Consider the following 50,647-nt stretch of genomic DNA (forward strand, 5'->3'; position numbering starts at 1 on the left):
ATTCCAAAGATTCCAAAGATTCCAAAGATTCCAAAGATTCCAAAGATTCCAAAGATTCCAAAGAAATAATAGAGCAAATACTCTACTCCACTCTGTATTTCTTCTTATTTTTAATTTACTTCTTTTATCATTACTGAATTACTGATCTTTATTTAGATTGTTCCACGTGGAACGCTGAATTGTTTTTGTGATCCTTAAATAAAAAAAGCAGGATTACTCCTGCTTTTCATCACTACACAACTTTCTTAGTCAGTGAACGTTACGCGTGCAATAGCTTTCTTACCTGACTGAATAATGAAAGTACCGTTTTCTTTTACAGAGAAACTTGCATCAACAGCATTCCAGTCAACTTTTACTGCTCCGCGAGCCACAGCATCTTTTGCAGCTGCTGCATTCGGATTTAGGCCAGCTAAACGTAAAATCGTAGCAATAAAGATTTCTCCACCAAACTCACCACGTGAAATAGTCACCTCTGGGGTGTCTTCGGGTACTTCACCTTCTGTAATAAGGTTACCAGCACTTTTATGCGCATTAGCTGCAGCTTCTGCATCATGGAAACGTTCAACTAGTTCAAGTGCAAGAATACGTTTTACTTCTTGCGGATTACGACCAGCAGCAATTTCATCTAATAAAGTTTTGATCTCATCTAGAGATTTAAAGCTGAGTAAATCGAAATAGCGTTCGATTAAAGAGTCTGGCATTGATAAAACTTTTTGGTACATTGCCCCTGGTGTATCAAATACACCAATATAGTTACCTAAAGATTTAGACATTTTATTTACGCCATCTAAACCTTCTAGAATCGGAACAGTGATACACACTTGTGATTCTTGACCATAACGGCTTTGTAAAGTACGCCCCATAAGTAAGTTAAAGGTCTGGTCTGTACCACCTAACTCTACGTCAGCTTCAAGTGCAATAGAGTCATAGCCTTGAACTAAAGGATATAAAAACTCGTGGATTGCAATCGGCTGATGATTGCTATAACGCTTAGTAAAGTCATCACGCTCTAACATACGAGATACGGTTTGTTGGCTTGCCAACTGAATAAGGTCAGCAGCAGACTTCTGATTAAACCATTCTGAGTTAAAACGTACTTTTGTTTTATTCGGATCTAATATTTTGAAAACTTGTTCTTGATAAGTTTTAGCATTGGCTTCTACTTGTTCGCGTGACAACGGCGGACGAGTTGCACTTTTACCAGTTGGGTCGCCAATCATGGCAGTATAGTCACCAATCAAGAAGGTCACTTCATGACCCAAATCTTGGAACGTTTTTAATTTATTAATAAGAACAGTATGTCCTAAATGTAAATCTGGTGCTGTAGGGTCAAAACCAGCTTTAATTTTAAGAGGACGGTTCTCTTTGAGCTTTTTCAGTAAATCTTCTTCTGAAATAATTTCGTGCGTGCCTCGTTGGATGAGGGCAAGCTGTTCTTCGGCGGGCAAGAAATTTGACATCACAAAACCTAAACACATCAGTTATTCAATTTGTGCGATATACTAACATTTTTTCAGCGTCTTGCAGGGGAAGTTGCATATGAGCGCAATCTATATCGGCGTAATGACTGGCACTAGTATGGATGGTGTGGATATTGTTGCGGCTTCATTTGAGCCACTACAGCTTCATGCCACTCTTACAGTTCCATTTGAACCCGAGTTACGTGATGAGCTTATGGCATTAACTTTACCTGATGACAATGAAATTGACCGCATGGGTAAAGCTGATGTTGCTCTGGCCCAAATGATTGGTCACGGGATTAATACTTTAATTGAAAAACATCAATTAGATCGTAGTCAAATTAAAGCGATTGGTTCGCATGGGCAGACAATTCGTCACCGTCCAGAACATGGGTTTACGCTACAAATTGGCGATCCCAATATCATTACCGAAATCACTCAAATTCCAGTTGTTTCAGATTTCCGTCGTAGAGATATGGCAGCAGGTGGTCAAGGTGCACCATTAGTGCCTGCTTTCCATCAGGCATTATTTCAACATCCAAGTATCCATCGTGTGATTTTAAATTTGGGTGGTATTGCTAATGTGAGTATGTTGCCTGCCAATAATGCTGACGGCGTATTTGGTTTTGATACAGGTCCTGCAAATATTTTGATGGATGCGTGGTGTCATCGTCATACTGGTCATCCATATGATGAAAATGGTGATTGGGCAGCTTATGGGCACCCTATCCGCTCTTTACTCGATCGCCTTCATGCACATGAATATTTTTCTAAAGAACCACCGAAAAGTACGGGACGTGAAGATTTTAATATTGACTGGTTGGATGATCAGTTAATCGATTGGCGAAACGATCTAACTTATGATGAATTAGAAGACACACCTGAAAACGTCCAAGCCACCTTATTAAAACTCACTGTGCGTGCTATTCAAAAAGCGATTTATCGCTCAGAGATGGAAACAGGTGAAGTATATGTTTGTGGTGGTGGTGCTTATAACTCTTATTTATTAGAACAATTGCGCTGGCGTTTACGTAAGCATAATTGGTCAGTTCAACCTACAGATGTTTTAGGACTCTCCCCTACTTGGGTCGAGGCTACAGCATTTGCATGGTTAGCAATGCGTTTTGTAAACGGTTTAAGTGGCAATTTACCAGCAGTAACAGGTGCTTCAGATTTCAGAATTCTAGGTACGATCACGGCGGTATAAAGCTTCATATCGATTTGATTGGTCAGATTCGACCTCATAGCACATTTACTGACCCGAAATGCTGTTATTTAAATGAGCATAAAAACTCATGATAAGTGCCAACAAAAATAATTTGAGGCATGTTTTCATGGATCTGACCAAACGTATCCATCAGTACACCCGTGGCGACTGGACATTCGATGTGATTGATTCAGGCCCTATAGATGGCCCACTTGTTGTTTTATTGCATGGTTTTCCAGAAACTGCTCATAGTTGGGAGCAAACCTCGGAATTATTGCATCAGCATCAATTTAGAACGCTTGCAATTCATCAACGGGGTTATAGCTTAAATGCTAGACCTCAAAGCCGATTTCAATATTCATTGAGTGAACTGGTAGAAGACGTTGCAATTTTTATTAAGCAACTCGGTCAACCAGTCTATTTAATAGGGCACGATTGGGGATCTGCAATCGCGTCGGGCGTTGCAATGAAGTATCCACAATATATTCAACATCTCACTTTAGTTTCTGTACCCCATCAGGCTGCTTTTTTAAAAGCCTGCTTAAGCAGCAAACAACTTTTTAAATCTTATTATTTTGCAGTTTTTCAACTTCCTCTTCTTCCTGAAGTTCTATTTAAAAAGATGCCTAAATTAGGTCGTAAATTTCTTCAGTCATCTGGCATGACCGGGCAGCAAATTGAAACATTCGAGACCGAATTTATAAAGGAAAATAGATTAGGTACGGCGTTGAATTGGTATCGTGGCTTTTTTTGGGACAAGCCTCAAAATCCGTTTAAAGCAATAGATGTTCCTACTCTTTTTATTTGGGGTAAACATGATATTGCCGTTACAGAAAAAAGTGCCAAGTTAAACTCAAGTTATTTTAAAAATAGTTATAGTGCAATTTTTATGGATGCTTCGCATTGGATTCCATATCAGAATGCACCCGAACTTGTGCAATACTTTTTAGAATCTATCCGTGAAAAGTAATGATCTGATCAATAAAAAACCTCTCAAAATAGAGAGGTTTTTAAATTTTAAAATTCTTTTTAAATCGAGAATGAAGAACCACAACCGCATGTTGTTGTTGCATTCGGGTTTTGAATGATAAAACGTGAACCTTCAAGGCCTTCTACATAATCAACCACTGAGCCAATTAAATACTGATAGCTGAGTGAATCAACAAGCATTTTTACATCGCCATTAACAAATTCTGCATCATCTTCATTTACGCTTTCAGCAAAATTAAAGCCATATGAAAACCCTGAACACCCGCCTCCCGTTACATATACACGTAACATGAGATCGTCATTCCCTTCACTATCACGGAGTTGGCGTACCTTATTGGCAGCATTATCTGTCAAAACTAGAGCTTGGGCATTCATGATGATTGTTCCTCGGATTTTGCTGTGCCTTTCAAAATAAAAAAGACCCTATATTGAGTATAGCATAATCAATATAGGGTCTGTCTTCGAAGTTTAAAGCGAATCTTGAGTATTTTTATCAAGATTATTTGTAATTCTCGTCTTGTAAGCCACATTCGAAGTTTTTAGCATCTTGCTTACAACGGAATTGCCATAATAGTTTCATCATACGTTTATCGTATACACCACGTTGTGTAAGGCTAATTCGTGACTCACGCATCAGCTTTTGGTAACCCGGTTTATCTGCAGGTGGAACATCCATCCAGTATTTTTGCGGAATATCAGCTTTCATTTTGCCTAAAATGGTAAATGCACGTGGTAACTGAGCTGCCACCCATTGTCGCGACTTCTGTCCGAAACCTGCTGGAAACTTGTCAGGACGAATAATAATATTTCCTGTCACTTGTAAGATTGGATAGTTTACGATCGCCCCTTTTGTTCCTAAACCTTTTTGTAGTTCTAAAGGTTTAAATGCTGCCGCAGGTGCACCAATAATGTCTACCTGATGGTTATTAAATTTAGCACCGAAATTTGTTATATCGGCACTAACAGCCTGCGCACCTACCTGCTGAACCATAATTTTTTGAGCTTCATCATAGTCAAGTACAGCAATTTTTTTACCTGCAGCTTTCGCTACTGTATTGATGCTGCGATCATTTACTAAAAGATAGGCATCTCCTACTGGAATAACACCTACAACCTCATAGCGGCCGTTAATCATATATTTACTAAAAGTCGGACTCGCTAAACCTTGCATTACTTTTACAGCAAGCTTGAGGTCAGGAATGGCACCAATTGCGTCTAATGACCCTGTAAACGAGTTAAATTGACGACCACGCATGCCTGACACACTGATGCCATCACATTTGCCTGCTTTAAAGTCTTCGGCAATAACGGCTTCATTCTGGTTTACTTTCAGTTCGATATCAGCTCCCCAGGTTTTAGCGGCCAGTTGATAATCCTTCATCAGCGCATAGACATCGCCATTTTTACCAACGAAGTCAAAAACACATACTGTTTGTTTAGCCTGAGCTGCAAAAGAAACTGTGGTCAGTCCCATCGCAAGTAATAGCATTTTGGAAAATTGCATATTCTTTTTCCTTTCCTTGTGGAGTTTTTTGTTTTTCGATACCAAGAAATTTCACACCAATATGGTATGAGTCGGATAGGCTTCATATAAAAAATCATGTTGAAGATATTTTTACGGATCCATTTTGCTTTTATGATTTTATTTCCATCAAAAATAGATAGTCGTCTATCTATTAGCAATTATTTTAATCACAGAAGTCCTTGATCCATTTTTATACCTTCATGTTTCCTTATGAAGTTTTTATCTAAATTTAGCTTAACGTCTTTCTAGTTATCCACAATGGCAGAATTGACAGCATATACAAAACAAAAAGCCTAGAACTAAGTCTAGGCTTTCTGAGAAAAATTAAGATTATTCACCAGGCATTGAACATTCAAAGTTAGCCTTGTCTACAGAACAACGCGCTTTTTTCAATACAGACATCATACCTGCATCGTAAACACCGCGTTTAGTTAAGTCCATACGGCCATCACGCAACATTTTTTGATATTTAAGTTTGTCTTCTGCACTTAAATTCATTTTGTATTTGCCAGGAATCTGAGCTTCTAAACGGTTGATCATTGCAAAGTTCTTAGGCAACTGTTTAACAAACCAGTCACGAGATTTTTGACCAAAACCAGCTGGGAATTTATCAGAACGTAATACTAGATCAGCTGTAACGTGTAATACAGGGAAGTTCCACATTACACCGTTTGCACCCAAACCTTTATTTAATTCTAATGGTTTGTAAGCATAAGCAGGCGCACCTACCATATCTACTTGGCCATTATTAAATTTCGCAGCAAAGTTTGAAATATCAGAAAGAACTGCTTGAGCACCTACACGCTGCACCATAATTTTTTGTGCATCGTCATAACCCAATACAGCGAATTTTTTACCCGCAGCTTTTTCAACAGAGTTGATGTTTTTGTCACGCACGAAAATGAACGCTGAACCTAGCGGAGAAATACCAGCTACTTCGTATTTTTTACCACCCATATTAGTGGTCATTTTTGCTGCATTACGCGCATCTAATACATAGGTAATTGCACGTTGAGCGATTTGGTTATTTGGAACACCGCCAAGTGAGTCGATAGATCCTGCGAATTTGTTATATTGGCGTGCACGCATTGCTGTCATTGCTACAGCATCACATTTACCAGCTTTAAAATCATTATCAGCAACAGCCTCGTCCTGACGAGGTACCAAGTTAATTTCAGTACCCCAGCCTTTTGCAGCTAGAGCCCATTCTTCCATCATTTTATATGAGTCGCCTGCTTTTCCTAAGAGGTCGAATACACACACGGTACTCGCTGCTTGCGCTGAAGCAGAAAAACCAACAACAGAAGCGGCAGCCATAGCAAGTACGATTTTTTTCATTTTCTTCATCCTTCCACGGAACAGATTTTTTGTTTGAAGTTTCCTTTCAAAGACAGATATTAATCATGTTTTTTAGAAAAAAATAGAGCATTTACTCAATTTTTTTATCTAATTGAACCATTGTTTGTTCAATTTAAATTATTTATTAGTAGTAAAAATCACTACGTTTCCGTAAGTTACTTTTTATATTCACAATTTTCATACCCATATTCAGTATGGAAATATATGTAGGGTTTTTGTGATGAAAAAATAATCTACTCTCCATTAAGCGTACATTCAAAATTTGTCCGTTCGACTGTACAGCGAGCACGCTTAAGTACACTCATCATGGTCGCATCGTATACACCCTGTTTGGTTAAGTTGAGACGCCCCTCTCGTAAAAGTTTTTGATATTTGGTTTTATCTTCTGCTGAAAAATTCATTCTAATTTTTGACGGTACGCCCATTTCTAACCGCTTTATCATGGCAAAGTTTTGAGGTAATTTTTGTATAAACCAATCACGTGATTTTATACCAAAATCTGTAGGGAACTTATCAGTTCTCGCGATTAAATCTCCAGTAACATTCACCACTGGAAAATTAAACATGGCCCCTTTAGTGCCGCCTATACCTTTGCCAATCTCTAGTGGTTTATAAGCATAAGCAGGCGCAGCAATTGCATCGACTTGTCCACTATTAAACTTTTTCACAAAATCAGTAATTTCAGAAGGAATAGGCTGCGCCCCCACACTTTCTACCATAATTTTTTGAGCAAGGTCATAATGCAAAATAGCGAATTTTTTACCGCGAACTTTTTCAATGGAATTCAGATTTTTATCTCTTACAAATAAATACGCCAGACCAATCTGAACAATACCGACAACCTCATAATTTGCTCCATTCTGAGCAGTCACCATGCGATGTTTATTACGCTTATCTAAAACGTAGCTAATCGCTTTTTGCGCAATAGCATTACTGGTTACCCCACCAATCGCATCGATAGAACCCGCAAATTTATTATAGTTCCGTGCCCGCATAGAGGTCATATAAGCAGCATCACATTTGCCTTCACGCAGTCTACGGTCAACCAAACCTTCATCTTGAAATGGAATTAAGGTGATATCAGCTTGCCAGTCCTTTGCTGCAAGCGCCCACTCTTCCATCATTTTATAAGATTCACCTGACTTTCCTAATAAATCAAATACACACACATTTTGTCCCGCATGTGCTGTTCCCATAGCACAGCAAAATACTGCACTAATTATCCCCAATCTTTTTTTCATTTGACTTTCCTTAGTCTAGTTTTATTAGTAGCTCATTAATCAACCAAACTTTAAACTGTTTTTATTTTAGTCATTTTTTTTAAAAAGTGTTCTATCTTGTTCAATATTGAAGATATTTCGGATGAATAGCTGAACCTAGAATATTTCGATGTATACAATTGTTGTCCGCTTCTAACTAAAATCCGGAAAGTTTTGTTTTCATCGGCAGTTCTCTTTAAAATACGGCATTCCTCACTCACCTCGATACAATAAGATGATTCAATTTGACCAAGTTTCTTTACGCCGCGGTGGACGTATTCTATTTCAAAAAGCGTCTATGCAATTACACCCAGGTTGGAAAATTGGTCTGACTGGGGTCAATGGTGCAGGTAAATCAACCTTATTTGCAGCGTTACTAGGTAGCTTAGGCGCAGATGAAGGTTCACTTACTCGTCCTTCAGGCTGGATCGTGGCGCATATGGCGCAAGAAATAAAAGCACTAGACATGCCTGCAATTGATTTCGTTCTCTCAGGTGATGAAGAGTTTTGGGATATTCAAAATAAGCTTGCTCAACCAGATCAACTGAGTGACTTTGAATTGGCTAAATTGCATGGCCGCTTTGATGAAATTCATGGTTATTCAGCACCATCTAAAGCAGCTCAGCTTATGGCTGGTCTTGGTTTTCTAGAAAATCAATTGCGTTTAAACGTTGAGAGTTTCTCTGGTGGATGGCGTATGCGTTTAAATTTGGCGCGTACCCTAATGAGCCGTTCAGATTTATTATTACTCGACGAACCAACAAACCACTTAGACCTAGATGCAATTTTGTGGTTAGAAGATTGGCTTAAAGCCTATGAAGGTACACTCATTCTAATTTCGCATGACCGCGACTTTTTAGATGCGATTACAGATCATATTCTGCATATTGAAAATCAGGAACTAACGCTTTACACCGGAAATTACTCTACATTTGAAACCACGCGTAGTGAACGTCTTGCTCAGCAGCAGCAAGCTTTTGAGAAGCAACAAGAAACACGTGCTCACCTACAAAAATTTATTGACCGTTTTAAAGCAAAAGCGACTAAAGCTCGTCAGGCACAAAGTCGAATTAAACAACTTGAGCGCATGCAAGAGCTCGCTCCAGCTCATATTGATACACCTTTTACGTTTAGTTTCCGTGAACCAACCAAAATGAGTTCACCGTTACTGACTTTAGACAATGCCAGCATTGGTTATGGCGATAAACAAATCGCCGAAAAAATCAGATTACAAATTACACCAACCTCTCGTATTGGTTTACTTGGTATGAACGGCGCAGGTAAATCGACCTTAATTAAGAGCTTAGTGGGTGATTTACCGCTCTTAGCTGGTGAACGCAAGGCGTCAGAGTTACTTAATATTGGTTACTTTGCACAGCACCAAATGGATGCTTTAGATGGCCATGCTACTCCAATGTTACAAATTGCCCGTTTAGCAGGTAAACAAATTAGTGAGGCGACTTTACGTTCTTTTTTAGGTAGTTTTGGCTTTAGTGGTGAACGCATGGATACCCCATGTGAAACCTTTTCTGGTGGAGAGCGCGCTCGTTTGGCCCTCGCACTGATTGTATGGCAGCGTCCAAATGTTTTGATTCTGGATGAACCGACGAACCATTTAGATCTTGATATGCGTCATGCACTAAGCATGGCATTACAAGATTTTGAAGGCGCTGTCGTATTGGTTTCCCACGAACGTCAACTCATTGCAAGTGTTTGTGACGAACTTCTTTTGGTACACGGCGGTAAATGTACCGAGTTCGAAGGTGATTTACAGGATTATGCAAAATGGCTACGTGAAGCACGTCAGCAACTCATCAATGCTCAGACTGCTGTAGCACAGAATAATTCTTCCTCTGCCGCTCCAACTCCCACTAAAATCGATAAAGAAGCGCAACGTAAAGAAGCAGCTCGCCGTCGTGAACAAACCAGACCTATTCGTAAAAATATCGAAAAAATTGAGTCTCAAATTGAGAAACTTCAACCACAACTTGCCAAAATTGAAGAGTCTTTAGCAGATACATCTTTATATGATGCAGCACGTAAGGATGATCTGCTCAAGCTTATGAATGAACAGACTGAGCTGAAAGCTAAACTTGAGCAATATGAAGAACAGCTTTTAGAACTTATGATGGAATTAGAAGAGATGGAAGCCTCTTTTGATTAATCTATTTTTCAAAATAAAAAAGCCGATTTCTTAATCGGCTTTTTTATTAATTAATAAGGGGTATAAAAAGCCCCTAATTCATTCAAATTGGTATTGATTGGCAAAGGCCAAACATTGCTTGATAAACTATCTGCAATATATAAATCATAACCGCCACGGCTTCCTGTCTGCCCCGCTAGAGAAACCACCATATACCGCTGGTCTAAAGGTGCCGGATCTGATGTATTTACGACTGTACTATTAAAAGGCAAACGGGTGGTTTGTTTGGTGGCCGTATCATAAACATAGATCTGATCATGAGCATTTGTTGGGCTATACCAACGCACATATAAAAACTGGCTTCCCTTCCACCATACTGGATAATATGAGGCAATATTGGTTAGCTGTGTATCATATGCACCCGACTGATCAATACTAAAAATTCTAGAATTACTACTTGCACCTTTGGCATATAAGATTTGCGTAGTATTGACCATTGGATAAGGCATTGACTCTTCGATATCCCAACCATTTTGAGTGACAGAAGTAATCGTGCGATCAGTCATTTTAACGATTTTTAAATCGCCATTTTGCTTAAAAATAATACGTTGGTTATCTAGAAATTTAGGATCTTCATCCCGCTTGTTATTCCCTAGGGTTAAATTGATTGGTAATTCCGTGCTTCCAACTCTCCAAGTATAAACATCCCATGCATCGCCATAATGCTGTCCAGAATTAACTCCCATAAAAGTGAGCCATTTTCCATCTGGAGAAAAATGACCATTCATCATGTGGTCAATTTTCCAGTTTGTGCCCAGTAATGTGGTTTGCTGCGTTGTGAAATTATAAAGATAAAGCTTACTGTCCCATGCGTCATAATCACTATAACGATGAAATACTAATTTTCCGTAAAAAGTGGGTGCTGTGGCAGCATGCAGTTGAAATAAGCAATTAAAAAATAAGATTACAATGTATAAAAGTTTTTGTGTTTTTTTCAAAATTATATTCTCTTGTAATAAATGAGTATCCAAGAGAATAGCAGTTTACAAATTTATTTTCTTATAAAACAAAAGGCTTTGTCTAAAATTAAACAAAGCCTTTTATTAACTCATCATAAAAAAGATTATCTAAATTTTTTATGATTTTCATTTCGAATTTTGACTAAATTCATTGCTTCAGTTTTTGCTTGATCTAACTGTCCCTGTTCAACCAATGCTGTTACTTTATCAATCTCAGCAACAAGCTGATCTAAACCAGCTTGATACTCTTTTACCTTTTCACTTTCTGATGGCAAGCCTTCAAGTTTATGAGGCAAAGATTGCTTAGAAGAAACTGCTGCTTCACGCATTACAACAAGCTGTTGTTTCGCATTAGCAGCATCTTTCGCTTCAGCAAATGCTTTAGTGCTCTTAGCTAAAGTTTTCATATTCGTTTCTAAATCAGCCGCCCAAACAGTAGCGCTTCCTAGAAAAACACATGAGATTAACAAGCTAGCTAACAATTTCTGACCCATCATCTTCTCTCCCTAGACTGATTTAGAATCATGTTATGAATTAAGCATCAATATCAGCATTTAAAGCATTCTCTTCAATGAATGCACGACGTGGTTCCACATCATCACCCATTAAGCAAGAGAACATACGATCTGCTTCAATCGCATCGTCAATGGTTACCTGTAACATATGACGGTTTTCAGGGTCCATTGTCGTTTCCCAAAGCTGCTCAGCATTCATCTCACCAAGACCTTTATAGCGTTGGATCATCATACCGCGGCGCGAATCTTGCAAAATATGCTGCCAAACTTGATGGAAGTTAGCCACTTGAATACGGCGATCACCTTTTTGTAAATAAGCACCATCTTCAAGCAAACTGAACCAACTCTTCGAGTTTTTCAGCAAACGAGCATACTCAGCTGAGTTCAATAAACCTGCATCAAGCAAATATGCATGTGGCAAGTTATGAACATATACAGTAATACGCGGCCAATAATGCGCAGATTTTTCACCCTGAGCATTTTCACGCTCAAATGACTCTAGTGTAATTTCCGGACGTAAACTTGGCTGTAATCTTGTAATGATCTCTTTTAGTTGATCAGCCCATTGTTGTACATAAGCTTCATCATGGTTTTGATCGCTCTTGAATGCCTCTATTTCAAGTAAAGCATCTAGTAAGCTAGCAGGATAACGTAACGTTAAGCGCTGTAAGCTCTTTTGCGAAACTTGATAATCCTGAATGACTTTAGCAAGTGCTTCACCTGTAATTGATGGTGCTTCAGCATTGGTATGCAAAGATAGCTCATCAATCGCATTTGAAATTAAATAATTTTCCAATGCATCATTATCTTTGATGTATTGTTCCTGCTTACCTTTTTTCAATTTGTATAAAGGTGGCTGTGCAATATAGATATACCCACGCTCAACCAATTCTGGCATTTGACGGAAGAAGAACGTTAACAATAAAGTTCGAATATGCGAACCATCAACGTCGGCATCGGTCATGATAATGATTTTATGATAGCGTAGCTTGTCAGGATTATATTCTTCACGACCAATACCACAGCCGAGAGCAGTAATTAAAGTACCCACTTCCTGACTAGAAATCATTTTGTCAAAGCGTGCACGTTCAACGTTCAGGATTTTACCCTTCAACGGCAAAATAGCCTGCATTTTACGGTTACGGCCTTGCTTGGCACTACCACCAGCAGAGTCACCCTCGACAAGATATAATTCAGAAAGTGCTGGATCTTTTTCCTGACAATCTGCCAATTTGCCTGGTAAACCAGCAATATCAAGTGCGCTCTTACGACGCGTCATTTCACGCGCTTTACGTGCAGCATCACGCGCACGTGCAGCATCAATAATCTTACCAGCAATTGACTTTGCAGCTTGCGGGTTTTCAAGTAAGTAAGCAGAGAACTCTTTGTTCATTGCTTGCTCAACAGCAGGTTTTACTTCACTCGATACCAGTTTTTCTTTGGTTTGAGATGAGAATTTTGGATCAGGTACTTTTACCGAAATAATAGCAGTTAAACCTTCACGTGCATCATCGCCCGTTACATTGACTTTTTCTTTCTTGAGAATATTTTCATTTTCAAGATATTGGTTTAAACCACGCGTCAAAGCTGCACGGAAACCAGCTAAATGGCTACCGCCATCTTTTTGAGGAATGTTATTGGTAAAGCAACGGACGTTTTCTTGATAACTTTCATTCCACTGCAAGGCTACTTCTACACCAATACCGTTATCTGTATCCGCAGTAAAATGGAAAATCTCATTGAGATGAGTTTTACCTTCGTTAATGTATTTTACAAACTCAGATAATCCACCTTCGTAGTCATATACATGTTCAAGGTTAATACGTTCATCGCGTAATACAATACGTACGCCCGCGTTTAAGAATGAAAGCTCACGTAAACGGCGTGCTAGAATTTCTACGTTAAAAATGGTTTGGGTAAATGTTAATTCACTTGGCCAAAAACGTACTGTTGTACCACTCTTATCCGTTTCACCAATCACACGTAATGGATATTGCGGATCACCGTGTTGATATTCTTGCTCATGCACTTGACCAGCACGAGAAATCATTAAATGTAATTTACTCGAAAGTGCATTTACTACAGAAACACCTACACCGTGTAAACCACCTGAAACCTTATAACTGTTGTCATCAAACTTACCGCCTGCGTGCAGAATGGTAAGAATTACTTCCGCTGCAGAAACACCTTCTTCAGGGTGAATATCGGTTGGAATACCACGACCATTATCAGAAACACTCACCGATTCATCTTCATGAATAGTGACAATAATTTCATCACAATGCCCAGCTAAAGCTTCATCGATTGCGTTATCGACTACCTCGAATACCATATGGTGTAAACCGGTACCGTCGTCTGTATCCCCAATATACATACCCGGACGTTTACGAACTGCATCTAATCCACGTAATACTTTAATACTAGAGGAATCATAAGCCTTTTCATTGGTTTGTTCTGTTTGAGAGGCTGATTGAGACTCTGAACTCATGGTTTCTCCCTAGCAAATATAGGTTTATTCAAAGATGGGTAACATCAAAAAATTATGGTGAAGCAAGACTAACTTGACCGAATTCAACATTGAATAATTGATATGAAATAGACAAATCATGTAAATGTTTTTTTACCGATGCATGATCTAAAGTTGTCATAAAAACCTGGCTACCAAGTTGGCTTAATCGTTCAATTAAACGTTGTTGTGCGGTTAAGTCTAATTCTGCTGTCAGATCATCTAATAATACCACAGTTTCCTTATTACTCGCATGCAACATTGCAATTTGTGACAGTTTTAAGGCAATAATCAGCAGTTTTTTCTGACCTCTTGATAAAACCACATCAGCATGTCCATAAGGGGTTTTTAAGCGCAAATCGGCGCGATGTGGACCATATTCGGTATAACGTCGTTCGATGTCTTTTTGATGTTGATTAAGCAGGTCTTGCATGAGTCCCTGCTCCGTATGAAAACCTGGACTGTATTCCAGTTCAATTTCAAGATCAGGGAGTAATTGACTCAAATCATTTTGAAAAAAAACATTCCATTGTTCCACAATACCCAACCGCTGAGAGTGCAAAATTTCACCATAATCACTCAACATTTTGTTCCAAGGCTCTAAATCAGCCAAAGACAAATTCCGTCGGGTTTTAAGTAAAGTATTTCGCTGTTTTAATGCACGCGAGTAGTATTGCCATGCAAAATAAAACTCAGGTTCCACGTGGAACATCAACCAATCTAAAAGTTGGCGCCGTGGTTTTGCCCCATGGTCAATAATATCTGTACTTTGTGGATCAAGGTGTTGCAAAGGAAGTAATTTAGCAAGTTGGCCTTGGGTAGCCACGGTGTCGCCATTGACCTTCATCAACTGCTCACCAGAGGCCAACTTTTGCATGCCAATTTTCTCAGTACTAGACTGAGCAAAGACAATCGCATCTTCGGCAGCATACTGAATATAATTTTTAGGAATATGAGTGCGGAACGATCGCCCTGTTGCAAGCAAATGAATTGCTTCCAGAATTGAGGTTTTTCCTGAACCATTAGCGCCATAAAATATATTAAACGGTTGCAATCCTTGGAGTGCAACCGTTTTTAAATTACGCACACGTTCAATATTTAAGCGCGTAAGATGCATATTAGATAGCCAGACTATACACGCATCGGCATAACTACATAAGTTTGATCACTATGCGCCGGATCTTGAACCAAAACAGACTGATTCGCCTCACTCATACTCATATTTACGTCATCGCCATCAAGTACACCCAATACTTCAAGTAAATATTGCGCATTAAATGACATTTCGAGTGGTATATTTTGATATTGAATAGCTAAATCTTCAATAGCCTCATCTTGCTCAGGGTTATTCGCACGAAGCTGTAAAGAATCCTGATTAAAATTCAAGAAAACACCACGCAACTTTTCATTACTCAAAATTGCGACACGTTGTAATGATTGCTTAAATACATCATGGCTAATTAAGACATGTTTATCGCCACCACGTGGAATCACACGACGATAATCAGGGAATTTGCCATCAATCAATTTTGTAGTAAAACGAACAGTAATATTGCCCTGTTCTTTATCACGACTTGGCGTATTGATGGTTACATTTAACAATTCACGACCAATCAACAAAGTTAATTGTTCATCTTCAATACTCAGTAAACGCTGTAATTCACCAACAGCTTTACGAGGTACAATGGCCTGAACCAATTGAGCTGATGTAGAAGACGCTGTAATTTCACAAAGTGCTAAACGGTGACCATCTGTTGTTACTGCACGTAATTGATTTTCATCAATTTCCAATAAAGTACCCGTTAAATAGAAACGTACATCTTGTACAGCCATCGCAAAAGCAGTTTTTTCAAATAAACGCTTTAACTCACGTTGGGTTACTTGTACTTGAGTACCCTGACTATTTTCAGTCGTCAATAATGGATAATCTTCTGCGGGTAAAGTCCCTAATACAAAACGGCTATTACCAGACTTTAAGATACATCTTTGATCTTCAGTAATTTGTAAATCAATTAATGCGGCTGTAGGCAATGATTTACAAATTTCCATTAACTTACGAGCAGGGACTGTTGTTTCCCCTGCTTCAAGGCATGCCCCTTCTGATAAAACAGTGCTCGCAACCAGCTCGACTTCTAGATCAGAACCAGTAATGGTGAGCGCCTGAGCATTAGTCTGAATTTTGACGTTTGAAAGAATATTCAATGTATGACGACGTTCTACCGCACCGACAACATGCGATAAAACATTGAGTAAACTTTCTTTAGCGATTTTCAAACGCACGATTCATTCCTCTAGCAACTTGGAGCAAATATTTCATTTTTTAGCTGTGTACTATGCTGCACTTACGTAGACTTTGCAACAAGGTCTTATCATTTCATTAACTCTGAAGTAGACGTAGTAGATTTTTATAATCTTCGTCAAAAATTGGATCTTCTTCTCGCAGACTGGCTACTTTTTCACAAGCATGCATCACTGTACTGTGATCGCGTCCACCAAAAGCCATTCCAATTTCTGGAAAACTATCACCGGTCAACTCACGAGCAAGTCCCATTGCCAACTGACGTGGTCGAGCATAAATTCGTGTACGTTTTGGCCCCACTAATTCTTTTAATGGGATACGGAAATATTCACTAACCACACGCTGGATATTTTCTACACTAATTGTTCGAGCACGGATCGCCAACACATCTTTTAAAGATTCACGAACCACATCAAGATCGATTGGTGCACCTTTAAAACGGGAAATTGCAACGACTTTATTAAGTGCCCCTTCAAGTTCACGCACGTTCGCAACAACTTGTTGTGCAATAAATAAGGCACAATTTCGAGGTAAATCAACACCGCTATTTTCCGCTTTCTTTAATAAAATTTCGATACGAGTTTCAATATCTGGTGGTTCAACACCTACTGAAAGTCCCCAAGAAAAACGGGAAACCAAACGCGGATCTAACTCTGTTAACTCTTTTGGATAACGGTCTGAAGTTAAAATAATTTGTTTAGATTCATCAAGTAAAGCATTAAATGTATAGAAGAATTCAACTAGACTCGCCTCTTTACCTGCTAAGAGATGGATATCATCGACCAATAATAAATCTAAAGAACGGCAGTTTTTCTTAAACTCTTCTACTTTGCCTTTTTGTAAAGAACTCACAAAATCCTGAACAAAACTCTCAGAAGTCATATACATCACACGGGCATTAGGTTTGGCTTGTAGTAAGGCATTGCCAACTGCCTGCATTAAGTGAGTCTTACCTAGCCCTGTGGGGCCATATAAAAATAAAGGGTTATGCTGTGAAGCACCTAATTGAGTTAATACTTTTCTACATGTTTCAGCAGCCATCTGATTCGAACGGCCTTCAACAAATAAAGAAAAAGTAAACTGAGGGTTTAGTAGCTTCTTCTTCGCTATTTTAGGATTGACCACACTATTGGTATGAGGACTAGAAACAGACTCGGGCTCTTTTTTTACTTTAATACTTTGTGGTGGCGCAGATTGCAAAGCAGCAGTAGTGGTTGCTGGTTGTTCAGCAGATGACAAAATACTCCCAGGACGAGAATCAACTAAAATCTCAACCTGACGGACACGCCCTTCTGACAACTGCTCAGCCAATATAGAAATTAATTCTAAATGGTTCTCTTGAATGTAACGCGTCCAATAAGGGTTAGGAGCATAGAGACGTAGTATTCCTTCTACTTCTTCAGCAACTAATGGGCGAATCCACATCGCAAAGACGTTATCAGAGAGCTCTTGTCGCAAGCGAGTTAAGCAGTCTGTCCAAAGCATGTGTATCCCCTATTTCTGCATTTTTAAATTCAAATAATCTAAAGATTAACCCTTCCTGATAAGAAGGGGTCGCCATTCTAACCAAGTTATCCACATCTGTCATGACGAATTCGACTGATTTTGCCTAAAAAGAAATCTCTTGTGAATAAATTTAAATTCAAAACCACTTGTGTATAACTTTTTGCACAACCTGTGGATAAATTATCACATAAACTTATCCACAATCCATAAATATAATAGAAACAGAGTTATCAACAACCCAAATACATGTTTTTTAAATTTAAAAGTGCGAAATCCACAGGAAAAGTAGCTCCTAATAAGAATAAATATAAATTTTAAAATTTGAATTTATTTAATAGGGGTGTGATCTTTTGTGGATAACTACAAAATATGAATTTAAATTCAAATGCAGCAAATCAAAGCCAAGATGATATCTTATTTTGTTGATAAGTATGTATATAAGGTGTGTATATAATAAAAGCTCTAATAAAAATAGACAATTACTTTGTGTATAACTTTAAAAACTATATATTGCACTGAATTATGAAAATCATAAAAAAGAAGTAGAGAGATTAAAAATTTGGGTTAAATACAAAACTTTCTTGGTTTTTCATTGACAGCGTAAACATTGCACAATAAAATCGCGGACCTTTATAGAAAGATCATTTTTGGGAGTTTCGATATGAAACGTACTTTCCAGCCATCTGAATTAAAGCGTAAACGCGTTCATGGCTTCCGCGCTCGTATGGCAACTAAAGCTGGTCGTCAAGTATTAGCTCGTCGTCGTGCAAAAGGTCGTCATAGCTTAACTGTTTAATTACTGTTACGCTGACCAGACTTGGGTGTGATGACACTTTACAATTTTAGCACAGATGTGCGAATACGCTGTGCTGCAGATTATAAAAGTGTATTCGATGGTGCGCTTTTTAAAGTGCATCAACCCCATTTTTTATTTCTTGCAAAATTAACCGAACAGCCTAATAGCCGTTTGGGTATTGTTGTTGCTAAGAAAAAAGTGCGCCGTGCACATGAAAGAAATCGAATAAAACGTCTTGCTCGTGAGAGCTTTCGTCTACATCAGCCGAATTTTGGATCAGACATAGATATTGTGGTAATGCCAAAAGTTGGTATAGAAACGATTACGAATGCTGAGCTATATCAACAATTAGATTTTGCTTGGCAAAAATTACAGCGCTTAGCAAAAAAACATTCTAAAGTTGGCACAACCTCGCAGAATTAAGAGATAGCCAATGGTTCGTTTTCTACGTTGGTTGATTCGACTGTATCAAATTGCGATTAGTCCGTTTCTTGGACCCCGTTGTCGTTATATCCCGACTTGTTCCCAATATGCGATAGAAGCATTGCAAACTCATGGTGCGATAAAAGGCGTTTGGTTATCTTCTAAACGGATTTGTCGTTGTCACCCGTGGGGAGGATCTGGATATGATCCGGTACCGCCAAAAGCAATTCGTTTTATTTCGTTTCATCAAATAGATTCTCAAACGCATCATGTTGCTGTACCCTTTCGTGATCGTTTACTGAAGCAAAATCTCTCTAACCATTTGGGGTAATAGATATGCAACAATGGGCCAGGTTTGCAATTCTCGGGGCCATGTTTGTCACCGCATATTTGCTCATTTTGGCTTGGCAAAAAGATTATGGAAATGCTGCAACTGCACCGCAAAAACAAGCGGCGGCTGTAAGTTCATATGAAGTATCTGCTGATTTGCCAAATGCTAAAAATGCAACAGTGGCTTCCGATGTGCCACAAGCAAATATTGCGCAGTCACAAACCACAGATGCAACTGCACCTGTGAATCAACAGCTTATTTCAGTACAAACTGACCTTTACCATATTTGGATCAATCCAAAAGGTGGTGATATTGTTCGTATTGAATTACTCTCACACGACAAAAGCAAAGACAGCGATCAGCCATTTGTTATGCTTGAAAATGATTCTAAGCGTACTTATGTTGCTCAATCTGGCTTAATTGGTTTGAATGGACCAGATAGTAGTCGTGGTGGTCGTCCATTATATGCTGTTGAAAAAACATCATATACTTTGGCTGATGCTAAGGGTGCACAGGATCAAAAGGGTCAATCTGAAAAAGTTTTAAACGTTCCGATGGTATTTAAAACACCGGAAGGCGTTGAAATTATTAAAACTTTTACTTTTACCCAAGGGCAATATCCAATTGTTGTAAGACATCAAGTTATTAACCGTAGCCAACAAAGCTGGCAAGGTCAGATGTTTGGACAATTAAAGCGTGATAACTCTGACGATCCTGGTAAATCTTCTCAAGGTATTTTCACTCTAGGAACTTTCTTAGGTGGAGCTTGGGGCACGCCTGAGTCACATTACAATAAGCTGAAGTTTGCTAATTTCTCAGAAGAAAAAGTAAGCACTGAAGCGAAAGGTGGATGGGTTGCGATTGTTCAGCATTATTTTGTAAGTGCTTGGATTCCTGGGAATCTTAAACTGACTCAAGCGAATGGTCAGCCTTATGTAGCTAAACTTGAATCTCGTCAATCTGCTGATCATATGAATATCATTGGTTTTACCTCACCAGTGATTAATGTTCCAGCAGGCACTTCAATGGAAGTGGACGCAAAACTTTATTCAGGTCCTAAAGTTCAAGCTGAATTAAAAGATTTAGCGGTTGGTTTGAATCAGACTGTTGATTATGGCTGGTTATGGCCGATTGCCAAGTTATTGTTCTTAGGTCTTCAATTCTTCCATAGCATTGTGGGCAACTGGGGATGGTCAATCATCTTACTTACCGTTATGGTGAAGATGATTTTGTGGCCTTTATCTTCAAAAAGTTATCGTTCTATGGCGAAAATGCGTGTGATTGCACCAGAAATGCAACGCATGAAAGAAGAGTTCGGTGAAGACCGTATGCGCTTCTCACAAGAAATGATGGCTTTATACAAACGTGAACAAGTGAATCCGCTTTCAGGTTGTTTACCATTGTTGCTACAAATGCCAATTTTCCTTGCCTTGTACTGGGTACTCATGGAAAGTGTGGAATTACGTCATGCACCATGGTTAGGCTGGATTCAAGACTTATCAGCAATGGATCCTTGGTTCATCTTGCCGTTAATCATGGGTGCTACCATGTTTGCACAGCAAATGTTGAACCCACAACCAGCTGACCCAATGCAGGCAAAAGTGTTCCGCATTATGCCGATTATGTTCACGGTATTTATGCTGTTCTTCCCTGCAGGTCTCGTGTTGTACTGGATTGTGAACAACAGTATTACTATTTTACAGCAGTCGTTTATTAATAAGAGCGTTGAGAAAAGTCGTTTAAGTAAGACTGAATCAGCATCTTAATCGTTGAACTTTTGCTGAATAAATCCGCTTAAGATGGTAATCTTAGGCGGATTTTTCTTTGGCTGGATTTTAGGTTTTTAGGTGAATAATATGCAAAGTCAAACCACGATTGCCGCAATTGCAACGCCACCCGGGCGTGGTGGTGTGGGCGTGATTCGCCTATCGGGACCTAAGGCTTATGAAATTGCTCAAAACCTGACACAAAAAAACTTGCCTGAAGCACGTATGGCTGGTTTTCGTAAGTTTTATGATGCTGATGGAAGCATTATGGACGAAGGGATTGTCCTATGTTTTCCAAATCCTCATTCGTTTACAGGTGAAGATGTTGTAGAGCTACAAGGGCATGGCGGTCCAGTCATTCAGAATGCCTTACTTGGTCGTCTATTTGAGCTTGGTGCAATCGCTGCAAAAGCTGGTGAATTTTCCATGCGAGCTTTTGAAAATGGCAAGATGGACTTGGTTCAAGCAGAAGCCATTGCCGATTTGATTGATGCGACATCGCAAGCTGCTGCACGTTCTGCTGTTCGCTCTTTACAAGGCGCTTTTTCGACCAAAATTAATACTGTTTTAGAAAAACTGATTCATTTACGGTTACATGTGGAAGCCGCAATTGATTTTCCTGAAGAAGAAATCGATTTCTTGGCAGATGGTAAAATTTTAGCTTTACTTGAAAATGTTCAGCAGTCGGTACATGCCGTTCAAACATCTGCACGACAAGGTCAATTATTACGTGAAGGTTTACAAGTCGTTATTGCCGGTAAACCAAATGCGGGTAAATCTAGCTTGTTGAATGCGCTTGCTGGTGTTGAGCGTGCAATTGTGACCGATATTGCTGGTACAACTCGTGATGTTTTGCATGAAAAAATTAGCTTAAATGGCCTACCAATCACCTTAACAGACACTGCGGGCCTTCGTGAAACGGGTGATATCGTTGAAAAAGAAGGGATTCGCAGAGCAATTAAAGAAATTGAACAAGCTGATTTGTTATTGCTGGTTTATGACCTAAATCAAGGTGATGATCCATTAAAACTCGCTCAAGAATATTTTGCTGAACATATTGAGCCGCGTCGCTTGATGTTAATTGGTAATAAATGTGATTTAACTGGTCAATTAGCTGAAATAAGTGATTTTCAAGGATTCCGTCATATTACCGTTTCTGCAAAACAAGAGATGGGTGTACAAGGCCTCGTAGATGCGATTACAGCGCATGCAGGCTTTCATCCTGAGGAAGACACCTTTATTGCGAGAACGCGTCATTTAGACGCAATGAAGCGCACACAGCTCTATCTATCAGAGGCACATGAGCAACTTGTTGTATTTAATGCAGGTGAACTCGTTGCTGAATCATTACGTCTTGCTCAGAATGCTTTAGGTGAAATTACAGGTGACTTTAGCGCCGATGACCTATTAGGCAAAATCTTTGGTTCATTTTGTATTGGAAAATAATTAAAAAATTCTGAATGATGCAGATGGCTGTGTCATTCAGTAATCTCGTTAACCGTATCTTTTTAGAACCTTTAAAAACTCATCTAATTCATTCTGATCAACTTGTGCTTCTTTGAGCACATGGTGATGTAAATGCTGTTCCATCAATTCACTCATCAAACCGTTTATCGCACCTTTAATTGCGGCAACTTGTTGCAGTATTTCTATGCATGAAAGATCCGACTGTTCAACGGCATGCTCGATACTGTTAATTTGTCCTTTTAGTCGTTTTACACGATTAAGTATTTTTTTATCCTGACCAATGTGACTCATCTGTGTTCTCTTGTATAATTCAATATACTGGTAGGGAGTATATTGGGTTTGAATTTTATGCAGGATCATAGTGTATCACGTCATCATCAACATCAGTTTGATGAAGGAAATCCACTTGCACAAAAACGTATTTTGATTGCAACCATTTTAACGGCATCCATGATGGTGTTAGAAGTATTTGGTGGGTGGTTCTTTAACTCAATGGCATTATTAGCTGATGGTTGGCATATGAGTTCGCACATGTTGGCACTCGGTTTAGCCTACTTTGCCTATCGTGCGGCCCGTCATTATTCCAAAGATCACCGTTTTAGCTTTGGAACCTGGAAAATCGAGATTTTAGCGGGTTATAGCAGCGCAATTTTGCTTATGGTTGTAGCTATTTTTATGGCATTTCAGTCGGTTCAGCGTTTATTTAATCCGGTTGAGATTTTTTATAATGAAGCTATTCCGATTGCAATTTTAGGTTTAGTAATTAACTTGATTTGTGCGTGGTTACTTCATGATGATGGTCACCATCACCATCACCATCACCATCACCATCACCATCACCATCACCATCACCATCACGAGCATGGGAATCACCATCACGATTTAAACCAAAAAGCTGCATTTTTACATGTGGTTGCAGATGCTGTGACCTCCGTTTTTGCAATTATTGCGCTTTGTGCGGGTAAATATTTTGGCTGGGATTTTTTAGATGCACTTTTAGGAATTTTAGGTGCTATTTTGGTTGCAAAATGGTCTCTTGGGTTAATCAAAGAGACAGGGAAAACCCTTCTGGATGCAGAAATGGACCATCCTGTGGTTGAAGAAATTCGTGAAGTGATTGCTGAATTTCCTAAACACATCGAAATTACAGATATTCATGTCTGGAAAGTCGCAAAAGGCAAGTTTTCTTGTATTTTGGCGCTCGGAACTGATGATATTTCTTTAACCGCAGACCAGATTCGCCATGCTTTATCGATTCATGATGAAATCGTCCATATTTCGGTAGAAATTAACGATTTAAAACCTGCTTATGTTCCACGTGAAACATTGGCATAACTGAGTGGGAGTTTGGTTATAACTCGGTAAGCAGTTCTGGTTTAATCATCTGAACTGATTAGAATAAACTTCTCTTACCTATGAGTTGGTTTTATGCTTAAAAAATTAGGAATATTGGCATTATTTAGCTTAACGGCGAGTTTGAGTTTCGCTAATGTGGACTCGGTCAGAGAAAATATTAAAAAACAATATCCTAATTTAAAAATTAGCAATATTCAAAAAACCGAAATGCCTGGGCTATATAGCGCTAATCTGGATCAACAAATCATCTATGTTGGCGAAGATGGTCAGCATATGCTTGTTGGCTCTATGATTCGGTTAAAAGATCAGAAGAATTTGACCAAAGATCTAGTTCTAGGACAGAACTCAATTGACTGGAATCAACTTCCTTTAAAAGATGCGATTAAAACGGTTAAAGGTAGTGGGCAGCATGTTTTAGTAGTATTTTCTGATCCCAACTGCCCTTATTGCAAGCAGCTTGAGCCTGAGTTGGACAAGCTGAAAGACGTGACAATTTACACGTTTATTTATCCTTTAAAGCCCCAGTCTATTGTAGTGTCTAGACAAGTATGGTGTGCACCGAATCAATCCTATTCATGGAAAAAACTGATTCAGCAAGGCGTTAGACCAACAGTTGCGAGCTGTGCTAATCCAATTGACCGTAATTTAGAGCTTGGAAAGAGATTAGGTTTTAATGGCACTCCTACCCTGATTTTTGCAAATGGTTTTAAAATGGTAGGTGCTCGTTCTGCAGAAGAAATTCAAGCTGTTTGGAAAGAGTTAGGTTTATAAAACAAATTAAAAAAAGCACCATTCGGTGCTTTTTTTATTGCCTGAAAGTAATTAACTTTTTCGTGCAATCAAGTTGTAAAGAAAGAGAATAATCACAGCACCAATAACGGATGCGATAAATCCAGCAACTGAATTTTCTCCGTAAAGCCCCAGTAATCGTCCGCCATAGGTAGCTAAAAGTGAACCTGCAATACCGATGAGGGTTGTTACGATAAAACCTGCTTTATCATCGCCTGGATGTAAGGCACGAGCGATTAAACCAGCAAAGAAACCAACCACAATAGCAACAATAAGTGACCACATATTTGTTCTCCAGTTGTTTTTTTGGTGAAGTTAATGATTTTGCTTCATATTCTATCGTGCGTTAGAGCTGTCTGTTTTGTCTGTAGCAGATTGCGACTTTTTGTGTCTTTTTTGTTCAAAACTAAAACGTTATATAAAAAAATAGCACCTTTCAGTGCTATTTTTTTGAAATTTATAAACCAATTTCACCAATAAAGGGTAAGTGGCGATATTTTTGGTCGTAGTCTAAGCCGTAGCCAACAATAAACTTATCTTCAACTTCAAAACCTAAAAATTTAACTTCAAGATCAATTTCACGGCGAGATGGTTTACTCACCAATGTGCACAATTGAATTGAATTTGGATCTCGGGTTTGCAACATTTCCATAACTTTGCTTAAGGTATTACCTGAGTCGATAATATCTTCAACCACCAACACATCTTTACCGCGAATTTCACCATCAAGATCTTTTAAGATTTTAACATCTCGACTTGAAGTTGTACCGCCGCCGTAGCTAGACACAGTCATAAAGTCGAGTTCATGCGGTTTGGTAATCGTGCGACATAAGTCTGCCATGAAAATAACAGAACCACGCAGTAGCCCAATCAGGACCAACTCTTTGTCACTATTTGCATAGTGAGCGTTAATTTGCTCGCCGAGCTCTTTGACTTTTGCTTGAATTTCTTCGGTTGAAATCATGATGCTCATTGCAACAGTCATGTCAGATTCCTACAAGATATAAAAGAAAAAATAAAAAAGGTGTTGACCTGCAACACCTCTAAAATCTGAGTTAATGGTAAAATTTTAAAGCAAAATGACTTTTCATGCACCCTTTGATAAGCCAGAAATTTTATCATTTTGAGCAATATGTCGATCACGCTTTAATGCTAGTGCGCATATTCCAAATAATAACAAAAACTTAACAGCACGATTTTGTTTAGGCTGTTTCTTTTTGATAAGCACGTTTTCCATAAATATAAGTCGCCTCAATATTTCGGTCATCACCTAACGTGAATAATGCAAACAGTGAATCTTCAACAGATTTGGATTTAGACTGGCGAAGTTGCTGTAATGCTGTTGGCTTAAGATTCAAGACAACAAAATCTGCTTCTTTACCGATGTTGAAGTTTCCTAGTTGATCTTGCAGGTCAAGCGCTTTTGCCCCACCTAAAGTTGCATGATAGAGCGCTTCATAAGCTGAAAGTTTATCGCCTTGTAATTGCTGAACCTTATAGGCCTCGTTAACTGTTTGCAGCAAACTAAATGATGTACCAGCACCGATATCTGTACCCAAGCCCACTTTCACTTGTTTTTCCCACGTTTTTTTCAATGGAAATAAACCACTACCTAAGAACAGATTCGACGTTGGGCAAAATGCGATAGCCGATTGTGTATCATGCATACATTGCCATTCTTCGTCTTCTAGGTGAACGCAATGAGCAAACACGGAGCGCTTACCAGTCAGGCCATAATGTTGATAAACATCTAAGTAACCAGTCTGTTCTGGAAATAAAGATTTCACCCAAGCAATTTCATCTTTGTTTTCGCTTAAATGTGTATGTACATAAACATCAGGAAATTCTTGCTTTAACTGCCCTGCTCTTTCTAATTGCTCAGGTGTAGAGGTTGGCGCAAAACGTGGCGTAATGGCATACAGCGCACGACCCTTGCCATGCCATTTTTCAATGAGTGCTTTTGTGTCGCTGTAAGCCGTTTCTGGCGTGTCACACAGCGCTTCAGGTGCATGACGGTCCATGAGAACCTTACCTGCAATTAAACGCATCTGAACGTGTTCTGCGGCTTCAAATAAAGCATCAACAGACTCAGGGTGAACTGTACAGAAAACGAGAGCGGTGGTTGTACCGTGTTTTAAGAGTTCTTGAACAAAGAACTGGGCAATTTCACTTGCATATGCTTTGTCTTGAAACTGGATTTCAGTTGGAAATGTATAGGTATTGAGCCAGCTTAAAAGTTGTTCGCCGTATGCTCCCACCATTTCGGTTTGCGGGAAGTGGATATGGGTATCAATAAAGCCGGGTACAATCAATTGTTCTGGGTAATGTTGAACTTCAACCCCAGCAGGAAGATACTCTTGAGCTTCATCCCATGCACCAAACCATTTGATTTTTCCATGTTCACTAACCAATACACCATCTTCCAAATAACGTACTTGATTTGGAATATCAGTTGGCTCAGAGACAGTTTGCTGAATATCTAAAAAACGACCACGCACAACGGTGGTATTTGCGATCAATGACATGGAAAGCCTTTATATTTTCACTTTTTTCGGTTGATTGTACCCCAGTTAACCAAGATTTAAACGGTATAACGTTTACTTAGTCCCCATTCAGCCAAGATCCGACGATAAGTCGTTGATGAACGGTCAGCTTCAAAATGAGCTTCCATCATTAAATCTAGCGGCAATTCTTCTGGCTTTTGTGATTCGACCATGTCTTGGTCTTCAGCAAAAATTTGAGCATTAAATGCATATACGTTTTCTAAATCGCCTGTTTGATCAAAGTTACGTGTTAATGGAACAAATAAACGAGTTTTATTACTTGAGATAGGACAACAGGCGTTCAAAATTTTTAAAACACCGCCTTCTGGAAAATCGACCGTAAGCACGGCTGAAAAAGGTGGATAGACATCAAAGGTGCGCTTCCACAAAAAGCCTTCTGGTTCGAGATGTTTTAGTTCATGCGGATAGTTACTGACATTACTGATATAGACCGTTTTTAAGCCGTAGTTGGTACGTTCAGTGTGATATTTAGGGACGATTGGATTATCGCGATTAGCAAAGGCATTGTGATGTACCCATGCAAAATGAGCGACATCGATAAAACCTTCAAGTTGACGTCCGCTAGAACCGCCAATATCGACAAATGGTGGCAAAATTGCTTGATGCTCTGTCTGATCCCAAGTATCTAATACTGGAATATTGGCTTGAGCAACATCATGACCATGAATACTGGTCCAAATGAGGCCATAACGTTGAACAACTGGAAATTTGGTCAGAGAAAAACGATCAGAGATCTTGGTTAGTTCGGGTTGAGCTGGTATTTGGGTACATTTCCCTTCGGTGTTATAGCGTAGACCATGATAAGGACAAACAATTTCCTCACCGTCTACCCATCCTTTGGTTAAAGGAACACCACGATGGGGGCAAATATCTCGGACCAGATGAATTTCACTACTTTCTGTTTTATACAGTGCCATATTCACGTCTAATAGTGTCACTCGCTGGGGTGTAGTAGAGACGTCTTGAATACGAGCAACCGGATACCAGTGAGTAGATAAAATTTCCCAATCTTTTGCATCAAAACTGCTGTTACATGGCATAGCAAGTGGCGTTAAAGTTGGGATAGCATTCATGGCATTACTCCTTAAAAAAATTAGGGCTCTCACGAGCCCTTAAAATCTAGGCTTTTTTCTTTTTAGGAGATGCAAAGAGCTTGCCAATCTAGATTTTTGATCAAAGAAAAGTGAATAAAAGTATTAAATTACATAAGATTAAGTCATTATATTTTTGAATTTTTGTTCTAATTTCGTTTTAGAGACTATAGTTCATTATTCGCTATACACTTAGAATGCACTAATTGACTGCGTTACGGGCATAATAAAAAAGCACTTTTAAAGTGCTTTTTTATGCATATCTAGGCGTTTATTACTCAATAAAATAATGTGCTGCAAAGTGAGCATCATTACCGATAATGTCGTAGCAATCTTCACGAATGGACATACCTGCGCATTGATGACCGACCATCCATAATCCGAGTGTAGGGAGTTGTCCTGAAAATAATGGGGTATCTACCCATTTTTGTACGACGTAACCGTATTTGTCATAGTCATCAAAATAGAAACTACCAGAAGCTGCACCTTGGTCATGGCCATCTTGTAAAACCCGAATATTAGCCCCTTCCCTTGCCAAAATCGGTTTTTTCACCCATTTGCCAGCCAATGTTCGCTGTGGGTCATAAGTATGGGTTTCGACCAATAAAGGATGGTTTGGGTAACGTTTCCAAAGCTCAACCAGAATGGCTTTATTTGAAAGTAGCATTTTCCAACAAGGTTCAATCCACTGGGTTTGTGGATGAATATATTGAGAAAATGATTCTTCCCAGATCCATTCCCATGGATAGAGCTTGAACAGGTTTTGAATGGGGCGATTATTAAGATCAACAAAATCTTGTCCGTTCCAACCTATGTTTTCCATAGAAAGCTCGGAAACTTGTAGATGAGCTTGGTAGGCTGTATCCATCAAATACTCTAAATTACCCCAATCTTCTCGTCCCGCTTCCTGACAGGCAGCAAAATGCACATGACTACCGCGCGGTAAAATCGTCTTCCAGCGTTTAATCAGGTCTTCATGAATGCTATTGAACTGGTCTCGGTTCGCAATGCCTGAGACTTGTTCTATCCACAGCCACTGCGCTACAGATGCTTCTAGTAAGCCGGTAGGTGTATCGGCGTTGTATTCCAGCATTTTGATATTCCGCCCATCGTAGGCGAAATCAAAGCGACCATAGAGCATTGGTGCATTTTGTTTCCATGAGCTTTCAATATGGCTTAGGGCTGCTTCTGGAATTTGAAAATAAGCAGGATAGTCACCCCGTTGAATGAGTTCTCCTACAACAGATAAACACATTTGATGCAGTTCAGTTGCTGCGTCCTCAAGTTGTTCAATCTGCTTAAGGGTAAACTCGTAAGCAACTCCTTCAGACCAGTAAATTGAGCCATCGAGAGAAGGTAAATTAAAGTAATCAAAACCAATATTTTGATGCTCCACTTGCCAGTCTGGGCGTGGAGTAAAGATTTTTCTTTTCATCTTATGTTAATGCCTGAAGACTTAGCCGCCGAAAGAAAAACCGCTACGACCAAATCCACCTCGAATTGGCGATGAAAAAGACGAGCTTTTCGCCGTGGTTGAAATGATGGGGCGACCAGCACTCAAGTTGCTATAAGGATGTAAGGTATTGCCGTGATAAGAAACTTCGCGGTTATTTCGATAATACGCAGGTCCTAAATAATGGCCTGAACCAGAACTATGTCCACTTGAGTTATTTTCTTCTTCACAATTTTCAGTATTCCAGTCGCGAGCACAGTCATATTGGTTGTTATATACATCTTGTACTAAAGGACCATCATTATGGCTACATGCCGTGAGTAATAAAGGGACGACTACAAGATTAATTTTTTTAGAACGCATGAGACTCCACACATTTTAATAGGTATGTTCGGCATAAAATACCGAATAGCTGTTATCTATTATGTTTCTGATTAGGAAAGATAAATTTTAAGTTGGCATATAATATTAATCTGTTTTTTTAAAGTACAGTCTATTTTGAAAATTTAAAGCACAAGGCATCTCGCTTGTAGATGCCTTGTTGTGATGAATTAAGACTGCAATTGCTTTTTGTTGTGTCGTAAAGAAAGGTAAGCCGTAATGGCTAACACTATTACGATAAAGCTTAACGAGATCCAGATTGGCATGTGGAATACATCAAGCAACAACATTTTCGCACCAATGAACAATAAGATGATGCCTAAGCCGTATGGTAAGTAATGCAATTTGGTTGCAGCGCCAGCAAGCAAGAAGAACATTGCGCGTAAACCTAAAATTGCCATTAAGTTTGCTGTTAAAACAATAAACGGATCGCTAGTTACCGCGAAAATAGCAGGAATAGAATCTACTGCGAAAATAACGTCAGAAGCTTCAACCAAAATTAACACTAAAAATAACGGCGTTGCCCACAATAAACCATTTTGACGGACAAAGAATTTGTCACCTTCAAGCTGAGGCGTAATACGCATGTGCTTACGTAACCATTTTAGAGCTTTGATGTCTTCAATATTGGTTTCTTCTTCTTGGCCTTTTAAGAACTTAAAGCCTGTGTATACCAAGAATGCACCGAAAATATAAAGCACCCAAGAGAATTCTTGAACGAACCATGCACCAATAAAGATAAAGAGAGTACGTAGTACGATTGCGCCTAATACGCCGTAGAGCAAAATTTTACGTTGTAGTGCAGCTGGAATAGCAAATGCTGCGAAAATCATTAACCAGACGAAAACGTTGTCAATTGCGAGCGACTTTTCAAGCAAGTAACCAGCAAAGTATTCCATGGTTTTTTGATTTGCTAAGGTCATCCCAACAGTTTGTTGTAGGTAAAGCCATAAACCACCACCAAATAACGCTGCGACACTCACCCACGCCACGCTCCAGTAAGCAGCTTGCTTAATTGAAACATCCTGACCTTGCTTTTGCTTAAAGCCTAAAAAGTCTATCAGGAGCATGACAATGACAATGCCAAAGAATGCTACATACAGCCATAAATTGCCGATCGATTCCATAAAACCTCCACATCCGGCAATTGGGCATAAAAAAACCTTGACCCGTTGCCAGATGAATTAAACATCTGTGCCAACATGATCAAGGTCTTGCCTACATCATGAATTTCATGATGCTCAGATACCGACTTTTTAATAAAAGTGTATTGACGATATCTGACACATAACATTGCTGTTATGTTTGGAGGAGGCTACTCCCCTTGTCAAACTAAATTCTGTTTTGGATAAAACATATCCAAGTACACATAGAATGGCAGATTTTTTAGTATTACGCAACTGAACTTAATTTCGTGGTTTTTAACACTAAAAAGGATCTAAAGGTTATTTAATTAAACCTCGATCTAAAAGTGGTTTGCATATAATTTGGTAAAGGTGAATAAAGAATGCTGTTAAATGCATGCCATAAGCATTCCAGAAGTAATATCCGGCTGTATTTACCAATAGCGCTACGATGAAAGCGCCCAACATATCTAAAGGGAAATGCACACCTAAATAAATACGTGACCATGCCACGACAAATGACAAGAATAGAAGAATTATTCCAATCAGTTTGCGCTGAGCAAATAAATAAGACAGAGCGATGGTGCTAAAAATCAGCATATGATTACTTGGAAAAGATGCCGTTGGTGCATGTTCGATAAAAGTAGTACCAACACCCATCACAAACGGTCTTGCGTGATGGTAAAACAGAGAAATAACATAACCTACTAAAAGCGACACGCAGGTCAAAAAGACAGATTTAACAACCCTATTTTTTAAATATTGGTCGCCATAGAACCATAAAAATGTAAGGGTGAATAAAAGAATATAGAGGAGATCATTAGCAAAAAAGATAGCAAGACGAATGATAAATTGACTCGCATCCTGAGCCCCATTAATAACATGGAATAAGCTAAGGTTGAGTGTTTCTAAAGACATTCATATTCCAAACGAGAACAAAAACGTGAGCTATGATAAAGAATTAAGCTTAATGTCTTGATAAAGAATTGTCACAAAAATGAAATATAGTTTGTTTGTGAGTAAAGATTAAACAGCTTAGGACGATAATTTTTAATGCGTGATCTAAGCGTTGATATTAAAGTGCTAACGTGTTGGCATTTTATTCGAGATCGTTATTTTATGACTACTCAAGAAAAACAGAAAAAATTAAGTTTGAGGCCTTTATCTCCAAGAGATCCAAAACAGCCGCATAGAGCAGCGACTCCCCTCGAATTATTGTTCGATTTAATTTTTGTGGTCGCGATTGCAACAGCTGGTCAGCAGTTACATCACGCCATTATTGAAAATCATCTATGGCATGCGTTACCAAGCTACTTGATGGTATTTTTTGCGCTGTGGTGGGCATGGATGAATTTTTCATGGTTTGCTTCGGCTTACGATAACGACGATGCGTTGTATCGATGCCTCACCTTTGTGCAAATTGCAGGTTCATTGGTGATGGCAGCAGGCATTCCTGATGTATTTCATAGTCAGGATTTTGACGTAATGATCATCGGTTATGTCATCATGCGAATGGCGTTAGTGACCCAGTGGTTGCGTGCAGCAAAATACGATCCTGCTCGGCGTATTACGGCTTATCGTTATGCAATAGGAATTGTACTGGTACAGATTGGTTGGTTAGTTGCCAATTTTACCCATGTACTTTCGGCCCCTTTATTTTTATTTCTGGCTGCGATGGAGCTATTTGTTCCCTACTATGCAGAAAAATATTCACCTACGCCGTGGCATCCACATCATATTGTAGAGCGTTATGCCCTGCTTACGATTATTGTGTTGGGTGAATCAATTATTGGTAGCTTTAATGCAATCCGTGATGCGCTGACTGCTCAATCTATTAATATTCCTGCCGTTTTCTTAATGATCGGTGGATTGATGCTTATGTTCGCAATGTGGTGGGCTTATTTTGACCGTAGTGAACAGCATCACCATTTGAAAGGTGTGCGCCCGTTTGTATGGGGGTATGGTCATTACTTTGTTTTTGTGAGTATTGCTACGGTGGGCGCTGCGCTTGCTGCTGCTGTGGATGTCACAACCCATCATGCCCATATTTCCGATTTATATATGGGAATAGTCGTTGCGGTGAGTGTAGTGCTCTATACCACCTGCATTTGGGGACTATACGAATTTGAATGTTTAGCAGGAATCAGCAAATGGTTTTACCCTATTACGGCCCTCATCATTTTATGTATTCCGTTTATTTGTAATAACGTGGGATATAGCGTTTTTGCGATGGGTATTGTCTATAGTTTACGTTTAATGGTTTCTAATAAATTTATAGAAAATATAGAGCCAGAGAAGGTTTAAAATGGCTGAATAAAAAAACGGGTTTCAATTTGAAACCCATTTTTTTATTGAATTATCTAAAGCGAAGTTAGGCAGCTTTTGCTTTTAATGCATTCATTAATTTTTGATGTAATCCACCAAAGCCACCATTAGACATAATCACAACCGCATCGCCCTCACCTGCTTCATTGACAATACGTTCAATAATTTCATCAAGTGAACGGCTAACTTGAGCATGGTTAGACGCAGCTTCAATCACGGGTTGTAAATCCCAATCTAAACCTTCTGGTTGATACCAGATGACTTCGTCTGCTAAGCGTGCTGAGTGTGCTAAGCCATCTTTATGACTGCCCATACGCATTGTGTTTGAACGTGGTTCGATAATGGCCCATAAACGGCGTTCGCCTAAGCGTTTACGTGCGCCATCTAAAGTCGTGTCAATTGCAGTTGGATGGTGAGCAAAGTCATCATAAACCTCAATGCCATTGACTGTGCCAAGCAACTCCATACGACGTTTCACGCCACCAAAGTTAGACAAAGCTTCACAGGCTTGTTCAAGCGCCACACCCACATGCTGAGCGGCTGCAATCGTTGCCAAAGCATTAGCTACGCTATGTTGTCCTGTCATGCTCCATTTCACTTCACCAACGACATTACCATTTTCAAGTACTTTAAAATGGCTGCCATCAATTGAAATGAGTTCGGCAGATAAAGCCGCTTTTTCATTCGCTTCTAAACTTGTACGAATGACTGGCGTCCAGCAACCCATTTCAAGTACTTCATCAATATGAGTTTCAGTAATTGGCGCAATGATACGGCCTTCACTTGGAATGGTACGAACAAGATGATGGAATTGCTTTTGAATAGCCGCTAGGTCATCAAAAATATCGGCGTGGTCAAATTCAAGGTTGTTTAAAATCGCCGTTTTCGGGTGATAGTGAACAAACTTAGAGCGCTTATCAAAGAAAGCAGAATCATATTCATCGGCTTCAACGCAGAAGTATTTGCCGCCACCTAAACGAGCGCTTTCACTAAAACCAAGTGGAACACCACCAATTAAAAAGCCTGGGTTTAAACCCGCCTGATCAAGTACCCAAGCCAGCATGGTTGTAGTCGTGGTTTTACCGTGAGTACCAGCTACACCAAGTACATGTTTACCTTGTAAAACGTGGTCAGCAAGGAACTGTGGACCAGAAATATATGGTAGACCTTCGTTAAGCATATATTCCACAGCATCAATACCACGTTTCATGGCATTTCCGACAATCACTAAATCTGGATGAGGCTGCAAATGACTACGATCATAGCCTTGCATGAGGGTAATACCTGCGTTTTCTAACTGGGTAGACATTGGTGGGTAAACGTTTGAATCGGAACCGGTTACCTTATGCCCTAAATCACGAGCTAAAAGTGCTAAAGAGCCCATAAAAGTGCCACAAATACCCAAGATATGCAGATGCATTGCTCGCCTTCTCCACTGCTTCTATACACAGCACGTCAAGTGTCTGCGCGTTCATTATTGATAAATTTGGCAGCAACGATAGCAAGGCTAAACGGGAAAAGATAGTCAAAAATCGTTGTTGTTCTATGTGTTTGAGGCCCTTATAAAAGTACAGCTTTATTTTTTGTATTTAAGCTGAATTACAGTTTTATCTTTTATAATGTTTTGTATCTTTAATAATACTTAAATCATCGTGATGATGAGGGATGTGCCTTTGAGCCCAACGGTTTTAGCTTTTACGCTATTAATTATTTCTAACTGTTTTATGACACTTGCATGGTATGGGCACCTTAAATTTTTGCACCATGCTCCACTTTGGCAAGCGATTTTATTCGGTTGGATTATTGCCTTGCTTGAATACAGTTTTATGATTCCTGCTACTCGTATGCTGAGTGCACAAGGTTGGTTACTTGGTGAAATGAAGATCACACAGGAAGTGGTTACGCTGATTGTGTTTGTACCGTTTATGATTTTCTTGTTTAAACAACCATTTAAACTAGATTACTTGTGGGCGATGTTATGTCTATTTGGCTGTGTTTATTTCGTATTTAGAAGCCAATAATCTGCAATAGCTTGTATTGAATAATTGATTCTATACAAGCTATTATTTTCTAAATACCTGATTATCTTGCTGGGTGTTTACACGCTTTTTTTAGAATTTTAGAAAATTGTTGATCTCTTGGCGTTGGGTTTTCATAGTTAAAAGCATTGATTTCATTAAGCGCGCTATATTAAGAAAATTTGAGAATGTGTCACTGTTAAACCATGACATTTATTTATGAGATTAAAAATATTCGCAGAGCTGGTCAGTTAAATTTTCGTGAGATGAAAAATCAGTCTATAATAATGGGCTTTCGAACCATTTAAAACTTGGCTCTCGTCGAGATTTATCTTCTTTTACTTTTGTCTCTGGAACATTAGCAATGAATGCGGCCGCAGCACAAGACGCTCAACCTCTCGTTGGAATTATTATGGGTTCTCAATCTGATTGGGCAACTCTCGAAAACACAGCCAATATGCTTAAACAGCTTGGTGTCCCATTTGAAGCGGAAGTGGTATCTGCTCATCGTACTCCAGATCGTTTATTTGAATATGCAGAAACTGCGCGTGATCGTGGTATTCAAGTGATTATTGCTGGTGCTGGTGGTGCAGCGCATTTACCTGGAATGTGTGCCGCAAAAACTGATTTACCAGTTTTGGGTGTGCCAGTGAAATCATCAATTTTAAATGGCGTAGATTCTTTGCTTTCAATCGTACAAATGCCAGCTGGTATCGCAGTAGGTACTTTAGCGATTGGTCCAGCAGGCGCGACGAATGCTGCAATTATGGCGGCACAAATCTTAGGTTTAACTCGTCCTGAAATCGCAAAAAATGTTGCTGATTTCCGCGCTGCGCAAACTGATAAAGTTGCAAGCAAAAATATTCCGGGTCAGGTGTAAGAGGCTGAGATGGATAAAACTATCGGTATTTTTGGTGGTGGGCAACTGGGTCGAATGATGGCTCAAGCGGCGTTACCATTAAATATTCAGTGTACTTTTTTTGAAGCAAATACAGATTGTCCAGCAGGTGTTTTAGGCCAAGTCTTTTCTAGCCAAGATGAGCAAGGTTTAAAGCAGTTTATTGAAAGTGCTGATGTTTTCAGTCTTGAGTTTGAAAATACACCAGTTGAAGATGTTGATGTTTTAACAAAAACCAAAGCATTGCACCCTCCCCGTGTTGCTTTAGCGACTGCGCAAAATCGCTTGTCAGAAAAAGCATTGTTTGATGAACTTTCTATTCCTGTTGCGCCGTATCGTGCTGTAGATAGTTTAGAAAGTTTGAAAAAGGCTGTTGCTGAGCTTGGTTTACCGATTGTGCTTAAGACTGCAACTGGTGGATATGATGGTAAAGGTCAGTTTGTACTTCGTTCAGAAGACCAGATTGACACCGCGTGGGCTGAACTTGGTCCTGCAAAAAGTCTAGTTGCCGAAAGCTTTGTTAAATTCTCTCGCGAAGTTTCAATTATTGCGGTGCGCGGCCAAAATGGTGAAGTAAAAACTTGGCCATTGGCTGAAAATCACCACCATAATGGCATTTTATCGCACTCAATTGTTCCAGCACCGAATAGTGAAGCTTTACAGCCTGTTGCTCAAGACTACATTACACGGTTGTTGAATCACCTCAACTATGTTGGTGTGTTGACTCTAGAGCTGTTTGTGACAGAACAAGGTTTGTGTGCAAATGAGATGGCACCACGTGTGCATAACTCAGGTCACTGGTCAATTGAAGGCGCTGTCTGTTCTCAGTTTGAAAACCATATTCGAGCTGTTGCAGGTCTTCCATTAGGTTCAACAGACGTTGTTCGCCCAACGGTCATGATCAATATTATTGGTCAGCATCCTAAAACTGAAGATGTACTTGCCTTAAATGGTGCTCATCTACATCTTTATAACAAGTCTGAACGTGCTGGCCGTAAATTAGGTCATATCACTTTAATGCCTGTGGATAGTAATGAATTGACGACCTTATGCCGTCAATTGGCGAAAATTTTGCCAGAACCACTCGCTCTAACAGCAGATATGACCTTCTAAAAGTATTTCTAATTCTCTAAAAAGCGATCTTCGGATCGCTTTTTTTATCTTTTAAATTTAAAAAATAATAAATCATAAGTATTTTTGGGTTTGTGGATAACTTTTTACGTGAATTTTTGAATTTAAATATTGGTAGTGTTTTTAAATTTAAAAAGTGAAAACAAGTTTTTTACATTGTTTTGAATTTAAAGTTAGTTATCCACAAGAGGATTTGATTTATACTATGCGGTAGAGGTTGTGTTTTTTGAATTCAAAACTAATGGTGATTGTTGAAGTGTTTTAAATTCAAAATAACGTGGCTGGTTTGAATTTAAAACATGGGTTAACTTTTGAATTTAAAAATACAGATTGTCGGTGATTGGATTTGCTGTGTCATAAAGAATGACGAAATATAGAAAAGAATCAATAAATAGTACTGTTTTTGCTTGGTTGTGGATAAGTTTATCCACAGAAACACATGTTTTATAGTTTAAATTTAAAATAAGGTTTTTGAATTTAAACTATACGCTATTATTTTGAATTCAAAACTAGTGATGCACTTCGCAGAAGTTTTAAATTCAAAATAAAGTGGAAAATTTGAATTTAAAATACGGGAAATGAATTTAAAGAAGAGATTATGAATTCAAATTTACGTTTTCTCTCTGAAATTTTAGACTCATAATGGTATGGTACTTAAAAATTTAAATTCAAAAATTGAAACTGGGATAATATGCGACGTTTTTCTTGTATTGTTGGCTCTGTATTTTTAGCAATGACTCAGGCTCAAGCAGAGCTCGTAATTAATGGTTCCACAATATCTAACAATGCCACTGTTCCGACAGTGACTAACGAAAATTATACGCCTAATAATAATTTCCAAAGTTGTTTGGCAAATTTACGCTCTCAAGCGATTGCTGCCGGAGTCTCTGGTACAACCTATGATCGTTATACTCAAAACTTAACTCCAGATTATTCGGTTATTGATAAGTTAAATTATCAACCAGAATTTTCGACGCCTATTTGGGATTATCTTTCTGGCTTAGTCGATGAAGAACGTGTTGAGCTTGGAAAACAAAAGTTGGCGCAATATCGCGATGTTTTAAATCGTGCTTCTCAAACTTACGGCGTACCACCAGAAACAATTGTGGCAGTGTGGGGTGTTGAAAGTAATTTTGGTGATATTTCTGGAAAATATCCTTTATTACAAGCACTCGGAACTTTAAGTTGTGAAGGTCGCCGACAAAGTTATTTCCGTACTGAATTTTTTGCCACCATGCGTATTTTACAGCGTGGTGACTTAACTGAAGATCAACTGAAAGGTTCATGGGCTGGGGCATTTGGACATACGCAATTTATGCCATCGACCTATGAACGTTTAGCTGTTGATTTTGATGGAGATGGTCGTCGCGATTTGGTGTCTAGTACAGTTGATGCATTGGCTTCAACGGCTAATTTCTTAAATAAAGCGGGTTGGCAAGCAGGAATGCCATGGGGTTTCGAAGTAAAAGTTCCCCAAGGTATGTCAATTGATGGAGAAGGGCGACGCTCAAAGAAAGCTTTAAGTAGCTGGAGTGCGCGAGGTGTTACTCGAATTGACGGCTCTCCACTTGTTCAAGGGACTTTATCTAGCAGTACTTCGGCAGGTTTAATGGCACCAGCAGGCGTAAATGGTCCAGTATTCTTAGTATTTAAGAATTTTGATGCTATCTATAGTTATAACGCTGCGGAAAGTTATGGTCTTGCAATTGCTCATCTATCTGATCGTTTAAAAGGCGCTCGTCCTTTTGCGACATCTTGGCCAACTGATGATCCAGGAACTTCACGTGCAGAACGTCGTGAAATCCAACAGTTTTTGATTAATCGCGGCTACGATATTGGTGCGGTTGATGGTCTTATTGGGGATAAAACCCGTGTGGCTATTCGTCAAGAGCAAACTCGTTTAGGTTTAAATCCAAGCGGACGAGCAGGGCAACAAATCTTACGCGCATTCCGTCAAGAACAAGCCAAAAAAATGATGCAATAAACTGAAAATAATAAAAGGTCTGCACATGCAGACCTTTTTTATAAGTACTTGTATAAGATTGCTAATCTAATTTAACCGCTTCCAATATATCAAAAATAACTGAAGTGACATCTTGGCTTAAATCTCGATCATTAAAGATTTCATATGCAGTGATCGTAACATCTGTATCACTTGGTAATTGCTTTTGTTCTTCTTCGATTAAATGTTCAATCGGTAGCAGAGTCTGTTTCACTTCAAGATGCAAAATATCTTTATATTCAATATTTTCATCCTCAAGCTCGATTTCATGCTCATTGAAAAAGGGGATTAGAATAGAATGAAGATACGGTTTGATTTCAATAATATCAAACAGTTCAATATCGCGTGTTTGTTCAATTGTGCTGATATGATCATTTACTTCAATCAGGATATGATAGTAACTCATCTTGATCTCCATGCTATTTTCGTTAGCTCTTATGACCACAATAACATGACTTTGATATGAATTTCGATGTATCTATCTAGAAATAGATACATCATTTTATATCAAGTTCTTAATTATTGAGGTAAAGCACTCAATAGATCACGATCAGCATCAGTAAGGCCAGTGATTTTTTTGTCACCATCTTTACGAACTGAGTACATCAATGCATTTGGTTGATCACTGTGTTTTAAACCAAGCGCATGTCCTAACTCATGAGCAATCGTTAAACGTAAATCATCAATAGACTTAAACTCATAAATCACGATTTGTTTGCCGTTGTAGATACCTTTTTTAAAGACATCCGCTTGAGCATTTTGCTTAAATTCGTTTAATGATTCATTAAACTTATTATTAATCTGATTAAAGTGAGTAACTTTAGTATTTAAATCTTTAGCTTGCTCATTATATGCAGCAATTTCTTTCTTTAAAGCAACAGTTTGCTTTTGCAAATCTTTCTGGGTTTTAGCCAAAGATTTAGCACTGTATTCAGATGCTAATTTGCCTTGGTTAAGTTGCATCATTTGCTGGTCTAGATTTTTCAATTTTCCATTCAAAATCTGCTTTTTATTTTCAAGGTCAGATTGAGTTTGACCTAGGGTTTGCTTTAATTGCTTAATTTGTTGCTGTTCATCAATTACACGTTGCTGTTCTTGCTGGAACTGAGCTGCAATTTTTTGACGCTGTTCAGAACGACTTTGACCATTATCGTAAACTAGGCGAATTTCTAACTTTGCATTTGGATCATAAGTAAAATAATCCTGCTCAGTACCTTGTTTCCAAATATCCGCAGCTTGTTGGCTAATCTGAATCAATTGATCTTGGCTCAAACCAAAACGTGGGTCAATTTCAGCAATTTTATAAGTCAGATGCTGACCTGTTTTTTGCTGAATTTGAGTATGAGCTGGGGTGGCAAGATTAGCATTGGCTTGAAAATTAGAAAAAGCAAAGGCCACGCCTAGTAACAAAGATGTTAAACGCATAATAGAAGAGGGGGAGATTTAAAAAAAACGTATTATAAGAATATAAAGTGAAAAATCAATCAAAAAACGTACAATTCTGATAAATAAATGAGACTTTAGTCTCATTTATTTTTACCAAATGCAAAATTATTTTTTAGAAAAAATTCAATATGTTTTGTTTTATTTAGTTTTTTTAATCATTTAACTTTAATGATTTTCCTTAATTGAACTATAAATTGAGCCTAATAACTCTAAATCGGAATCTGTTAATTTGAAATTATGAATATCTTGCTCTTTTAAACGGGGGTACATTAAAGATTTAGGATCGGTGGTATGTTTTAGTCCTAAAGCATGGCCAAACTCATGAGCAAGGGTCAAACGTAAATCATTTAAAGAAGCATAACCGTAAATTTGAATTTGGTTTTGACTGAATAAACCTTTATGAAAGGTCTGAATACTGGCTTTTTGTTCTAGCTTAAATTGTGTCATTAACGTTGTTAAATCGCTTTGCTCTTGATTTAGTTCTTTGATTTTTATGTTAAGTAGTTGAATTTTAAAATTTAAATTATTTGATTCATTTTGCAAATTTCCAGATATTTGCTGTAGTTGATTTTGCCGCTCTTTTAATTCATCGGCAAGATAGTATCGATGTTCCCCTTGGTTAAAGTCTGTTACGTCACGTTGATAGTGTTCAAATTCAGCTTTTAAACTGATCCTTTTTTTGTTTAAATCAGATGATAGTTGGTCAATTTCTTGTTTGTTTAAAATAATCTCTTCATTTTTAATGCGCCATTGTTTCTGCTTTTGCAAAAGAGCATTTAAATTTTCCTGTTGTTCACTTTTAATAATTTGATGATCATCATAAATTAAGTTAATTGATAACTGTGCTTCTGAATCATAAATAAAATAGGTTTTTCCAGTCTCTTTGTGCCAGATTTCAGCAGCTTGTTGGCTTACTTCAATAAGTTGTTCTTTAGTGAGTTGAAACCGTGGGTCAATAAAAGCAATTTGATACTTTAAAGGTTGATGAGATGAACCAATTGATAAATTACTTTGAGCAAAGATCGTCGTTTGTAAGCCTATGCATAAACACAAGCTAATTCCCCACCATAGAAATTTTTTCATGGCAAAATAAAAAATATAAATAAATCTTATTGTTAGCTACTTAATCAACTTCGTCAAAATGATAAAAAATGCAAGAGAGTAGTCGGTGTTTGTGATCTTGGTAGAAAAATTTAAAAAGATGTTTTTAGACTTGGCAATAATGGAATAATTAATGTAATAAGTAACAATGTATTTTTCTTTATAAAATCTTTTTTATAATTAATAGATTATTTTTTATCATTGATCTTTTTGACATCAATTAATTAAAAAACTCCCTTAAAAAATCATTGTTATTTTTTTGTAACTAATAAAAAACCGCGCCTAAGCGCGGTTTTTTATTAAAGAAACAAATTATTTTTTGTCATCTTTAACTTCAGTAAACTCTGCATCTACAACGCCATCGTCAGCTTTTTGTTGACCTGCATCGCCACCTTGGAATGCATTTGGATCAAAGCCTTCTGCACCACCAGCTTGCTGTGCTTGTTCATAAGCACGTTGAGTGATAGGCATTAAGATGTTTTGTAAAGCTTCAGTTTTTGCCTTGATATCTTCAACATCATTTTCTTTTGTTGCTAATTCAAGTTCAGAAACTGCAGTGCTTACAGCTGTTTTTTCATCTTCAGTAACTTTATCACCAAGATCTTTTACAGCTTTGTTCGAGCTTGAAATTAATGCATCAGCTTCGTTACGAGCTTTTGCAAGTTCTTCAAACTTACGATCTTCTTCAGCATTCGCTTCAGCATCTTTAATCATTGCTTCGATTTCAGCATCAGACAAACCTGAGTTTGCTTTAATCTGGATTGATTGCTCTTTACCAGTGCTCTTATCTTTAGCAGATACTTTCAAGATACCATCAGCATTGATGTCGAAAGATACTTCAATTTGTGGCACACCACGTGGAGCAGGTGGAATGTCGCCTAATTGGAAGTTACCCAACAATTTGTTTTGTTGAGCCATCTTACGCTCACCTTGGTAAACAGAAATGTCTACAGCAGGCTGGTTGTCAGCAGCAGTAGAGAACACTTGTGATTTCTTCGCAGGAATCGTCGTGTTTTTCTCAATGATTGGTGTTAATACACCACCCATTGTTTCAATACCTAAAGTTAATGGTGTTACGTCTAATAAAAGAACGTCAGTTTTGTCACCAGACAATACCGCACCTTGAATCGCAGCACCAATTGCAACTGCTTCATCAGGGTTCACGTCTTTACGTGGCTCTTTACCAAAAAATTCTTGTACTTTTTGTTGTACAAGTGGCATACGAGACTGACCACCAACCAAGATCACGTCAGAGATGTCAGAAGTCGAAAGACCAGCATCTTTAAGCGCGATACGGCAAGGCTCAATTGTACGAGCAACTAAATCAGCAACTAAACCTTCAAGTTTTGCACGTGTTACATTGATCACTAAGTGTTTAGGACCAGTTGCATCAGCAGTGATGTATGGAAGGTTGATTTCAGTTGCATTTGATGAAGAAAGCTCGATTTTTGCTTTTTCAGCAGCTTCTTTCAAACGTTGTAACGCAAGTGGGTCATTTTTCAAGTTCACACTTTGTTCTTTCTTAAATTCTTCAACCAAGAATTCAATTAACGCGTTATCAAAGTCTTCACCACCAAGGAAAGTATCACCATTTGTTGATAACACTTCGATTTGCTGGTCGCCATCAAGGTCTGCGATTTCAATGATTGATACGTCAAAAGTACCACCACCTAAGTCGTAAACAGCAATTTTACGATCGCCTTCTTTTTTGTCCATACCGAACGCAAGTGCAGCAGCAGTTGGTTCGTTAATGATACGTTTAACGTCTAAACCAGCGATTTTACCCGCATCTTTAGTTGCTTGACGTTGAGCATCGTTAAAGTAAGCAGGAACAGTAATAACTGCTTCTGTAACTGTTTCACCTAAATAGTCTTCTGCAGTTTTCTTCATCTTTTTCAAGATTTCAGCAGAGATCTGTTGAGGCGCTAATTTTTTATCGTTTACTTCTACCCAAGCATCACCATTGTCAGCTTTGATGATTTTATAAGGTACAAGGCCGATGTCTTTTTGTACCGCTTGATCTTCATAACGACGACCAATTAAACGCTTAATAGCGAATAATGTATTTTTCGGGTTAGTTACTGCCTGACGCTTAGCACTTTGACCCACTAAGATCTCGCCATCTTTATAAGCAATGATCGATGGAGTTGTACGTGTGCCTTCAGCGTTTTCGATTACTTTTACTTTATCGCCTTCAAGTACAGCAACGCATGAGTTGGTAGTACCTAAGTCAATACCAATAATTTTTGCCATGTGACGTTTTCCTCAAAAATTCTTTTGCAATGTTTTTGCTTGTTATCCGATATGAGAGTGAATCTATTTTTTTCAAGCGTTTTAGCGAAAAAAAATCTAAAAACTCTCAATTTTTTATTTATTGACCAACCATAACCATAGCAGGGCGCAATAAGCGACCATTTAAGGTATAGCCTTTTTGTAAAACGGTACCGATTTCATTCGCTTTAGCGTCTGGGGCAATGCCCACTGCTTGATGTAAATCTGCGTTGAAACCATTTTGAGTGTCAGCTTCTACAACACCAAATTTTTCCAGTGTAGTTAATAGTGACTTCAAGGTTAACTTAATACCCTCAAGTACAGGAGTTTCTTCATCACCCGCTGCTTGAATCGCACGCTCTAGATTGTCTACAGAATCCAGCAATTCTTTTGCAAATTTTTCAAGCACAGTTTCCTTATGCTTCTCAGACTCACGTTGAATACGCTCTACACTTTTTTGTGCTTCGTAAACAGCATTCGCTGTACGTGCTTTTTCAAGTTTAAGGCTTTCTTCTAATTTAGTGATTTGCGCTTGTAAAGATTCAACGGTAACGTCGTTTGCTTGCTCTCCACCTTCAGCCTGAGTTTGCTCATTAGATTGCTCTGCTTGCTCGTGTTGAATGTCTTGAGCTTGCTCATTTTGCTCATTAGCCATTGATGATCTCCGTTTAAATGGGTTTTTAAACATGTACAGTCCTTTTTGGCATCAGTATTTACTGTGTAAAATCTGAACTGCCATGCATATGCTGTAATTCATTAATAGGTATGAAGTATGGGCACTGCCTAAAAATTCAAGCGTACACGACAATTTAAAGCTTTTAATTTTGCGGTTTTAAGTAAAAATCTAAATTTTCGATCATAAAAGCAATAAATTCCTGCGTTATTTTGGGTAAATGTTGCCTAGATGCATATACCACCGACAAACTTAGCTCTGGCGCTGAAAAGTTTTTAAATAAAGGAACTAGTCGTTTTTCTTTTAAATCTTTTTTAACTAATAGTGAAGGCAACATAGCTACACCCTGAGCATGTAGACACATATCATAAACAGCATTTACATCATTACTTTTAAAGGTGACGTTTAAAGGATAATTCTGTGGTTGTTGCTCTTCATCAAAAAGAGTCCAGTATTGATGTTGGCTGTGGTGAGCTAAACATTCGTATTGAATAAGTTGTCTTGGGTGAGAGAGAGGGCTGTGCTGTTTTAAATAGTCTGGATGAGCACAAAATACCGATTCGATCTGACAGACTGGTCTCGCAATTAATCCATCTGCAACTTTTTGCGTTATACGCAAAGCTAAATCGACTTGTGCATCAATCAAGTCAATTGTATTTTCAGTAAGATATACATCAAATTGAATATGTGGGTGTTGCCTTTTAAATTGACGAATACATTCCCCAACACCTAATTGAAATAAAAATAAACCACAAGTAAAACGAATCGTACCGTTATGTTGTTCGGGTGCTGCTAGCTCTTGTAAAAGTTGTTGTTGTTGTAAAATATTTTCGCAGTAGAGTAGAGCTTTTTCACCTGCTGGAGTGAGAGATATTTTTCGGGTATTCCGCTGAAATAGGCGAGTTGAGAATGTATGCTCTAGGTGTTCAAGATAGCGAGAAACCATGGCACGGGAATAATTAAGATGTTCTGCGGCTTTGGTTAAATTGCCATGCTGAGCAATAGAAACAAAGACTTGTATGGCTTTTAATGTGTCCATCTGCTTTATCATTATTACAATTTATGCAACAGTTTATCTTAATTTAGTGCATTTACCTTACAGAAATTGCAATTTAAAGTATTCCTTATGAAATTGGAGAATACATAATGAAATTTTTTAAATTAACTGCTTCGGCCCTAGCAACTGCTACAGCTTTGACGATGGCTTCCTCAGCTTTTGCACAAGATCTAAAAATCCAAAGTTTTCTGGCTAAACCAGAACATTTTGGGGTGACTTCTACTTTAGTTGAAGGTGATAAAGAAGTTCTATTAATCAATGCGCAATTCTCAAAATCTGAAGCATTACGTATTGCTGCCGATATTCTCGATAGAGGTAAAACGCTAAAGACAATTTTCGTAAGTTATGGTGATCCCGACTATTACTTTGGTTTAGATGTATTTAAACAGTACTTCCCAAATGTACAAATCATCGCAACTCCGGAAACTGTTAAACATATTCAAGATACTCAAGCGCTTAAAGTGAAGTATTGGGGACCACAAATGGGTGCAAATGCGCCTAGCCAAATTATTGTGCCTCAAGCTTACACTGCTAAAACTTTAAAATTAGAGAATGAGTCAATTGAAATTAAAGGTAAGAAAGAACTCACTTATTTATGGATTCCTTCTTCAAAAGCAGTAGTCGGCGGTATTCCTGTATCTTCAGGTATTCATTTATGGATGGCAGATACACCAAAAGTTAAAGACCGCAATGAAGTAATTCAAACTTTAGAAAGCATTAAAGCACTACAGCCTCAAACAGTTGTTCCAGCACATATGGTTGAGGGAGCTCCACAAGGTTTGGATGCAGTTAACTTTTCGATCGACTATCTCAAGAGCTATGAGAAAGCGGCTAAAGTAAGTAAAAATGCTAGCGAATTGAGTCAGCTCATGCAAAAACAATATCCAACATTAAAAAGTGTGGATAGCCTCGAGTTAGGTGCAAAAGTTGTAAAAGGTGAGATGCAATGGCCGTAATTTAAAACGGAATAAAATAAATTTTTAGAGAAGCCGTGGTCTATACCCGGCTTTTTGAATGGGAAAAGGAATTTTTAAGCAAAAAACCTCTGTAACATTCTACGCACCTTATATAGCATTTCTATAAAGAGAATTTTTTTGAGTAGAGTAAAAGGCTAAGATGAAAATTAAAAATTAATAAAATTAAACAAAAGCTTAAGTTACTACTTTTATATAAAAGATAGAGCTAAGAGTAGGGAAGGGAATTTAATAAAAAATTGCACAATTTGTACTTCTATTACTACAAAAGACAACCAATGATACGCACGCCAGAAAAAAAAATTGTGAATTATAGGCAGCGCGAAGATGAACTTTGCATTTAAGTGTTTGTCGTAATGAAAGGAAAACGATTATGAAAAAATTAGGTCTTATCTCTGTAGTACTTGCTGGTGTCGCTTTTACAGCTGTTGGTTGTGCATCTGAAGCTGGTTTAAATGCATCAGGTTCTGCTCAAACAAGTGCTAGCCCATCTGGCGTACAAGCTGGTGTAGGTGTTGATGCTGGCGTTTCTGGCCAAGCACAACCAGGTCAAGTTGATGCTGGTGCTTCAGGTTCAGTTTCAGGTTCTGCAACTGCTCAGTAATTCTTAGCGATAAGAACAGTTAAAAGGTTATAGAGTCATATATTTAAGATGCCGATTTATGTATGAAGTGAGCTGCTACTCATTACTCTATAATTAAGAGAGTTTAGAATTCTCAAAAAAGCCCCAAAAGACGTAGCTTATTGGGGCTTTTTATATAGTAAAGAATTTAGTCATCATGACGAGGATCTCGACGATTATGATCTCGATCTTCTACTCGTTTTTTATCCCACTCGTGGCGTCTTTTATCGTCATCACGGTGTTTTTTATCCTCGTCATGGCGTCTTTTATCCCACTCATGGCGGTTTCGGTCTTGTTCGCGAGCGTCTCTCCGTTGTTGTTCATATAGTCTTTTACGCTCTTCCCAACGCTTCCGTTCCCAATCACTATATCGACGTCCATCATTGCGATCATAGCGATTAGTATCTGGGTAACCATACCCACCACGATAAGAAGGGTCATCCGTATAAGCCACACAGCCTACAGTTAAAAGACTGGTTGCTAATAAAGTAACAACTAGTTTTGTTGACATAATCGTACCTCTTTTTGTCTGTTAACAATAATTGGCAAAAACTCCTGCTTGAAACGACAGATTTGTTAATGACATTTGCTTTAAATCAGATTAGCGTAATTTAGTTTTTACCTTTGTATCTTGATTACATGAGTTGTATGCGAATATAGTCAAACAGCAACAGAATTCTGTAGAAAATATGAAGGATAAGAGGAATTCATGGAGATAGGCATGACAGCATTTAATCAAAAAATTCAAATATTGCTAGATAAGGGCCAAGGGCCCGCTGCTCGAGCTCTTGATAAGTTACCTCGATTAGCTCAAGAATCACTTGCCAAAATTCTTGGGTATTCTTACCAATATCCTGACTTGGACTCATTTACAAAATGTCTGATGGCTGTACAAATTAAGCAGGGGCGTATCGGTTTTATTGGTCCAGATCCAATTGAATCCAGAAGGCAGTTTGATACGCAAATGCTGGCTATACGTCAGAAATCAACGGATATTGATTCCGTTGAAGATATTCGTTTACCTCTTCAAAGTGGAACCGTTTTCGCGAGACATTATCATCCAGCACCTAATAAAAAATTACCTCTTCTTGTTTTCTATCATGGAGGGGGATTTGTTGTGGGTGGATTAGATACTCATGATGAGGTGTGTCGTATATTGGCAAAATATGCAAAAGTACAAGTACTCAGTATCGATTACCCTTTAGCACCTGAGGTTTCTCCTCAGCATTTAATCCAGTCTTGTGAAGATGCTTTGGCTTGGGTATATCAAAATCGTAGACAATTAAAAATATTAAAAGGTCGAATTGCGGTAGCGGGTGATAGTGCAGGTGGAAACATCAGTACAGTCGTGGCTCAACGATCAGTAAATAAACCTTATGCTCCACAGGCACAACTTCTTATTTACCCTACAGTCGACTTCAAGAGCCGACATCCATCCTTCTATGCCTATAACGAAGGATTGGTTTTGACAGATAAAGATATCAATAATGTCACTCAATATTATGCAACCCAGCATAATGTAGAATTAGACGATCCTATTATTTCTCCAACCTATGGCAACTTGAAGAAGAATCCACCGGCTTTTGTGATTACTGCTGGGCATGACGTATTACATGATGAAGGGAAAATCTATAGCTATAAGCTACGCCAAAATGGCGTCAAAATGCATTATGAAGAATACTCAGATCAAACGCATGGATTTATAAATCTGACGCCTATTTCTAAAAAGGCCAAACGTTACACCATTGAGTTCAGTAAAAACTTTAGAAAATTTTGGGATAAAAATAGCTAAATAAAAGTTTGGTCCATGTTTCACGTGGAACGTGGACTCATACTCAAATCTAAAATATAAGGCTTTAAATAAAAGATAATAAATACTCACTAGAATTCTTTTATATAGACGATTAAATTTAACCTTTATTAAGTTTTGCATTTTACTGTAGGAAGATATGAAAAAATTATTAATGCTATGTTGCTTGGGTTTAAGCAGTCATTCAGTCTGGGCTGACACTTTAGTTGAAATGCAAACAAATTTAGGCAACATAGAAATACAACTTTATGATGAGAAAGCCCCAATCAGCGTCAAGAATTTTAAAAGCTATATAAAGTCGAACTTTTATAAAGATACGATATTCCATCGCGTAATTCCTGGTTTCATGGTACAGGGTGGTGGGCTTACTGCAAATATGCAGGAAAAGACCACTCGAGCACCAATCAAAAATGAAGCTGGAAATGGGATTGCTAACACACGCGGAACCTTAGCGATGGCTCGTACCGCAAATCCTGACTCTGCTACTAGCCAGTTCTTTATTAATGTCGTAGATAATAATTTTCTAAATCGCTCTGCTGGTAATGCTGGTTATGCAGTTTTCGGAAAAGTGATTAAAGGAATGGATGTGGTTGACCGTATTGTAAAAGTACCGACAATCACTGATGGAATGCATCAGAACGTTCCTAAACAACCTATTAAGATAATAGAAGTGAAAATCAAAAAAGAATGAAAATAAAATATTTTAATATTTATTGTTTATTATCAATAATTTAAACTAATATTTTTGCTTTTTTTAACTTTGATTGGGTGAAAAAGAATCGATCAAACACATATATTTAGAAAAGTGCTTGCGTACCATTTTTTTTTCCCTATAATGCACTCATCCCGACGCGATACATGAGAATATCTTAGCTTACAGGGTTGAGATGAAAAGCTTAGTATTGTGTTGAATTCTGTCTCTGACGAAGAGCAGAAAGATCATTAAGAGATTATGAAGAACAACTTGTGTGGATTTTTACTGATTGATTG

The 50,647-nt window shown here is 38.4% G+C and carries 45 protein-coding genes and 2 pseudogenes; 19 read left to right on the forward strand and 28 right to left on the reverse strand.

Features of this window, described 5'->3' with window-relative positions; all coding sequences use genetic code 11:
• Positions 1-245 precede the first annotated feature (245 nt).
• Complete coding sequence (gene tyrS, locus RMB03_RS02830) at positions 246-1,478, reverse strand: tyrosine--tRNA ligase (protein ID WP_017387717.1); 1,233 nt, start codon at positions 1,476-1,478, stop codon at positions 246-248.
• Between the two features lie 61 nt (positions 1,479-1,539).
• On the opposite strand from tyrS, the gene RMB03_RS02835 reads away from it, so the two are divergent.
• The gene (locus RMB03_RS02835) at positions 1,540-2,667 is read left to right on the forward strand and encodes an anhydro-N-acetylmuramic acid kinase (RefSeq protein ID WP_004640222.1); all 1,128 of its coding nucleotides are present in this window, start codon (positions 1,540-1,542) and stop codon (positions 2,665-2,667) included.
• A gap of 127 nt (positions 2,668-2,794) precedes the next feature.
• Positions 2,795-3,637 carry an alpha/beta hydrolase gene (locus RMB03_RS02840; RefSeq protein ID WP_311073723.1) on the forward strand — a complete coding sequence of 281 codons (843 nt, stop codon included), beginning with the start codon at positions 2,795-2,797 and terminating at the stop codon, positions 3,635-3,637.
• Between the two features lie 59 nt (positions 3,638-3,696).
• Here the strand turns inward: RMB03_RS02840 and erpA are convergent, their stop codons facing one another.
• The 4 genes from erpA to RMB03_RS02860 form a co-directional block, all read right to left on the reverse strand.
• Positions 3,697-4,032 (reverse strand): iron-sulfur cluster insertion protein ErpA, encoded by a 336-nt coding sequence (erpA, locus tag RMB03_RS02845; RefSeq protein ID WP_003656048.1) that lies wholly within the window; start codon positions 4,030-4,032, stop codon positions 3,697-3,699.
• Positions 4,033-4,156: 124 nt separating this feature from the next.
• Entirely contained in the window at positions 4,157-5,161 is a 1,005-nt protein-coding gene (locus tag RMB03_RS02850) for a putative solute-binding protein (RefSeq protein WP_311073726.1), read from the reverse strand.
• Between the two features lie 351 nt (positions 5,162-5,512).
• A complete protein-coding gene (locus tag RMB03_RS02855; protein WP_003656045.1) occupies positions 5,513-6,520 on the reverse strand; it encodes a putative solute-binding protein in 1,008 nt (335 codons plus the stop codon).
• Between the two features lie 254 nt (positions 6,521-6,774).
• Entirely contained in the window at positions 6,775-7,782 is a 1,008-nt protein-coding gene (locus RMB03_RS02860) for a putative solute-binding protein (protein ID WP_311073728.1), read from the reverse strand.
• Positions 7,783-8,035: 253 nt separating this feature from the next.
• Between RMB03_RS02860 and RMB03_RS02865 the strand changes: the two genes are divergently transcribed.
• A complete protein-coding gene (locus tag RMB03_RS02865) occupies positions 8,036-9,964 on the forward strand; it encodes an ATP-binding cassette domain-containing protein (RefSeq protein WP_311073730.1) in 1,929 nt (642 codons plus the stop codon).
• A 50-nt stretch (positions 9,965-10,014) separates the two neighbouring features.
• Here the strand turns inward: RMB03_RS02865 and RMB03_RS02870 are convergent, their stop codons facing one another.
• The 6 genes from RMB03_RS02870 to dnaA all read right to left on the reverse strand — a co-directional run bounded on the left by RMB03_RS02870 (position 10,015) and on the right by dnaA (position 17,767).
• The gene (locus RMB03_RS02870) at positions 10,015-10,941 is read right to left on the reverse strand and encodes a hypothetical protein (protein WP_311073732.1); all 927 of its coding nucleotides are present in this window, start codon (positions 10,939-10,941) and stop codon (positions 10,015-10,017) included.
• 125 nt (positions 10,942-11,066) lie between these two features.
• Entirely contained in the window at positions 11,067-11,459 is a 393-nt protein-coding gene (gene cybC, locus RMB03_RS02875; RefSeq protein ID WP_281836854.1) for a cytochrome b562, read from the reverse strand.
• 37 nt (positions 11,460-11,496) lie between these two features.
• The gene (gene gyrB / locus RMB03_RS02880; protein WP_311073736.1) at positions 11,497-13,965 is read right to left on the reverse strand and encodes a DNA topoisomerase (ATP-hydrolyzing) subunit B; all 2,469 of its coding nucleotides are present in this window, start codon (positions 13,963-13,965) and stop codon (positions 11,497-11,499) included.
• A gap of 52 nt (positions 13,966-14,017) precedes the next feature.
• A complete protein-coding gene (recF, locus tag RMB03_RS02885) occupies positions 14,018-15,100 on the reverse strand; it encodes a DNA replication/repair protein RecF (protein WP_311073738.1) in 1,083 nt (360 codons plus the stop codon).
• A 14-nt stretch (positions 15,101-15,114) separates the two neighbouring features.
• Positions 15,115-16,263: a DNA polymerase III subunit beta gene (gene dnaN, locus RMB03_RS02890; RefSeq protein ID WP_003656033.1), complete on the reverse strand. Its 1,149-nt coding sequence runs from the start codon at positions 16,261-16,263 to the stop codon at positions 15,115-15,117.
• A gap of 97 nt (positions 16,264-16,360) precedes the next feature.
• Positions 16,361-17,767, reverse strand: coding sequence for a chromosomal replication initiator protein DnaA (gene dnaA, locus RMB03_RS02895; protein ID WP_311073740.1), 1,407 nt, complete (start codon positions 17,765-17,767; stop codon positions 16,361-16,363).
• 682 nt (positions 17,768-18,449) lie between these two features.
• Between dnaA and rpmH the strand changes: the two genes are divergently transcribed.
• The 5 genes from rpmH (at position 18,450) to mnmE (ending at position 22,550) form a co-directional block, all read left to right on the forward strand.
• Positions 18,450-18,584, forward strand: a complete 135-nt coding sequence (gene rpmH / locus RMB03_RS02900; RefSeq protein ID WP_000831329.1) for a 50S ribosomal protein L34 — start codon at positions 18,450-18,452, stop codon at positions 18,582-18,584.
• A 30-nt stretch (positions 18,585-18,614) separates the two neighbouring features.
• The gene (rnpA, locus tag RMB03_RS02905; RefSeq protein ID WP_004640245.1) at positions 18,615-19,007 is read left to right on the forward strand and encodes a ribonuclease P protein component; all 393 of its coding nucleotides are present in this window, start codon (positions 18,615-18,617) and stop codon (positions 19,005-19,007) included.
• Positions 19,008-19,017: 10 nt separating this feature from the next.
• Positions 19,018-19,338 carry a membrane protein insertion efficiency factor YidD gene (gene yidD, locus RMB03_RS02910; protein ID WP_017387708.1) on the forward strand — a complete coding sequence of 107 codons (321 nt, stop codon included), beginning with the start codon at positions 19,018-19,020 and terminating at the stop codon, positions 19,336-19,338.
• Between the two features lie 5 nt (positions 19,339-19,343).
• Positions 19,344-21,104 carry a membrane protein insertase YidC gene (gene yidC, locus RMB03_RS02915; RefSeq protein ID WP_311073743.1) on the forward strand — a complete coding sequence of 587 codons (1,761 nt, stop codon included), beginning with the start codon at positions 19,344-19,346 and terminating at the stop codon, positions 21,102-21,104.
• A gap of 90 nt (positions 21,105-21,194) precedes the next feature.
• Positions 21,195-22,550, forward strand: coding sequence for a tRNA uridine-5-carboxymethylaminomethyl(34) synthesis GTPase MnmE (gene mnmE, locus RMB03_RS02920; protein ID WP_005037755.1), 1,356 nt, complete (start codon positions 21,195-21,197; stop codon positions 22,548-22,550).
• Positions 22,551-22,598: 48 nt separating this feature from the next.
• Here the strand turns inward: mnmE and RMB03_RS02925 are convergent, their stop codons facing one another.
• Positions 22,599-22,862, reverse strand: a complete 264-nt coding sequence (locus RMB03_RS02925) for a metal/formaldehyde-sensitive transcriptional repressor (RefSeq protein WP_003656024.1) — start codon at positions 22,860-22,862, stop codon at positions 22,599-22,601.
• Positions 22,863-22,919: 57 nt separating this feature from the next.
• Here RMB03_RS02925 and dmeF point away from each other — a divergent pair, with 57 nt between their 5' ends.
• Positions 22,920-23,906, forward strand: a complete 987-nt coding sequence (gene dmeF, locus RMB03_RS02930; RefSeq protein ID WP_311073747.1) for a CDF family Co(II)/Ni(II) efflux transporter DmeF — start codon at positions 22,920-22,922, stop codon at positions 23,904-23,906.
• A 93-nt stretch (positions 23,907-23,999) separates the two neighbouring features.
• Positions 24,000-24,698, forward strand: a complete 699-nt coding sequence (locus tag RMB03_RS02935) for a DsbC family protein (protein ID WP_311073749.1) — start codon at positions 24,000-24,002, stop codon at positions 24,696-24,698.
• A 51-nt stretch (positions 24,699-24,749) separates the two neighbouring features.
• Here the strand turns inward: RMB03_RS02935 and RMB03_RS02940 are convergent, their stop codons facing one another.
• The 8 genes from RMB03_RS02940 to RMB03_RS02975 form a co-directional block, all read right to left on the reverse strand.
• A complete protein-coding gene (locus RMB03_RS02940; protein ID WP_004640258.1) occupies positions 24,750-25,001 on the reverse strand; it encodes a GlsB/YeaQ/YmgE family stress response membrane protein in 252 nt (83 codons plus the stop codon).
• 172 nt (positions 25,002-25,173) lie between these two features.
• Positions 25,174-25,701: a hypoxanthine phosphoribosyltransferase gene (gene hpt, locus RMB03_RS02945; RefSeq protein ID WP_004640259.1), complete on the reverse strand. Its 528-nt coding sequence runs from the start codon at positions 25,699-25,701 to the stop codon at positions 25,174-25,176.
• Between the two features lie 217 nt (positions 25,702-25,918).
• A complete protein-coding gene (gene guaD / locus RMB03_RS02950) occupies positions 25,919-27,241 on the reverse strand; it encodes a guanine deaminase (protein ID WP_281836889.1) in 1,323 nt (440 codons plus the stop codon).
• Positions 27,242-27,297: 56 nt separating this feature from the next.
• Positions 27,298-28,353, reverse strand: coding sequence for an aromatic ring-hydroxylating dioxygenase subunit alpha (locus tag RMB03_RS02955; RefSeq protein WP_311073753.1), 1,056 nt, complete (start codon positions 28,351-28,353; stop codon positions 27,298-27,300).
• 292 nt (positions 28,354-28,645) lie between these two features.
• Entirely contained in the window at positions 28,646-29,806 is a 1,161-nt protein-coding gene (locus RMB03_RS02960; protein ID WP_311073755.1) for a glutathionylspermidine synthase family protein, read from the reverse strand.
• 21 nt (positions 29,807-29,827) lie between these two features.
• Complete coding sequence (locus tag RMB03_RS02965) at positions 29,828-30,187, reverse strand: hypothetical protein (RefSeq protein WP_311073757.1); 360 nt, start codon at positions 30,185-30,187, stop codon at positions 29,828-29,830.
• Between the two features lie 188 nt (positions 30,188-30,375).
• Positions 30,376-31,332 carry a TerC family protein gene (locus RMB03_RS02970; protein ID WP_311073759.1) on the reverse strand — a complete coding sequence of 319 codons (957 nt, stop codon included), beginning with the start codon at positions 31,330-31,332 and terminating at the stop codon, positions 30,376-30,378.
• Positions 31,333-31,650: 318 nt separating this feature from the next.
• Positions 31,651-32,247, reverse strand: a complete 597-nt coding sequence (locus RMB03_RS02975) for a phosphatase PAP2 family protein (protein WP_311073760.1) — start codon at positions 32,245-32,247, stop codon at positions 31,651-31,653.
• A 135-nt stretch (positions 32,248-32,382) separates the two neighbouring features.
• On the opposite strand from RMB03_RS02975, the gene RMB03_RS02980 reads away from it, so the two are divergent.
• Positions 32,383-33,633 (forward strand): low temperature requirement protein A, encoded by a 1,251-nt coding sequence (locus RMB03_RS02980; RefSeq protein ID WP_311073761.1) that lies wholly within the window; start codon positions 32,383-32,385, stop codon positions 33,631-33,633.
• Positions 33,634-33,700: 67 nt separating this feature from the next.
• Here RMB03_RS02980 and mpl read toward each other — a convergent pair whose 3' ends face one another.
• Positions 33,701-35,074, reverse strand: coding sequence for a UDP-N-acetylmuramate:L-alanyl-gamma-D-glutamyl-meso-diaminopimelate ligase (mpl, locus tag RMB03_RS02985; RefSeq protein ID WP_004640278.1), 1,374 nt, complete (start codon positions 35,072-35,074; stop codon positions 33,701-33,703).
• 238 nt (positions 35,075-35,312) lie between these two features.
• Here mpl and RMB03_RS02990 point away from each other — a divergent pair, with 238 nt between their 5' ends.
• From RMB03_RS02990 to RMB03_RS03005, 4 genes are all read left to right on the forward strand, one after another.
• Positions 35,313-35,675: a DMT family protein gene (locus RMB03_RS02990; RefSeq protein WP_080547845.1), complete on the forward strand. Its 363-nt coding sequence runs from the start codon at positions 35,313-35,315 to the stop codon at positions 35,673-35,675.
• A 361-nt stretch (positions 35,676-36,036) separates the two neighbouring features.
• Positions 36,037-36,552 carry a 5-(carboxyamino)imidazole ribonucleotide mutase gene (purE, locus tag RMB03_RS02995; protein WP_002115451.1) on the forward strand — a complete coding sequence of 172 codons (516 nt, stop codon included), beginning with the start codon at positions 36,037-36,039 and terminating at the stop codon, positions 36,550-36,552.
• A gap of 9 nt (positions 36,553-36,561) precedes the next feature.
• Positions 36,562-37,683, forward strand: coding sequence for a 5-(carboxyamino)imidazole ribonucleotide synthase (locus tag RMB03_RS03000; protein ID WP_311073765.1), 1,122 nt, complete (start codon positions 36,562-36,564; stop codon positions 37,681-37,683).
• Between the two features lie 709 nt (positions 37,684-38,392).
• Positions 38,393-39,685, forward strand: coding sequence for a lytic murein transglycosylase (locus RMB03_RS03005; protein ID WP_311073767.1), 1,293 nt, complete (start codon positions 38,393-38,395; stop codon positions 39,683-39,685).
• A gap of 61 nt (positions 39,686-39,746) precedes the next feature.
• Here the strand turns inward: RMB03_RS03005 and RMB03_RS03010 are convergent, their stop codons facing one another.
• The 6 genes and pseudogenes from RMB03_RS03010 to RMB03_RS03035 form a co-directional block, all read right to left on the reverse strand.
• Positions 39,747-40,121, reverse strand: a complete 375-nt coding sequence (locus RMB03_RS03010; protein WP_003656007.1) for a hypothetical protein — start codon at positions 40,119-40,121, stop codon at positions 39,747-39,749.
• Between the two features lie 101 nt (positions 40,122-40,222).
• Positions 40,223-41,233: pseudogene (locus tag RMB03_RS03015) on the reverse strand (M57 family metalloprotease).
• Between the two features lie 81 nt (positions 41,234-41,314).
• A complete protein-coding gene (locus RMB03_RS03020; RefSeq protein WP_311073770.1) occupies positions 41,315-42,232 on the reverse strand; it encodes a matrixin family metalloprotease in 918 nt (305 codons plus the stop codon).
• 330 nt (positions 42,233-42,562) lie between these two features.
• Positions 42,563-44,503, reverse strand: coding sequence for a molecular chaperone DnaK (gene dnaK, locus RMB03_RS03025; RefSeq protein ID WP_003656004.1), 1,941 nt, complete (start codon positions 44,501-44,503; stop codon positions 42,563-42,565).
• A gap of 118 nt (positions 44,504-44,621) precedes the next feature.
• Positions 44,622-45,176 carry a nucleotide exchange factor GrpE gene (grpE, locus tag RMB03_RS03030; RefSeq protein ID WP_003656003.1) on the reverse strand — a complete coding sequence of 185 codons (555 nt, stop codon included), beginning with the start codon at positions 45,174-45,176 and terminating at the stop codon, positions 44,622-44,624.
• 128 nt (positions 45,177-45,304) lie between these two features.
• Positions 45,305-46,233, reverse strand: a pseudogene (locus RMB03_RS03035) (LysR family transcriptional regulator).
• Positions 46,234-46,340: 107 nt separating this feature from the next.
• Between RMB03_RS03035 and RMB03_RS03040 the strand changes: the two are divergent.
• Positions 46,341-47,207: an MBL fold metallo-hydrolase gene (locus RMB03_RS03040; RefSeq protein ID WP_311073776.1), complete on the forward strand. Its 867-nt coding sequence runs from the start codon at positions 46,341-46,343 to the stop codon at positions 47,205-47,207.
• A gap of 391 nt (positions 47,208-47,598) precedes the next feature.
• Entirely contained in the window at positions 47,599-47,829 is a 231-nt protein-coding gene (locus tag RMB03_RS03045; RefSeq protein WP_000733015.1) for a hypothetical protein, read from the forward strand.
• Positions 47,830-47,995: 166 nt separating this feature from the next.
• On the opposite strand, the gene RMB03_RS03050 is transcribed toward RMB03_RS03045, so the two are convergent.
• Positions 47,996-48,358, reverse strand: a complete 363-nt coding sequence (locus RMB03_RS03050; RefSeq protein ID WP_132068666.1) for a hypothetical protein — start codon at positions 48,356-48,358, stop codon at positions 47,996-47,998.
• Between the two features lie 210 nt (positions 48,359-48,568).
• On the opposite strand from RMB03_RS03050, the gene RMB03_RS03055 reads away from it, so the two are divergent.
• Complete coding sequence (locus tag RMB03_RS03055; RefSeq protein ID WP_311073782.1) at positions 48,569-49,639, forward strand: alpha/beta hydrolase; 1,071 nt, start codon at positions 48,569-48,571, stop codon at positions 49,637-49,639.
• Between the two features lie 157 nt (positions 49,640-49,796).
• Entirely contained in the window at positions 49,797-50,348 is a 552-nt protein-coding gene (locus RMB03_RS03060) for a peptidylprolyl isomerase (RefSeq protein WP_311073784.1), read from the forward strand.
• The last annotated feature ends 299 nt before the right edge of the window (positions 50,349-50,647 follow it).

Origin of the sequence: Acinetobacter sp. V91_7 (assembly GCF_031799075.1) — a bacterium.
GTDB lineage: Bacteria > Pseudomonadota > Gammaproteobacteria > Pseudomonadales > Moraxellaceae > Acinetobacter > Acinetobacter calcoaceticus.

What these genes read in the sequence shown, in the direction of transcription:
- tyrS (WP_017387717.1), bottom strand. Translation starts at nt 1,478, where the DNA reads ATGTGTTTAGGTTTTGTGATGTCAAATTTCTTGCCCGCCGAAGAACAG.
- RMB03_RS03045 (WP_000733015.1), top strand. Translation starts at nt 47,599, where the DNA reads ATGAAAAAATTAGGTCTTATCTCTGTAGTACTTGCTGGTGTCGCTTTT.
- RMB03_RS03050 (WP_132068666.1), bottom strand. Translation starts at nt 48,358, where the DNA reads ATGTCAACAAAACTAGTTGTTACTTTATTAGCAACCAGTCTTTTAACT.
- RMB03_RS02850 (WP_311073726.1), bottom strand. Translation starts at nt 5,161, where the DNA reads ATGCAATTTTCCAAAATGCTATTACTTGCGATGGGACTGACCACAGTT.
- RMB03_RS02840 (WP_311073723.1), top strand. Translation starts at nt 2,795, where the DNA reads ATGGATCTGACCAAACGTATCCATCAGTACACCCGTGGCGACTGGACA.
- recF (WP_311073738.1), bottom strand. Translation starts at nt 15,100, where the DNA reads ATGCATCTTACGCGCTTAAATATTGAACGTGTGCGTAATTTAAAAACG.
- RMB03_RS02980 (WP_311073761.1), top strand. Translation starts at nt 32,383, where the DNA reads ATGCGTGATCTAAGCGTTGATATTAAAGTGCTAACGTGTTGGCATTTT.
- RMB03_RS02990 (WP_080547845.1), top strand. Translation starts at nt 35,313, where the DNA reads ATGAGGGATGTGCCTTTGAGCCCAACGGTTTTAGCTTTTACGCTATTA.
- RMB03_RS03060 (WP_311073784.1), top strand. Translation starts at nt 49,797, where the DNA reads ATGAAAAAATTATTAATGCTATGTTGCTTGGGTTTAAGCAGTCATTCA.
- RMB03_RS02970 (WP_311073759.1), bottom strand. Translation starts at nt 31,332, where the DNA reads ATGGAATCGATCGGCAATTTATGGCTGTATGTAGCATTCTTTGGCATT.
- RMB03_RS02925 (WP_003656024.1), bottom strand. Translation starts at nt 22,862, where the DNA reads ATGAGTCACATTGGTCAGGATAAAAAAATACTTAATCGTGTAAAACGA.
- dmeF (WP_311073747.1), top strand. Translation starts at nt 22,920, where the DNA reads ATGCAGGATCATAGTGTATCACGTCATCATCAACATCAGTTTGATGAA.
- RMB03_RS03055 (WP_311073782.1), top strand. Translation starts at nt 48,569, where the DNA reads ATGACAGCATTTAATCAAAAAATTCAAATATTGCTAGATAAGGGCCAA.
- hpt (WP_004640259.1), bottom strand. Translation starts at nt 25,701, where the DNA reads ATGACTGTTGCAATGAGCATCATGATTTCAACCGAAGAAATTCAAGCA.
- RMB03_RS02855 (WP_003656045.1), bottom strand. Translation starts at nt 6,520, where the DNA reads ATGAAAAAAATCGTACTTGCTATGGCTGCCGCTTCTGTTGTTGGTTTT.
- erpA (WP_003656048.1), bottom strand. Translation starts at nt 4,032, where the DNA reads ATGAATGCCCAAGCTCTAGTTTTGACAGATAATGCTGCCAATAAGGTA.
- rpmH (WP_000831329.1), top strand. Translation starts at nt 18,450, where the DNA reads ATGAAACGTACTTTCCAGCCATCTGAATTAAAGCGTAAACGCGTTCAT.
- RMB03_RS02940 (WP_004640258.1), bottom strand. Translation starts at nt 25,001, where the DNA reads ATGTGGTCACTTATTGTTGCTATTGTGGTTGGTTTCTTTGCTGGTTTA.
- rnpA (WP_004640245.1), top strand. Translation starts at nt 18,615, where the DNA reads ATGACACTTTACAATTTTAGCACAGATGTGCGAATACGCTGTGCTGCA.
- mpl (WP_004640278.1), bottom strand. Translation starts at nt 35,074, where the DNA reads ATGCATCTGCATATCTTGGGTATTTGTGGCACTTTTATGGGCTCTTTA.
- guaD (WP_281836889.1), bottom strand. Translation starts at nt 27,241, where the DNA reads ATGTCATTGATCGCAAATACCACCGTTGTGCGTGGTCGTTTTTTAGAT.
- dnaA (WP_311073740.1), bottom strand. Translation starts at nt 17,767, where the DNA reads ATGCTTTGGACAGACTGCTTAACTCGCTTGCGACAAGAGCTCTCTGAT.
- RMB03_RS02965 (WP_311073757.1), bottom strand. Translation starts at nt 30,187, where the DNA reads ATGCGTTCTAAAAAAATTAATCTTGTAGTCGTCCCTTTATTACTCACG.
- RMB03_RS03020 (WP_311073770.1), bottom strand. Translation starts at nt 42,232, where the DNA reads ATGAAAAAATTTCTATGGTGGGGAATTAGCTTGTGTTTATGCATAGGC.
- RMB03_RS03000 (WP_311073765.1), top strand. Translation starts at nt 36,562, where the DNA reads ATGGATAAAACTATCGGTATTTTTGGTGGTGGGCAACTGGGTCGAATG.
- cybC (WP_281836854.1), bottom strand. Translation starts at nt 11,459, where the DNA reads ATGATGGGTCAGAAATTGTTAGCTAGCTTGTTAATCTCATGTGTTTTT.
- grpE (WP_003656003.1), bottom strand. Translation starts at nt 45,176, where the DNA reads ATGGCTAATGAGCAAAATGAGCAAGCTCAAGACATTCAACACGAGCAA.
- RMB03_RS03010 (WP_003656007.1), bottom strand. Translation starts at nt 40,121, where the DNA reads ATGGAGATCAAGATGAGTTACTATCATATCCTGATTGAAGTAAATGAT.
- RMB03_RS03040 (WP_311073776.1), top strand. Translation starts at nt 46,341, where the DNA reads ATGAAATTTTTTAAATTAACTGCTTCGGCCCTAGCAACTGCTACAGCT.
- RMB03_RS02935 (WP_311073749.1), top strand. Translation starts at nt 24,000, where the DNA reads ATGCTTAAAAAATTAGGAATATTGGCATTATTTAGCTTAACGGCGAGT.
- RMB03_RS02865 (WP_311073730.1), top strand. Translation starts at nt 8,036, where the DNA reads ATGATTCAATTTGACCAAGTTTCTTTACGCCGCGGTGGACGTATTCTA.
- purE (WP_002115451.1), top strand. Translation starts at nt 36,037, where the DNA reads ATGAATGCGGCCGCAGCACAAGACGCTCAACCTCTCGTTGGAATTATT.
- dnaK (WP_003656004.1), bottom strand. Translation starts at nt 44,503, where the DNA reads ATGGCAAAAATTATTGGTATTGACTTAGGTACTACCAACTCATGCGTT.
- yidC (WP_311073743.1), top strand. Translation starts at nt 19,344, where the DNA reads ATGCAACAATGGGCCAGGTTTGCAATTCTCGGGGCCATGTTTGTCACC.
- RMB03_RS03005 (WP_311073767.1), top strand. Translation starts at nt 38,393, where the DNA reads ATGCGACGTTTTTCTTGTATTGTTGGCTCTGTATTTTTAGCAATGACT.
- RMB03_RS02975 (WP_311073760.1), bottom strand. Translation starts at nt 32,247, where the DNA reads ATGTCTTTAGAAACACTCAACCTTAGCTTATTCCATGTTATTAATGGG.
- RMB03_RS02835 (WP_004640222.1), top strand. Translation starts at nt 1,540, where the DNA reads ATGAGCGCAATCTATATCGGCGTAATGACTGGCACTAGTATGGATGGT.
- RMB03_RS02960 (WP_311073755.1), bottom strand. Translation starts at nt 29,806, where the DNA reads ATGAAAAGAAAAATCTTTACTCCACGCCCAGACTGGCAAGTGGAGCAT.
- yidD (WP_017387708.1), top strand. Translation starts at nt 19,018, where the DNA reads ATGGTTCGTTTTCTACGTTGGTTGATTCGACTGTATCAAATTGCGATT.
- RMB03_RS02955 (WP_311073753.1), bottom strand. Translation starts at nt 28,353, where the DNA reads ATGAATGCTATCCCAACTTTAACGCCACTTGCTATGCCATGTAACAGC.
- RMB03_RS02860 (WP_311073728.1), bottom strand. Translation starts at nt 7,782, where the DNA reads ATGAAAAAAAGATTGGGGATAATTAGTGCAGTATTTTGCTGTGCTATG.
- mnmE (WP_005037755.1), top strand. Translation starts at nt 21,195, where the DNA reads ATGCAAAGTCAAACCACGATTGCCGCAATTGCAACGCCACCCGGGCGT.
- gyrB (WP_311073736.1), bottom strand. Translation starts at nt 13,965, where the DNA reads ATGAGTTCAGAGTCTCAATCAGCCTCTCAAACAGAACAAACCAATGAA.